Below are 48,727 nucleotides of genomic sequence, written 5' to 3' on the forward strand. Positions count from 1 at the left end.
CCCCCCCCCCCCCCCCCCCCCCCCCCCCCCCAATTTTGACGTTGCGAACATCTCACAGGGCCGTGCGAACCGACACCGCCACTCGACAAGGCAAAGGCGGAACGCACCCGAAAAGCCCCCAACCGAAAACCACCGCCCACGCCGGTTCGGATGCCGCCAGCAACGTTCGACCCCGCTTGGGAGAAGCGGTGCGAACGCTTGGGCATTACGTGATGCTCTGGCCACTCGTGCTGGGACTGGCGTTTTCGCGCGCAGGCCTCATCGTGGCTAGCTACGGCAGCTATGCAAGCACCGACCAGGGCATGTTCACCGACGGCGCCATGCTGGTGGCGCTCGCTGTTTTGGCAGCGATCTTCGCATTCCTGCTGATCACCGGCAAGACTGTTGGCAAGCGCGCTACAAACCTGATCGCGCGCATATGCATCGCTCTCGAAGCGCTCTGCCTTTTCGCCATGGCCGCGCTCAAAACGACGGGAGGACAAGACAGCGAAGAGTTGCTGTTCGCGCTCAGCGCTCTTTGCACGCTCGTCTCGTCGGGCGCCATCTTCTACTGGCTGCGCCGAGCGCGCGGCACCAGCACTACGGTGGCGGTCTTGCTCGTGTTCTCCGCGCTTATCGTGAGCGAGGCGGAGATATTCCTCTGCGCATTGCTGCCCGACGCCATCGCGAACTTGACGGCGATGGTCTTCGCGCTCGTGCAATACCCCTGCATGCTGTGGGCTCGCAAGCGCGTTCAACCTTACCGCATCGCCTCGCCAACGCTCGCGCACGACTATTTCAGCTTCGCGAAAACCGTGATACAGAGCAGGCAGCTCCTTGCGGCCACGGCCATCGGCATCGGATGCCTCTCCATCGTCATCGGGCTTCTACGGGGCTATCCCAACGGCGAGGCCATCGCGTTCTCGGCGGCCACGCGCATGGCATACGGCGCACTGACCGTCGTCGTCAGCAGCACGTTCATCGTGCTCGTGCTCATGCGCAAGCAGCATGTCATGACCGCGGGCGCGTTCATCGTCATGGAGCTTTTGGCCTGTTTGGCGCTCATCGCATACGCTGCGTTTCCCGATATGCTGGACATCGGCGCCGTGTTCACCACCACGCTGAACGCGCTCATGGTTGCATTCACCTGGTATGTCATTATCGCGTTCATGAGCCATGGCTGGCGCGACCCGTACTATTACGCCATCGCCGCCTGGCTCGTGTGGCTGGGGTGCCGAGCCCTGTCGCGCGTCGCGCTGATGGAGGCGTACCTCATTTCCGCCAACGACATGCTGATGAGCGCCGTCATAGGCGGACTTCTCGTCCTGTCCACGCAAGTGGTGTTTGTGCAGTTTCTTGCCATCGCGCTGCGCAGCGCCGACGAGCAGGAGTCCGATGGCATGCGGCATGCGAGCACAGGCGTGCTGGCAAAGCTGATGGCGCTCGATGAGAACGAGAGCATGTCCGACCTTCGGCAGGCGTCCATGCAGCACAATGCCGAAGAGATGGGCAAGCAGTTCCTCCTGTCCGAGCGAGAGGTGGAGGTGCTCACATTGTACGCGCTCGGCCATACGCAGAAGCGCGTGGCTGAAGAGCTGTTCATCACGCAAGGCACCGCCCACGCTCACATCAAACGGATCTACGCCAAAACGGGCCTGCACTCACGACAGGAGATCATCGACTACCTTGGGAGATACGCATCGTAAAGACGGCGGACGATCCGGCTGGCGGACGATACAAGATCGAAGCGAGCAGGTGCCGCACGACGGCGCGACGCGAGGGAGCGACGGGGCGGGCGTGACGGACGCAACGGAGAACGAGCAGCGACGAACGGTCGCACGCAAGCCCAATCGACTTGACGAGGCCGCTCTGCGCGTCGAGACGCTTTCGACGGAAGCGAACCGGAAGAGCCTAAAACCGACGCTCGGAACGGACAAGAGCAAGCGGGGCAAACGAGGCGGGCACGGCCGAAGAAGACGCGATATCATGCGATGAGGCAAACACCGTGCGCCGAGACGCAGCCCACCACACGAAAGGAGCCAATGCCATGCTTCACTTCGACAGCGACTACATGGAAGGTGCCCATCCGGCCATCATCGAACGGCTGGCGGCCACGAACCTCGACCAGACGAGCGGCTACGGCACCGACGAGGTGTGCGAGCGCGCCCGCCAGCGCATCCGGGAGGCGTGCGCGTGCCCGGAGGCGGCGGTGTACTTCCTGGTGGGCGGCACGCAGGCGAACGCCGCGGTGGCCGACCAGATCCTGCGGCCGTGGGAGGGCATCGTGTCGGCCACGACCGGCCACATCACCGCGCACGAGGCGGGCGCGGTGGAGGCGTGCGGACGCAAGACACTGCCCTTGCCGCAGCACGACGGCAAGCTGGACGCCGCCGAGGTGCGCGCGTTGTGCGAGGCGTACTGGGCCGACGAGAACCGCGAGCACATCGTGGCGCCGGGTGCGGTGTACCTCTCGCATCCCACCGAGTACGGCACCGTGTACTCGCTGGCCGAGCTCGAAGCGCTTTCGCAGGTGTGCCGCGACTTCGGCATGCGGCTGTTCATGGACGGCGCGCGCCTGGGCTACGGCCTGGCCGCCGTTGGAGCCGACGTCACGCTGCCCGACATCGCACGCCTATGCGACGCGTTCTACATCGGCGGCACCAAGGTGGGCGCGCTGTGCGGCGAGGCCGTGGTGTTCACGAAGCCGGGACTCGACGACCACTTCTTCACGCTCATGAAGAAGCGCGGAGCGCTCTTGGCGAAGGGTCGCTTCCTGGGGCTGCAGTTCGACGTGCTGTTCGAGGAGGAGGACGGCGGGCTGCGCTACGAGAACGCCGGCCGCCATGCCGTGGCGCTCGCGCAGCGCCTGGCCGAGGGCTTCCGCGCGAAGGGCTACGACCTGCACCTCGACTCGCCCACGAACCAGCAGTTCGTCGTGCTCGACGACGCCGCCAAGGAGCGCCTAGCCGAGCATGCGTCGTTCGGCTTCTGGGAGCTCGCGCCGGACGGCCGCACCGTCGTGCGCTTCGCGACCAGCTGGGCCACGCGCCCCGAGGCCGTGGACGAGCTGCTGGCGCTGCTGTAGGAGAAGCGACGCCGGCCTTCATTCCGCCTCGCCGAACGGCGCCGGAAAGACGGTTGCACCACACGGCAGGAACCCATGCCATCCACAGCGGCCTTGCCGCAAAGCTTCGCATCACCTCGACCGGACCGAAAAGCAGAAACGAGAGAGAAGGAGGGGGCTCGCGCGCGCCCCTCTTTTTTCGCCCCGCTTCTTCGTCCCGCTTCTTCGTCCCGCTCCGCAGTCTTCGCCCTCATCCGACCATCGCCTCTCGCCCCGTCCGCCCCGGAGGCGAGAGCGCGCAGCCGCATCGGCCCCGCCTCCTCGGCGTGGTCCAAGCCGCCCAGCGAGATCGGAGGCAAGAGCGCGCAGACCGCCGGCCCTTCCTTCTTCTACCTCCGGTACTTTCTACCTCCGGTACTCCTCCATAAGAGCTTTGAACGCCGGCATGGCGGCGGTGATGACATCGGCGCTCACGCAGTAGCTCACGCGCACCCAGCCGGGCACCCCGAAGCTGTCGGAAGGCACGAGCAGCAGCTCGTGCGCTTTCGCGCGCTCGCCGAACGCTCGCGCATCGTCCTCGAGCGCACGCATCCACAGGTAGAACGCCCCTTGCGGCTCCACGAACTCATAGCCCAAGGCCGACAGGCCCTTAGTGAGCAGCTTGCGGTTCGCAGCGTAAGATGCAACATCGCTCGGCTCGTCCACGCATGCGGCAATTACGCGCTGGAACAGCACCGGAGCGCAAACATAGCCGAGCGCGCGGCCCGCACCGGCCACAGCGGAGTTTACCGAGGCGGCGTTTTCCATGCGATCGGACACGTAGACGTAGCCGATGCGCTCGCCCGGAAGGGAGAGCGACTTCGAGTACGAATAGCACATGATCGTGCGCTCGTACACGCAAGGCACATAGGGCACCTCCACACCGTCGTAAACGATCTCGCGATACGGCTCGTCGCTGATCAGGTACAGCTCGCGTCCGAGTTCCGCCTCCTTCGCCGCAAGCAGGTCGGCCAGCGCCTCCAGGCTCTTGCGCGAGTACACGACTCCCACGGGGTTGTTCGGCGTGTTGATGATGACGGCGCTCGTTCTAGGCCCGATGGCTGCGGCTAGAGCGTCGATGTCGGGCTGAAAGTCCGACATGCGAGCGGGCACTTCGACGCAAGCGCAGCCAGCCGTCTCGATCCACACCTTGTACTCGGGAAAGTACGGGCTGATGACGACCACCTCGTCGCCGGGCTCGGTTACCGCCGACACGGAAATGGCGATGGATGCCGCCGCACCAGCGGTCATGTAGACGCTCTCGGACGACGCATCGATGCCGAAACGACGGCGAATGCTGTCGGCGACGGCCGCACGCACCTCCGGCACGCCGCCTGCGGGCGAGTAACCATGCAGCGACGCGGCCGGTTGCTCGAGCAGCGCCAAAGCGGCGTCCTTCACCGCAACGGGCGCTGGCACGCTCGGGTTACCAATGCTGAAGTCGAACACGTTCCCATCGCCGATCTCAGCTTTGCGCGCCATCCCGTACGCGAACAGCTCGCGAATCGCGTTCGGCTCGACTCCCAATCCGAGCATCCTCTCGTTCACCATGCAGCACCACTCCTCGTCGCAAAAGATTTTCGCCCTGTGCAAAGGTTAGCACAGTTGGCGCAAACCCTCGGGTCAAGACCGCACATCGACGGGAGACGCCGCGAACACTGTAACGACGGACCCGCTGCACTCAGGGCGTCTCATTCATCGCATCGTCGCCAACCGAACGCCTCTATAGCGAATGCCCGCCTAACGGTCCGCAGAGTCGAGCAGGTCGATGAGTTCGTCGCGCGAATGCACCCCCACCTTTTGATATATATGGCTAACGTGCGTTTTCACCGTGTTGTACGACAGAAAGGTCTCGTTGGCGATGGAGCGCAACGTCCGTCCGCACAACAAGTAGCCCAGCACGTCTTTCTCACGGGCGGACAACCCGAAACCTGCCGCCACATTCGCGCATCGGCCCTCGAGATCGCGCAAAGGATCGACCGGCTCGTCCGCATTCGCCTGAAGCGATTTCGCGAACGCTTTGTCCCGCTCACGATTCTCTATGTTCTCCAGCGCTTTGGGAAACAGCAGCACGCCGATAAGAAGCAGCAGATATGCGATCCCCAACGCAGCCCCCGTCGCCCAAACGCCGGGCAACGGCAAGACAACGGCCGCCAGCATCGACCCGGACGCGAGCCCAATGTCGATAGTGCACGTGCCTCCCGCGAAAACCAGGCATGGCTCGGTTTTCGTATCGGCGGCCATCAGCCCGAATTCCGTATAGACATAGACGAGGAACAGATGATAACCCGTTAGCATGAGCACGCCCGCACCGGATTCGACGCCCTCCCAAGGGAAGCTCTCGCCGAACAAGAACAAAGGCAAGGCGAGAAGCCCTCCTGCAACGAGCGGAATGACCAGACGCGAGAACAGACACAATCCGTGCTTTTCCATGAAAAGGTAGTCAAGGCATGTGGCGAGCACCATCAAAACGCATACGCATGAGAGGATGGTGCTCCATCCGGTGGCAGTTTCGCCCGACTCCGCGAATGTATACCAATTCTGAAACAGCCCCGTTGGCAGCGCCAAGATGAAACAACAGGCCAACACGCTGACCACCATGCGTTTGCAAGGCCGCTCAGCATCCTGACGCGCCGAGGGCGCAAGCGGGTTCGCCGCAGGAGCACGGCTCTTCGCGAATCGCCATTCGAAAGCCTCGCACCCTCGCCCTGCCGCACCCGCCTTCGCCATTCGTTGCATGCACGCAGAAGTTGCAAAGGGCAAGAGGCACGTGACCGCCAACGCAGCCAGATCGGGCAAATTCGGAATCAGCAATGCGATGAACATCCCCACTATCACCGAACCGGACAGGATCAAGCGCTGATCGGAGGCTTGCAGCAACGACGAGTACGGTCCGCACCACATGAGCAGCATTCCGGCGGTGCCCATACCCGAAACGAAGGAGCCTGCCAACACGAGCGCATTCAATCCGAAAGCCCAACGCCCCGCCGCCAGCATCGCCGTACCGATGGCAACCAGCGAGGGAAATGCCCGCGATGCGAAACGGCCGTTCGGCGCAAACCCTCGCCTACGCGCAAGCAAAAGAAGCACACCCAAACTCGCGCAATGGGAAACGACGTTCACCGTCCATGAGAAATGGGAGAGCTCAACCGGTCCGTCCTTCCAAAGCAACGACGCGACCATGGACACGCTCGCCCACGCCCAGTAAGAGCCGATCCCAACCAGCAGGCAAAAGCCTTCTTCGAACCTGAGCCTTTTCAGCATAGCAACCCTCCCCCGTCAACGCGAAGCGCGCATTCATTATCTCAGAGCGGCCTTGAACCGCAGCTGAGCATTCATCGGCGCGCATCGCCCGTATCAGGTGATTTCAAAGCACACCCCATCCTCCCGATGCGCCCGGTCGCACTTCCAAAGAGAATAGCCTCGTCACAAGCCGCTGCTTGCAGACGCGCGTCCAAGACGGCAAAGACATCTTGCAAACAGGCAGAACCGCAACGAGCATCGAAGGGGAGCATATGAAATTGCAACGAGAACTTTCACGCAGAAGCTTTTTGGGCTTGGCAGCGGCGGGAGCAGCCGTGGCGGGAGTCGGGCTCGCCGGATGCGGCCCAACGAGCGCCGGCTCGAACGCATCCCAAGAAGACGTCGCCGGCTATGCGCCAGAAGAGGTCGTCGAAACCATCGATGCGGACATTGCGGTGGTGGGGCTTGGAATGTCGGGCCTTGCCGCGGCCGTTCAAGCAGGGTGCAACGGCGATGCGGTCGTGGGACTCGAGGCCACAAACGTCACCGGAGGCAACGGCATCGGCGTAGAGGGCATCTTCGCCGTGGGGACGGAATTGCAAAAAGCGGCAGGCATCGAAATCGATCCCGTGGAGGTCGTCCGAACCGAACTCGAAGAAGCGCAGATGGTCACAGATGGAGCCTTGTGGAGCAGATTCGTTCGCGCGTCGGGCGACAATGTGTCATGGCTCATCGAGCAGGGAGTTAAGTTTTCGGGCGTCGTGGACGACTATCTTGGCTCAGGAATCGTGAGTGGTTTTCACTGGTTCGAAGGGAACGTCGCCAGCACCGGGTACATCCCGCAAATGACCGAGCGGGCGAAGGTGCTGGGCGTCGACATCCGAATGGAGACCACCGCCAAGAAGCTCATCAAAGAAGGAGGCAAAGTTACCGGGCTGTACGCGCAACGCAAGGACGGAAAAGCCATCCGGATCAATGCGAAGGCGGTCATTTTGGCAACCGGAGGATACGCCCAGAGTCAAGAATTCATGGAAGAGAGGGGGTTTAACTGGGAAAACGTCATATATGGCGGAACGCCCGGTCATAATGGCGACGGATTGAAAATGGCGTTCGAGGTAGGCGCGCGCAGTTTTGTCAAAAACTCCACGTTCAACTGCACGAACATCTGCGGACGGGGCGACACCTTCGCCTGGAAGGCCGATCCGTTCACCTCGATCTTCTGCGGCGCGGGAATGTTCGGAACCGGGGGGAACCAACTGTGGGTCAACCAAGACGCCGCTCGCTTCATCAACGAGAATTTCGCCGCCGCTAATTTCGAAATGCAGAGCGTCCCCGCTATGACCCATCGCGCTCTGTACTCCGTGTTCGACCGAGCCATTCTCGAAACGGCGTTCGCCCAGGATCCCGAAAGCCTCGAGCGAATCGACTCCATCAACGAGCCGGACTTGGCCGTGGCCGATACGCTCGAAGAAGCAGCCGCGCACTTCGAGCTCGACGCGGCGGCACTGCAGGCAAGCGTCGATCGCTACAACGAGCTGTGCGAAGCGAAAGCCGATGCCGACTTCGGCAAGCCGGCAGAACTGATGGACCCCATCAAAACCCCGCCATACTACATCGCCAAACTGAACCAGTACTACCTCATGTCCGTGGGCGGCATCGAATGCGATATCAATGCGCAAGCGCTCGACGAAGCCAAGCGGCCCATCGAAGGGCTGTACGCAGTTGGCACGGACGGCTGCATGCTGTACCGCAACATCTACACCATCAACGTTGGCGGCACGTGCAACGGCAACAACGTGAACTCGGGCCGAACGGCTGCGAACCACGCGCATTCCACGATCACGAGCTAGACGCGCACCCCTCGCCCCTCCAATCGTGATGGGCACGTGGCGAGAGGCCTCGGCTCGAGGCCTCTCGCCATCCGCGCAGAAGCGCATCGCAAGTCGCCGCTACGCCGAAGGCAAGCGCGCTCGCAGCGAACCTCGCCCGTTGTGTTGCATGATCGCATCGCCACTCGCCCAAATCCGCGCACTCTGCACAACTCCGTCGATCACAACGAGAGCGCTCATGCGCGAAAACCTGCAGGCACGACCGAGACCCGCAGTGGCGGCGCATGCGCCCGCCCTTTCGCCGGAACCTCTCGCAAACAACGCATCGCGCCAAGAAGAGCGAGGCGAAAAGGCGTCCCCATAAGACGGTCTGCGAACGCCACGACGCCCCCTCGCCAAGCATCTTGCAGGGGCAACCCTCGTTTGCTCTCATCGCCTGCCTAGCGCGCCTCCTCCAGCTTGCGCATGAGCTCGGCACGATTGTGGACGTCGAACTTCTCGTAGATGTGGCGCACGTGCGTTTTGACGGTGGCCGGAGAGATGACGAACTTCTCTTGGATGTACTTCGACCCATGTCCCGTCACCCACAGCGCGAACACCTCCTTCTCGCGCGGGGAGAGTTGGTAAGCGGCGGCCAGCGCGTCGATGCGCGCAGCGAGCCCTTCGGACGGCGGAACCAGCCCGACGTCCACCGACGAGGCGCCGGCCGCAACACCCGAGCCCTTCGAGGCGCGCACGCCGCCCACGCCTCCTTCCGCAGCGCCGCCTTCATCACCGCTCTCGCCCCCCGAGGCTCCCTTTTCGCCAAGCGCCGCAAGACGCGCGAGCTCTGTCGGCGTAGGGCTTTCGAACGCGAACGTGGTGTCGCGATCTGCGAACGTAAAGCCCGCTGACACCACGAGAACGAACACGGCCGTCACTGCGAACGCGGTCACATCGCCGACGAACGCGAACGCCGCCAGTTCGCCCGTCACGATGCCCGCATGCACCGCCAATCGACCCATTGCGAACACGAGCAGCGGAGAGAAATGCGTCGTGCGCGCGATCTCAGCAAGCAACGCCCATGTGAGCACCTCGAACAAAACCGAGCTGAGCGACGCCATGAAGAACACCGCCCAGGCGTTTCCCTGCCCCACGAGCGCGATAAGCACGAACGCCAATGCCCACACCGACAAGGCGATGCGGTAGAGAACGCCGAGATTGAGGCTCGTGCGCGACGCGAACGTGCCGTACAGGAAGAAGATGAGCGCAGCCAGCGCAATGGTGCCCGCCATGAGCCACGGATCGGAGAACACATCGGGGGCAAGGTCGCCGAAATACACGCGCAGGCCGCCATACGCGAACAGAGCCGTCGTCAATCCCACGAGCACGCGCCAAGAAAGCGCCGTGCGCACGAGCATCCGAACCTCCTCGCGAGCACCTCTCGCATGCGCAACGCCAACCCCGAGGCGCCGTGCGCACCCGCCTCCGCGCATGCTGGCAACAGCCGTCGCCGCAGCAGCCAAAGGTAGCAGCGACACACCCGCCGACGAGAACGCCGGCTCGAGCGCCGCAAGAGCCGCGAGCGCCGCGTACAGCACGGCAGCTCCGAAAAACGTCATCGACGTGAACAGCACCGCACGCCTCGCGTCGAGGCCGCGATACGCGACGCCCCATGCCAGCACGATGGGAGAGCATGCAAGCCCCGTCACCAGCGCCCCGGCCACCGTCAACGCCGGATTCGGCGCAAGCAGCGGAGACGAGTACAGAAACGTGCCCGCAGCAGCCGCCACACCGCATCCCGCCAACACCCGCGCAACACGCGCAGCGGACCATGCCGCAACACGATGGAAGCACACGGCGCTCGCACCGAACACGACCATGGCCGCGGCTGCCGAAGCCACGTGCACGAACGACAGAGACCGCCCATCGCCACCTACGATGTCGATGGAATTGAAGGAAAGGAACACCCAAGCCCAGTAGAAGCTCAGGCCCGCATAGCGCAACGCGAACTCTCGGCTCACGGCCGCAAACCCCGTCTTCACCGGCCCTCCCCTTGCAGTCAGCGTCGTCATCCAAGAAACGCCCTCATTGTAACCGACTTCATCGAATCGCGCTCATTCGGGAAGCTCCGCAAGATGCCACGCCCCGAGCAGCATGGCGAGCCCTGCGCGCCGAAGGGCGTCCGCATTCAGCACGCCAAAGCGGGTCGGAGCCTTCGAAGACCCCGCCGCCCAACCGGCATCCCGAACCCGCCCGCATCAACCCAAAGGGTTGATGTCGCCCGTCGTCATGGGAAATCAACCCTTTGGGTGGGCGGCACGACGCCCCATCCCGCATATCGTAGGCATCGCAGTCGGGCACCGGCGACCACTCGAAGCGAGCGCCGCCGACCGCGAGGAAAAGCAACCAGCAACGTAGCACGACACAGGGAGGATGATTCGCATGACCACCACTTCGCACAGGCGCGGTCTTTCCCGCCGCGCGTTCCTCGGCCTCGGCGCCACCGCCGCCGTCGCGGCGGGCGCAGGCCTCGCAGGCTGCGCGCCGCAGACGAACGGCGGCGCGTCGAAGGGAGCAGAGTCCGGCTCGGGCTCAACCGCAGGCTCCGGCACCCCCAGCTTCATGACTGCGCCCGAGCCCATCGCCGAGGGCGACATCACCGAGACGATCGAAGCGGACATCGTCATCGTGGGCGCGGGCCTCTCCGGCATCAGCGCGGCCCGCTCAGCCGTCGAGAACGGCGCGAAGAACATCGTCGTCGTGGAGAAGGCCACCACGTGGCAGTACCGTTCGAACCAAGTGGGCTGCATCGGCGGCAAGATACAAGAGGACCTCGGCATTCACATCGACAAGAACGCCGTGGTCGGCCAGATCATGAAAGAGTGCGGCTATCGTCCCAACCAGCGCATCCTCAACTTGTGGGCCGATCACTCTGGAGAGGCGTTCGACTGGTACCTGGCCGCAAGCGAGGGCCAGTACGTGGTGGAAGCCGAGTCCGATCCTTACGACGGCGAATCCATGAGCGTTCGCAAGATGCACTGGCCCCATCCCGAAGAGGCCAACGTCGCCGCCGACTACTACCCCATCTTCGACGACTGCCAGATCTGCCTGCCCGACAACGGCCCCTACATCCAGAACATGGTGGAGATATGCGAGGAGGCCGGCGTGCGGTTCCTGTACTCCACGTTCGCCCGCCAACTTGTGCGCCCGGACAACGCCGGTCGCGTCGAAGGGGTCATCGTCGAGGACGAGAACGGCGACTACAAGAAGATCACCGCCAGCAAGGCCGTCCTGCTGGCCACGGGCGACTACGCGTCGAACGCCGAGATGATGAGCTACTACGTGCCGTGGTCCGACCGCTTCGCCAGCATCTTCCCGAACGTCGACGCCAAGGGCGAGAAGACGAACACGGGCGACGGGCAGCAGATGGGCATGTGGATCGGCGCCAAGATGGAGGACGGTCCGCACGCTCCCATGACGCACCACCTGGGCGGTCCTTTGGGCATGGACGCGTTCCTGCTCGTCGACATCTACGGCAACCGTTTCATGAACGAGGACGTGGGGGGCCAACCCTTCCAAAACCAGCTGTCGCGCCTGCCTAAGAAGACCGCGTGGCAGATCTTCGACAGCAAATGGAAAGACCAGATCAAGTACATGGACACCGGCCACGGCAACGTGAACTGGTACGTGGAATCAGGCTCCGAGGTGCCCAACGGCTCGTATGGCAAGAACGCCTACATCTCCGAGGAGGACAACGAGGACGGCAACACGCCCGGCTTCACGAGCTACTTCGAGGGCGACAAGGCCGTGGGCGTCACCGCGAACTCCATCTCCGAGCTGGCGAAGCTCATGGAGGTTGACGAGGCAACGCTCGTCGCCACCATCGAACGATACAACGAGCTGGCCGCCGCCGGCAACGACGAGGACTTCGGCAAACGCGCCGACCGCCTGTTCCCCATCGAGGAAGGGCCCTTCTACGCCTACCCGCTCACCGACACCGTGATCCTCGTGAACATGGGCGGCCTGCAAACCGACGTGGACTTCAACGTGCTAGACACCGAGGACGAGGTGATCGAGGGCCTGTACGCTGTGGGCAACGCCCAGGGCGGCCGCTTCCTTGTGGACTACCCGCTGCCCGCGCCCGGCATCAGCCACGGCATGGCGCTCACCCACGGCATGCTGGTCGGACGCATCTTGGCCCAGCTGTAGCCTTCCCCGCGCGTCCGCGGCCCCTCCCTGCGGACGCCCTTTCTTCGCGCGAAGGGCCCAGACGGCCATGTCCGGGCCCTTCGCCTGTCAGTCCCCGCATACGGCGCACGCGGGCAGTCGGGCGCCCACGCGCGCGACGGGCACGTCAGTCCTGCTTCACCACGAGCACGTCGCAGCGCATGGAGCGTATGAGAAACGTGGACACACTGCCCACGAACGCGTACTTGATGTTGGACAAGCCCCGCTCTCCGCAAATGACCAGGTCGGGCTGTGTCGGCTCGATGAGCTGGTGCTCGAGCGTGTCGGTGATGCGACCCGCCCGCACGAGCAGTTCGACCGATGGGATGCCTGCATTCGCGCGCGCCTCTGCCAAGACGTCGGCAAGATCGGCCTCGATTCGCTTCTTGCCCTCAACGCACAGCGCCTCGAAGTCCACGCCAGACGCTTCGTAGGGAACCGAATCGACGACATGCCCGAACACGAGCGACGCATGGTCGTCGGCCGCCAACGCCACCGCGCGCTCAGCCACCGCCTTCTGCGTCGACGCTCCATCGAGCGCTGCGAAAATACGCGTGTACCGCTGTCCCATGTCCGCTCCTTTCATCGCCCGGCGGCCTTTCGCCACCGCGTTTCGCCCCTATTGTACCGCAGCGCTGCCTCCGGAAGAGCCAATGCTGCGAAACGGAAAAGGGGAGCTTCCCACCTCACAACGCACGCGCGGCAAGGTTGGCCGACGAGATGGCCTCGGCGATGTTGTACGGTTCAGCGCAATCGCCCACCAGCGCCACTTCGATCCCCGACAGGCTGTCTGCGAGTTCGGTGTTCGGCAGCTCGTCGCTCATGTCCACAAGCGCGCTGCAAGGCAAGACCACGTCCACGCCCGCCTCGCTTTTGATCGTGATCTGCCCATCGCCAACCTCCAAAACTTCGGCAGACGGCCAGATGCGCACGCCTTGGGCGGTGATGGCCGATTCCACGAAGTCGCGCATGTTGACCGAATGGCCCTTTTCGAACGCCTCGAGCGGATCGGGCGTGACAATGGAAACGTTTTTTCCGAGTGACAGCAGGTAGACCGCAACGTCGACCGCTTGGCAATTGCTGCCGAGCACCGTTACGTCGTCGCCCATCTCGGCACTGGCCACCTCCTCAAGCGAAAGCACCTGCGTGCCCGACGTGGCCTCGAATGCGGTTTCGGCACGCTTGCCGCCCACGGCGACGATCACCGCATCGGGGGCCTCCTGCTCCACCAGCGCGGCATCCACCTCGGTTCCCATGACCACGTTCACACCGTATACTTCAAGCTGCTTGGCCAGGTAGCTCCTCAGACGGCCGAGATTCTCATGCGGACCCTTGATGCCCTCAGCGGCCGCGAGCCTGCCGCCCAGACTGCCGCCTTTCTCGTACAGCGTCACCGCGCATCCGCGCTGAGCCGCCACGCGCGCCGCCTCCATGCCGGCAGGGCCTCCGCCCACCACCATGACCCTCTTCTCGCCCTCTATGGGCGCGGGCGTCCAACCTTCGGGCATGGCCTCTCCGTACGCACGCCAATTCGCAGCGTTCACGCGGCAGTGCTCCATGAGGGCGCCCGACTTGTCCGGATCGTAAAAGCAGTGCAGGCAGCGCGTGCACGGAGCGATCTCGTCGATGCGCCCTTCGCGCAGCTTGTTCACGTATTCGGGATCGACGCACAGCGGACGGTTCATTACAAGGAAGTCGAGCTTTCCCTCCGAGATGGCCGCCTCGAAGTAGTCGGGCGCCTGCGCCGGATCCATGTACGTGGCCGCCCCCACCGGAATGGACACCGCGCTTTTGATCTCGGCAGCCACATCGAGCATGAGACCGCAGCCGGAATGGTCGGCGCGCAGCTTGCCCTGGAAGTGGCGCGAGAAGTCGAACCGGCCGCCGAAACCGGTCGCACCTTCCAAGCCCCGCACGGCGAAGTACAGCTCGCTCGCGAACTGCGCGATGTGCTGGCCGGCCGGCCCCAAGCGCACGTGCAAGCTGTCAGCGCCCGCATCCTCGAGCATCTTCGCGATGGCCTTGTTCTCCTCGATGGAAGTGCACATGGAATCGGCTCCGAGGCTCCGATCGTTTCCTTCCACGCCGTTGATGAGCACCTGCACCACGAAGTCCTCGCCGCATGCCTCCTTGACGCCCTTGACCACTTCGACGACGAAGCGGGTGCGGTTCTCGAGGGACTGCGGGCCGTACTCGTCGGTGCGGTTGTTGCGCGCCCGCGAGAGGAACGACTGGCCCACGTTGTTCGCCGCGAAATTCAACTCGAACGCATCGAAGCCGTCGTCGTGCAGGCGCTTCGCGATGCCGATGATCGTCTGCTCCCACTCCTTCACCTCGTCGGTTGAGTAATTCCCGAGGAAAGGCTCCTCGAAGTCGAGCGGACCGATAGGCGAGCCCATGGTGTCGAACTGGTAGCCTACATGCGCGCCCGCGGCATGCAGGCGGTCGACGAGGCCTTTCACGTCGTAGGAAGCGTAATCCTGCTTGAGAGGGCTCGCGGTAAGCTCCCAGATGTTGGCGAAATCCTCGACCCAGATCATCTCGACGCCACCTTGCGCCATACGCTCGTAATAGCCGATGTACTCGTCCGGATTGCCCTTCATGAACGCCAGCTGGAACGCCGCCGACTTCACCATGCGGTGGCCGAGCTCGATGCCACCGAGCTTCCAGCCGCTGAACAGCGCCGATGATGCGAAATCAGTGATGGAGTTGGCAGTGTAGCCGTAGTCCTGAGGGTTGAGGACGTCGTTGCGATCGACCGTCGCGCCTTGCACGTCATTCGCGCTCTCGTCCACGCCGCCATCCAGTTGCGAGGCGGGCGCGCATCCGGCCAAACCGAAAGCCCCTGCCCCCACCGCCCCCGCTGCAAGCCCCTGCAAGAAGCTTCTGCGCGAAATGCCCTTCGCATCTATCATGTCTTCCTCCTTATTCCACAAAGATTGCCCCTTGCCTCCAGGTAACCACAACAAGATGCCTCGACGGAAGAAAGAAGCCGCAGCACCCCCGCCACGGTTCATTGCGGGGAGCAGCCGATCTGACCCCAAGAACGAGGAGCGTTATAATGACGGGCAGGGGAACCGCGCAACAGAGGCATGCTGTTCGAAAGGAGGGGGCTTATGGATGCGAACAGCTTGCACTGCTTTCGGCTCGCCTACGAGAGCAGATCCATCAGCAAAGCGGCGAGGCAGGCGTTTCTCACCCGCCAAGGCATGAGCCAAGTGCTCAAAGGACTCGAGACCGATCTCGGGCGCACGCTGTTCGTCCGCACACCGCAGGGGCTCGATCCCACGACGACAGCCGACCTCGTGTACCCAAAGGCCGTGGACCTGCTCGACAGCTACGATGCCATACGGGCCATCTGCTCAGCAGAAAGGCCCTCTCGAAAGCCGATTCGCATGAGCGTTTCGCTCGGCGCGCTCGATTCCCTTCCGCTCGATCGGCTCGTCGAGGAATTTCGCACCGGTCATCCGGAGATGCGGCTCGAGCTCGACATCATCGAGCCCATCATCGCAGAACGGTGCGTGGAGGAGGGCAGCGAGGACATGGCCCTCATCGTCGGAAACCTGCGCGGATCGCGTACGCGCTGCACGCGCCTGTGCGACATTCCGCTCTACGCGGCCGTCCACAAATCGCTGCTTCCGCAGAAAGAACACCACACTCTGGACAGCTTGGACGGACTTACTTGGTACGGGCTTTCCAAAGACTTCCCGCTAGACGAAGCCATCACCGAGCTCGCTCGGAAACGGGGACTCAACCTAACCATGTCATTCGATTGGCACGACTACCACCTCATCCTCGATCAAGTGAGACGGAGAAAGGGCGCCTGCGCAGTGCCCCGCCATCGTATCCGGACATTCTGCACCGACGGCATCGCGGCCATCCCCCTTGACGACGCCTCATGCACGTGGGCCGTCAACGCCCTCACCCCTCGCAATCGCCCTCTGCCCGACGCAACGCGAACCGTTCTCGACTGGCTCGCAGAGCGCCTGCAAAGCGAGACATAGCCAGTTGGCGATATGCCTTTGGCAAGCTGTGCGGAGCAGCGCAGCCGTTGAGCCGAGCGCCGAACGCAAGCGCCGCAAAGACGGTCCTTTGGTTTCTGCTGGGCGTATGCGCAGTTTTCGCCAGCTTCGCGCAGGAAACGCCGCGGCGCGGTGCAATAAACGCATGCGAAGCTTGCCGACCGTTCGACGAAGCGCGCATTTGGGCCGCACCAACACTGCGCGAACGTTCGACGGACGTCCACGAATCGTCCGACGGGGCAGCGAGTCCCCGAATAGCCGACCCGCTCTCGCAGACACCGGGTCTAGCAACTCGCGCGTCCGATCCTCCCCGCCTATCCCGTCACCAGCAGCAATCCGCCAATGCACAGGATGAGCGCGTACGTGAACTTGAGGAACTTCTCTTGGCTGATCCGCTTCTGCAGCTTGTTTCCCAAAATCGTGGCGACCACGGCCAACGGGACGCAAATCGCCACCACTTGCAGGATATCGCTCGTGAAGTGCCCGCGCTGGAACGCGATGAGGGCATACACCCCGTTGAGAACCGTCCATGCAGCCGAAAGCGTTATGCGGAACTGCTGGCGATCGCGCAGCTTTTGCACTGCGTAGATGACGAGCAGCGCCCCGCCCGACACGAACATGCCCTGGATGAGGCCCGCCAAAGCCAGCACGGTCCAAAGCATCCATTCGGGCAGAAACCCCGTTTGGGGACGCAACAGGTTCTTCGCCCCAATCGCCACGAGTACGACACCGTACAGCTTCAACAGAATATGTAGCGGCATGACGGCATCCAGCCAGATGCCCACGAACATGAACACCGCCATCACCAAGAGGATCTTGCCCAATTCCCGCCAATTCACGCTCTTCAAATCCGTCACCGCAAGCAGCCCGCATGCGAAAAACCCCATCGCGTTGAGCACGGCCACCGTAGGCTCCAACCCCAGGAGCATCGTGCCGACCGGCATGGCGAGGATGTTGCCGGCAAACCCGGTGATGGCCTGTACGGTATAGGCGAAGAAGAACGCCACCAAGAAGAGCGCTTTTTCCATATGCCGCAATCCTATTCTACGCGATCATCGTATCAGTGTAGCATCGATGCCCCTCCAACATGAAGCAGCAAAGGAATGCAGCGCATCCTGCACCCGCAGACGGCGATTGCCCCTCCGAGCTCCAGCGCAAATGCCGTATATCTCCTGTTCGACAATGCACGACAGCGCGGAAATAGCCACGCGAACCCATGCGCGATCACTCCACTCCTAGTCTGCGGAGACGAAACCCCTCGCAAAACGTCGCACAACCCACCAGCTACCCCAGTTGCACCAACAATCATCCTTAGCGACCAAGCGGCAATCGATCCCGAACGTCGACGCCGACGGCAAAGCGTCATCAAAAAACTTGTGAGACGCCGGCATGCCGCAACACAAGCAGGATGCACCTATACACCTCGGGAATCGTTCCAACCACGCCCCATCCCATCGTGGAAACCTGGGGCAACGCCATGGCGTCATGGGGCACGCTGCTCGGCGCCAACTTCGGGCGCTTCACGAACGAGATGGCGTCGAACCCGACTACGACGTCCATCATCTCGGCCTGCGTCGTGTTCGGCATCGTAGCGTACGTGGTGCTCGTGCAAAAGTCGTTCAGCTTCTCGCATACCATCCAGGGCATCGAGCCGCTCGCGCCGCTCTTGTCGGCAAGCGCAGGCGACGCGCCCTCCCCCGTGACCGATCGATGCGGGGCCATTGGCGCGGCGGCCGGGCTCACCGAGCGCGAGCAGGAGATTTTCGAATACCTCGCGCGCGGGCGCAACGTCCGCTTCATCCAAGACGAGCTGACCGTGTCGTACAACACGGTGAAGACCCACGTCAGCCACATCTACGCGAAGCTCGGCGTGCACTCGCACCAGGAGCTGATCGACCTGGTGGAGCGCACACCTTAGCGAGCGACGACGCGAATGCGCACCCGCGCTCGCCCCAAGCACACGCTCCGGCGCTCCCAAGCGTGTGTTTGGGGCGAGCGCGGGAATGCGACCGACGGCGGCCCCGGCTTGCGCGGCCGCCGTGACCGTCTGCTGCGCGCCTATTCGCCGGCGTCAGCGCCTTCAAGCGCTTTCGCGGCTTCGTCGATGCAGCGCAGGGCGTTCAAACTGCGCGGGTAGCCGATGTAGGGCAGGCACTGCGACACCACCTTGATGAGAAACGCCCGATCATTGCCCACGCGTATATTCGCCTGCGCATGACTGATCGCTTGGGGCTCGCAACCACCTTGGGCGACAAGAAAGCAGAATGTAATCATTTCTCGCTGCGCATCGTCCAATCCCGTGCGTGTGTAGTAGTCGCCGAAGCAGTTCTCGGCGAGCCACCGGTTGATGTGGCGCGTCTCCTCAGGACCCGACTCGTAGAAGTCGGCCATATGCGGCCCGAAGAGATCAACCTGCTTCTGCGCGCCCGCTTCGAGGCGCGTGTCCATGGTCGTGGTGGCCTGGCTTTCCAACGGCAGATCGACCAGGCGATGCTCCAGCAGTTCGTTCACCGCATACAGAAACGGCAGCATGCGCCCCATACCCACGTACGGCGTGGAATGGTAGACGATCTCCTTCACCTCGACCGGCGTGACGCCCAAATTGAACGCGCCTTTCACCATGGCTTTGAACAAATCAATCGCCTGCGAACCCACGAGCGCTGCCAGTATGGCCATCATGCGCGTACGGTCATCCAAATCGTCGCTGTGCGGCACCTCACCGAACGCAAAACCGTCCATGCGCTCGACGAACTCAGGGTCTGTCTCCATCAGCGGCGAATCAAACCCGGGGAACAAGCGGCCGCGGTATTCCCTTGCTCGATCAACATTGCTTTGGCCCATAGGTTGGCTCCTTCCCTCATGCGTTCGCGATATTGTCACCATCCTACTACGCGCAGGCAACCCCGCGTCAACTGCTGCCAGCAAAGAACCATAGGAGAGAGAGACGAGCACTCCCACCGGACGCTGCCGCCCCGCGTTGTCGCCCGAAACGGTCGCTTTTCGCGCCGAAACCGACCGTTTCGGGCGACAACGTAGGACATGGGACAACACAGAGCGCGGAACAACACTGGACCGTGCAGCCCTCGCGCGGATCCCGCAGCGCGCCTACGCCTCCCGCTCGATGAGATCCACCACCTCGTCGCGCGAGTGCACATCGAGTTTCTGGTAAATCGACTTGACGTGGTATTTCACCGTGTTCTCGGACACCACGAGCCTCTCGGAGATGGATCGCACCGTCCGCCCCTGTCCCAAGTGCCTCAGTATCTCCGATTCACGCGGCGTCAGCCCGTACGTCTCAACGATCTGTCGGCACCGTTCCTCCAGCGCAACCTGAGGCGCCACCGTCGCCGGAATCGTCCGGCCCGCCCCTTCGCCCGAAAATGTCCTATCCTTGAACAGAAACGTCGACACCATGGCGACCAGGTACACTGCAACCAGCGCCACCGCCGTCAGCTTGAGGTCGCCGACGCTGAACGTGTGGGCGTTCAACGTCCCCACCACAGCCCCAGCCAGCTGCGCGGCATTGGTGCACACCAGCGAGCACGAGAACAGCAGCCCCGCGGGAAGCCGTGTGTCGCGCACGGCATTTGCCGTCATGCACCACAGGATGATGCCAGCCACCAACGATCCCAGCTGGGCGCACGCATTGGCAAGCCCTCCGGCCCCGTCCCAAATCAACGGCAGAAGCAGAAAACCCGTCGCGGAAAGCGGCAAAGCCACTTTGTACACCGATCCCAAGCTCGGCTGGCTTTTCGCCATCAGCGCGGGCAACAGCAAAACCAAGACGACCGCCCCTTGCGTGATGATCGAGGTGCACTGGAACGTCGCAAGGGGTATGCTCTGCTGAATCGATACCTGAAGCATCAGCCCGCTCATGAACGACAGGATAGATGTTCCCAAAATGGGACGCCACAACGACAAGAGCGCACCTTTCAGCACCGGAGCCGAACACTCCTCCCCGATAGGGCCGCGCATGTCGAGACACCGCTTGCAAAACGCCACGGACACGAAGAACAAAATCGCGCCCACAGGAGCAACCGCCGGCGTCGGCAAAAGCGTGACGAGCAGATAGAGAACCAAGCTCAACGCATTGCTCAGCAGCACGAACAGGTAGACACGGCGCAGGTCGAGCGTTCCGGAGAACCGAGCCCACAAAAGCGTGACCAGCGCGCCGCCCGCGCCGTACAGCAAGCCGCCGAACATGAGCCACGGCAGAAGCACATCGGATGGGGCGAACGGGACGAACTCGAACGCCATCTTCGTAACCAAAAAGCCCGCAGCCGCTACGCCCGCGCACAGAAACGCCGAAGCAAGGGTCGAGATGCGGCTTCGCCGACGCATGACGGCTATCATCGACCCGTACACCAGCACGCGGGCCCCCACGATAGCCACCTGGAACAAAGACTGGACCGGTATGGCCGAGCCGTCCACAGAGGCAAACATCGTCGGAGACTCGAACGACACATACCCGAACACCAAATACAGAGCGTAGCCGCTCATAAACACAGCATCGCGCACCCGCATGCCAGCGAACAGCTCTTTCAAGCGCTCCATGCTTCCCCTATCCCATCCCGTGACTGGCTCCAGTGTAGCTTATACGACCATGAAAGTCACCGAAGCCCCCCGGCAAAATGTTTCCGACCTCCATCGCCTCCCCGGCACGCCCACGCGCTCGGGCGTCCATCCTATCCACCCCATCGCGCTCGCGATGCATTCCCGATGCGACATCGCACAACCGCGGGAGGGGTTGTCGCCCGAATCGGTCGTTTCTTTCGCCTAAAACGACCGATTCGGGCGACAACGCGCAAGCCAAAATGACCCTCGGCCGCACACGGCCTCCGAGGAGTTTCCTTCCCGCGCCCCGCAGCGCTGCACGTCCAGAATGCGGCGCTAAACCCGGCGAATAGCGGCAACCACCCGGTTCAGGTAGGTTCCCATCGGCCAAAACAGCGAAAACTACCCGCAGGCGGGTGTGGCGTCCCCCGACACGGAAGGCATAAGGTGCAAACAGTCGAAGCGAATCGAGGGCTGTAACGCAAGGGAGAAAACGACGAGCGGCGCCAAAGCCGCAAGCGTCGTACCGCGCCGCCCGGCGCTGCCGCATGTCGCAACGCTCCCGTGCGCCAACCCGCCGAATCGCCGCAACGAAGGCAGGGGAGGGAGCACCTCTGCACGCACAAGGGAAGGAGCACTTCATGAACAAAGGATTGAGCCGTCGCGCATTCCTAGGCCTCGGCGCCACGGCAGCCGCTGCGGCAGGCGTGGCCGGCCTCGCGGGCTGCGCACCGCAGCAAAGCGGCACTGCGAACAGCGGAAACGCCGGCGCGGACGGATCGGCCTCCGGCATCGCCCCCAGCGAGTACACCCCCGACTTCCTAACCCCGCCTCCGGTTCCCACCGATGTCAAAGAGGAGAAGGACTGCGACGTCCTCGTCATCGGCCTGGGCCTTGCCGGCACCGCCGCCGCCAAGGCAGCAGCCGAAGCCGGCAAAAAGGTCATCGTGCTCGAAAAGCAGCCCGAAGACGGCTACACCGTCATCTCCATGGCTGGCGACTTCGGCGTGGTGGGTTCGCAGATCCAGAAGGATCTCGGCATCGAATGGGCGCCCAAAGAGGACATCATGAACGAGTACGTCAAAGAGACCGGCGGCCGCTGCGACACGTGGATGATGAGTTATTGGTACGACCATTCCGGCGAGGACTTCGACTGGTTCATCGAGGGTGCAGACTACGAGGTGCTCAAGTCCACCGCCGCCAACCGCGAGACGGACAAGCCGAACTTCATCCGTCCGAAGTGCTTCCCCAAGTTGGAAACGTACAACTACAAAGAGGAGCTGTACCCCTACTTCCACGGCACCATCACGGCGAACCCGAACATGCAGTGGTGCTGCCAGGCTGCGTGCGATGCCGCCAAGGCCGCCGGAGCAGAGATCATCTACGGTGCCGAGGGCGAGCAGCTCTTCAAGGACGGCGAGGCCGTGGCGGGCGCTTACGCCAAGACGGCTGACGGCTATCTCAAGGTGAACGCCAAGGCCACCATCCTCTGCACCGGCGACTACGGTGCGAACCTCGAGATGCGCCACTACTACGCCCCTTGGACCGACGAGTTCCAGGGAGGCTACGACGACGGCCAGGGCCAGCTCATGGGCATCTGGGCGGGCGGCTGGATGGAGCTGGGCCCACATGCCCCAATGACGCACCACATGGGCGGAGCTCTCGGCGTGGATAGCTACCTGCAGCTCAACATGGAGGGCAAGCGCTTCATGAACGAGGACGTACCCGGTCAAAACATCGCAGACGAGCATACGCGCCAGCCCGTCGCCAAAGACCCCGAGCTCGCCGCGGCCGGCGTGAAGGCATGGCAGATCTTCGACAGCAAGTGGCCCGAGCAGATCATCCACATGCCCGACGGTCACGGCTACACCACCTACTTCATCCCTGAAGAAGAGGCCGCGAACTACGAAACGGTGCTCTCGGGCTTCGGCTTGGGCTACACTACGCAGGCCATGGTGGACGAAGCCGTCGATGTCAAATGCGACACGCTCGAGGAGCTGGCCGAGCAGACAGGCCTGCCCTACGAGACGATGAAGGCAGAGATCGAGCGCTACAACGAACTGTGCCACAAGGGCTACGATGAGGACTTCGGCAAAATGGCGAAGCGCATGTTCCCTGTCGAGAACCCGCCGTACTACGCGTGCAAGTTCGGCAACGCGGGCATGCTCGTCATGTTCGGCGGCCTCGAGTGCAACCACGATCTTCAGGTGACCAAGGACGGCACGAACGATCCGATCCCCGGTCTGTACGTGGCTGGCAACACGATGGGTCGCCGCCTCCAGGTGGACTACCCCGTTGTCGTAGCCGGCATCAGCCTGGCCACTGCGCTTACGTTCGGCCGCTTGGCCGGCACGAACGCCGCAGCCAGCGTGTAACTCGCACCTTCCGCACGAGGCGGCCGTCCCCCTCCCTCTTGCGGCCGCCTCCCTCGCAGGCCTCCGCCGTTGCAACGGCGGAGGCCTTCCACCCTTCGGCGAACAGGGAAACGCGCACCTGAGCCCCCATCTCGCTGTCGCACTTCGAGCAGCTCCGCGCCAACAGCGACCGCCCTGAGCAACACGACTCGAAACTCCGGCGCCGACACCTCCGCATCCTGTAAATCACATCAGCCCCGCGGCAAAGAACGCCACGCGCGCAAGAACCACGCCAACCAAGGTAAAGAGGCATACGACGACGCCGCCAATTCGTGCGGGCAGAACGCCCGCACGGACCGCTGCGACAGCGATGCTTGCCACAAGTGGCCCCAATACGCCGGAGGCGACCAGCAAACCCGTCGCATCCACGCCGATGCGCGCCAGATGCAAGCCGAACGCGCACAGCGTCGCAGCGAACGCGACTCCTGCAGCCACGCTGGCTGCGGCAAGGCTGCTATTCGCCAGCCCTGATCGGTTGAGCAGGGCGCACAGACCCGCGCCAAGAGCGAGATCCCCCACCAGGAACAACGGAACCGTTGCAGCTCCGCTCCAAGCCGGCAAACCCAAACTCTGGTAGTACGCCAAACCCGTGACCACCATAAGTCCCACGGCGATCAACCCGCCGACCCAACGCACCGGACGCACCGAGACGCCTTTGAAACTTGCCAGCGCGAGATCGACGACGACGACCAAGCCAAACGCGATAGACCAATACGCCTCCTGCGCGATCATAGACCCAGGGTTTGCCATACCGTTCACGAAGCGCAAGGGCTGCCCCAGGTGGGCCAGCGTCCCGCACAAACCCAACCCCAGCAACACTAGGCATACAAGCGGAAACAGCCAAGGGCGCAAGGGCTTCGCTTCCGGAGCATTTTCGGTATGCGTTCGGCAGATCGACCGTCCGTTTCCGCACAGGGAGTCGACCGCATACGCACCCGCTGCCAAACCGGCGAACGTCGTGAACACTAAAAGAGGAAACGTCTCCATGACCATATGTCACCACCCGCTTCTATACATAGTAGACCGACGGATGCGTGCCCATCTCGGGAAGATACGCCTGAGCCTTACCCGATTGCACGAGCTTGCGCACGTCGCTCTCCGGATCGTTCAGATCGCCGAACACGCGCGCGTTCGCCGGGCACGCTGCTACGCAGTACGGCTCGACACCCTCGGCCACACGCTCCGCGCAGAAGGTGCACTTGCTCATCACGTGGTCGACGTCGTTCATCGACGGCGCACCGTACGGGCACACCCAGCTGCAGTAACCGCATGCGATGCACACGTCCTGATTCACCGACACGATGCCGGTGGCGAGGTCTTTGTGCATGGCGCCCGACGGACAGTTGTTCACGCACGCCGGATTATCGCAGTGGTTGCACAGCAGGGGGCGGAAGGCCAGCGTTGTGCGCGGGAACGTGCCCGTCGACTGGTACAGCACCTCGCCGTCCAGGCTTTCCAGATGGTTCCAGTGCGCGCTGCCGGGAACCTCGTTCGATATCTTGCAGCTCACGGTGCAGGTCTGGCAGCCCACGCAATGCTGCGTGTCTATCACCATGCCGTATCGTCTCTCAGTCATGATACCCCCTTCACGCCTTTTCGACTTCGACGAGCACGTCGTAGAAAGCGGTGTTTGTCATGCTGTACGCCTCTTCGGCGTCGCAGATGGTGTGATGGGTCAGGTTCTGATAGCAGCCCTCGATGAAGTGGTCAGGCGTCCAGCCGCTCTGCGTGGCCACCGCGCCCGGGATGATGCCCTCGGTCAAAAACGCGCGTATCTTCATGCTGCCGCGGTCGTTGCGCACGCGTACCACGTCGCCGTGAGAAATGCCGCGCGCCTCGGCGTCGACGGGGTTTATCTGCAACAGCGGCTCGTCCTGCACCACCTCGAGCGCCGGATTCAAGATATGTTGAGTGTGCACATTCAGACGATCATGGTATTGGATGTACACAAGCGGATACTTCGACGCCAACTCACCCTCACGCGGATCCTCGCACGGCGGAAGCCAAGTAGGCACCTCTTCGCCGAAAGGCAGAAGGCTTTCGGTATAGAACTCGAACTTACCCGTATCAGTGGAATAACCGGTGCCGTCCTCGTAGACGATCGCCGAATCGAATATGCCGTCGGAGCGGCTGTAAATGCCCCGCTCGACCACGTCGCGTTCCCAATCGAAGTCATCCCACGCAGGATGATCGGTGCTCACGAACTGACGAATCCACTCCTCATCGGTCTTGTCCCAGTACTGCTCGACGCCGGTTTTCTTCGCCAGCAGCGTCATAATCTCCACATCGGACTTGCTCTCACCCATCGGCTCAATGGCGGGCTGGTTGAACATAGCCCACGGGCTGCGGTCGATGAGATCCCAATGCTCCCAGTACGTGCAAGCGGGCAGCACGATGTCGGAGTACTTCGCCGTCCACGTCCACCACGGGTCAACCGTCACGATGAAGTCGATGGCGGGGATCACCTCGTCAATAATGCGGTTGGAGTCGGGACTCATGTTGACGAAGTTCGAGTTGGCGATCCACAAAAAGTCAATGGGCACTGGATTGTGGTCCACCGCCGCCGCGTACACCTTCGACGAGGGAACGAGATTCGCCTTCTTGCCCGTATTCGACCAATCGTCAAAATCATATACGGAGCCGGTGTACCCTGCGACTGGCTTGGTAGTGGCCGTGCCTCCCGCATGCGAAGCGCCGCCGCCCAAAACCCCAATGTAGCCGGCCACCATGGCAAGCGTCGCCACGGTGCGGAACGGCGAGTACGAGTGATACACGCGCTGCATACCCTGCCCCATGCGGATACCCGCAGGCTGAGCCTCGATGTACTCCCGAGACAGGCGCTCCACCACAGAAGGGTCAATGCCGCAGATCTCCCCAGTACGCTCGAGCGTGTAAGGAGCGCACGCATCCTTCAAATGGTCGAAGGCCGTACGACACTCCACTCCATCCACCGTGAACGAACCGCTTAGCGCAGGCCTGACGCCTCCGACCTTGATGGCGGCGGCGTCGGGTGCGGGCACTGCAGCTCCCGTCAACTCATCCCAGATCACATATGTGCCGGCATCCGCGCCCGCTTTGCCCTGAGCAGCGGGGGCGGTGCCGATGGAGCCTTCGTCGTCTTTCCGAGCGCCCGTCGCCGTGGCCACCACCGAACCGTCCACCATGCGCAAGTATGCGCCATCGTCCTCACGAACGAGGTAGGGAGCGACCGATTCCTCCACCAGCTTGTCTTTGGCGTGCAGATCGTTGCCGATGATCCAGTTCATCATGCCCAACGCCAGCGCGGGATCGGTTTGCGGCCTGATGGGAATCCACTCGTCGGCCATAGCCGCCGTGGAGCACTGACGCGGATCGATGACGATGATCTTGCAGCCGTTTTTGCGAGCGGCCACATAATCGCGCAATTCGGAGGTGTGGGTGTCGGCCACGTTGCGGCCCCACACCAGCAACAGCTTCGAGTTCAGATAGTCGCGCGAGTCGTGCGCGCCACGATGCGTGCCGAACACCATGGTCATACCCATGGATGCACCGTGATCGCCCATGATGCCCTCGATATCCCAAGTGGTGGCTCCGACGCAGGCGGCATAGCGCGTGGGCGCCTCCCACGACAACTTGCCCAAGTCGCCCGTGAACGAGTAGAACGAGGCGGCCTGCGGGTCTTTTGCCAGCACGGCATTGAGTTTTTCGGCGATCTCGTCAATTGCGTCATCCCACGTAATGCGCTCAAACTCTCCCGAACCGCGTTCGCCCGTGCGCCGCATGGGATACATGACGCGCGCATTCTCGTCCTGCAGGCGCTGGATGTAGCTCATAGAGCGTAGGCACGCATTGGCGTACCCCGGCCGTCCCGGCATGTCGCCAGGCTCGACACGCACGAGCTTGCCGTCGCGCACCGTACCGTGCAGATGGCAGCGCGACGTGCAGTTCACCGTGCACACCGCATGCACAGCCCTCTCACCCCCCGCCGCCGAAGCCCCGCCCTCTGACGCATGCACTGTGCCGGGAAGCGCCGCCTGCGCACCGAACCCCAGCGCAGATGCAACGGTTATCGCGCCGACGCCCTTGACAAACGTGCGGCGGGTCAGCTTGCCATCACGCGTGAAGTACTCGGGTTCGTGCGCAACGGCGTTCGTCTCGAATTCGTTCACCTCGCCCTCCTTCTTCCGTTTTCGAATCATTGAACGTGCGGACAGGGAAACAATACGTCGACATCGCCACGCCCTCCACACATGTCGCTGTTAACAGCACATCGTTGGGCCACGCGCCCAAACGACGGTCGTTCCCACAGTTTTGTGGGCACGACACAGAACTGGTTGGACGCACGCGCATCCAAGCCGTATCATCTCGTGCGCGAGCTCGCCCCTCACAACGAGCCCTTCGCCGATCCTCCGCTTTGCAGAAAGAGAGAGGGAGGGGATAAAGGCGAGAGTCGCAAGACGGGACGCTCCGCATGCAAAGGGGAGGGGTTTCCATGGGCGTCCGAACAGACAGGGCCGATCGTCGCCACACGGCGACACCGTCCTCGACCCTCACAACGGGGCTCGTTGCCTGCTCGGCGTTTTTGCTGTTCGGCCTCAACAACGTCGAGACGGCCGCCCTTCCCTCCTACGCCATGGCACTTGGTGCAGGACCGCTTGTCGCCGGCTTGCAGAACAGCTTGTTCGTCCTCGTCGCCATCCTGTTACGGGTCGCCTTAGAGCGCGCGGTCGACCATCGGGGCGGCCGTTTCGCCATGATCGCAGGGGCGCTGGGATACACCGTCCCCTGCTTGGCCCTTGCAGGTTGCACCGAGCTGTGGCAGGTTGTCGTCATGCGTCTCGCACAAGCATTTGGCTTGGCGTTGTTCCAGCCCAGCGTTGCACAGTACCTTGCCGCCATCTCTCCCGCCTCCACTTTGGGAAGGCGATTGGGAGCGGTGCGGTTCGCCACCACAGCTTCGCTCATGGCAGGGCCTGCAGCCATGTTTCCCCTCGCCGATTCTTGCGGGTACGGAGCGTTTTTTATCGCGCTTTTCCTAACTGGAGCCTGCGGTACAGCCATAGCCGTCGCACTGCCCCAGATTTCGACAAGACGCGGCGCGGGAAAAAGACATGGGGACGAAGGAGCATCTGCGCCTGGAACCTCAACCAAATTGGCATCCGCGGCCGATAAGAGAGCTGCCCTTGCATCGAATCCGACGCCTATCACGCACAGTCCTCTCAACGCAGTCGCGGCCCCTGCCGCCGTGCGCGCTTCGACGCCCTTTCGCCTCTCCCCACGAAGACGAGCCCTCCTCATAGCCGAGCCCCTCGCACTCGCCCTAGGCTACAGCGTCGTCATGAACTTCGGGCAAACGCTCGCACATGAAACGCTTGCACCCGGCAACGACGGCACGCTGTTCGGCCTCATGAGCGCAGGAGGACTCATTGCAAGCCCGCTTGCCGGATGGATGGCCGATCGACTTGGTCCGAAATGTTCCGTAGCCGGAGCCGCGGCCTTCAACGGCTTCGGCTTTCTGCTCATGGCGCTTGGAGGCTCCCCCGCGACCATTCTCGCGGGAGCATTTCTATGCGGAGCGGGATACTACGGTGCCACCGCCGCGCTCGTCGCCGCGGCGGGAACATCTTCGTCGAGCGAGAGCGCCGGCACGTTCTTGGCGCGACAGCAAAGCGCACTCGACATGGGAATGATCGCGGGCGGATTGCTGTCCGGAAGCATGATGCAGACAGGGCTTTCCGTCTCCGACGTCTGCCTGGCAACCTCGGCGATCATTGGAACAAGCCTTGTCATATGGAGTATGATGTACCCGAACGAGAAGGGGACTTCCTAAGGGGAGATTATGGAAGCGATCAGACTATTCGTGCAGCCGAAGCCTCTGCTCAGCAGCATTATCGAACGCGCCATTTCCGAAAACCAGCTGAAAGCGCAACCCCTTACGCTCAACTCGGGAAGCTACCTTTTTCGCGAAGGCGACGACGTGCGAGAAACATACTACCTCACAAGAGGGCTCGTCCGACTGTACAGCGACACCCCCGACGGATATACCAAGACGGTGTTCTTCCACAAAGCAGGCACATTGATTGGGTTCCAAGGATTTCGCCCCGAACCCGACCGCAAGCCGTCCATCCTCAACGCGAAGGCCACCACAAAAGTCGAGATCTACGCTATCGGAGCGGAGCATTTCGGTTCGTACCTCAAAACGCATGGAGACGCCTGCTACTCTATGGCCCAATACCTGTTCGAAATGCTTGCAATGCAAACTTGCGAAGCGGTAAACGCCTCCATCTACCCCGTGCTGCAACGGTTCTCAGCGCTCTTACTCACCTTGGCGCGAGAGTTCAATTCGGCCCAAGCTCCGGCCATCATCCCTTTCGGCAACGAAGAGCTCGCCGAAATGCTTGGGGTGCATGTGAACTCCATCACGAACTCAGTCGTGGCGCTTCGCAACGCCGATTGCGTCGAACGGCAGCGCAATGCGCTGATCATCACCGATTTCAAAAAGCTCAAAAGCATCGCCGAGAGCCTCATCGTCGAAAACTAGCCCTCACCCTAGGCGCTCGGATGCGCTTCGCCGATATCGCCTAAGAATTTGTCGGCACCGGCAATCAAGCCCCCGGCCTCTTTTTTTCACCCCCTCCATCGACCGTCCGCTGCTGTCTTCATGCGCCCAGAGCCCAGCGTGGTGGCTGGATGTGTGGCAGCAAGCTGAACGAGAGCGGTGCGCGCAAACGCAGGGTGCGACGAAAGCGCATATCGGCAATCGCCAGCATGAAAGACAAGATTTGGGCGCACTCGCTTGCAACGTTTGGAGGACGACCAGCTGCCGTCGCAACGCGCCCGCAAGCGCCGCGCAGGACACCATCGCAGACGACGGATCCACCCATACGACCGACATCGCCCCGAAGCCGGGCCGACAACCTCCCTACGCCATCTTCCAGAAGTCACGGGAAAGCGCCTGACGATCAGACTGCCCCGTTTTCTGCAGGATGTTATGCACGTGCACCTTCACCGTGCTCAACGCCAAATGCATGGAAGATGCGATGTTCTGATTATCCTTCCCCAGCAGCACGTAGCGCAGAACCTCGCATTCCCGTTCCGACAGCTGGTACCGCCTTCCATACGCCAGAAGATTGGCGTCGATGAGCTCCTCTTGACGACCACCGCCATGCATGGGAGGTCGCTCGAAACGCAACGAAAGAGAGCGAACCGCATCGCGGCATGCCAAGAACGCGCACGCCAGCATGAGCACGTTCTCCGAGAAGTTGCGCTCCGGAGCATAGGCGCGCGGTCCGATGAACACCGGCTCGGGAACGAGGAATACCAACGCATCTTCGAGCACCACGCACAGCCCTAACACCCACAGCGCTATATACAAGACGCGATGGCGGAGCAAGCGACCCCGTTCGTCTTCGCTTTTCGTCAGAACGAGCCACACGGCAACGAACAGCAGCATCCAAAACAGATATGCCTCGCGCATGAAGAAGAACCAAAAAGACCGCACGTTGCCCTCGGGAATGAGCAGCAGGCACGCAAGACTGCCCGCCACGAACACCACGGCAGGCGCCACCTTCATCACACTGCGCGCTTCCCCCAAGTACTCGCACAAAAGCAACCAGAACGACGTGAGGAAACCGCAACCGGTCACCACGAGCGACAGCGAGATCACCAAAGCGTACGCCGCCCCTAACCCTGCGGTGTCCTCCGTGAAGAAATCCCCTTGAAACACCCAGGCAACATCGAAGAAATAGAATAGAAACCCGAAGAACGCGAACAGCATGATCCGCTTGCGCGATACGAGGTACGACGAAAGGCACGTAGCCGAGGCGAGAACTGAAACCAACATCACGAACAACGTGTAGTGGAAAAGCGCGAACCCCACAATCGAACACCTCGCATTCGTCTCTGCGCAACGTCGATGGCCTGCATCATCATAGCGCATGTTCGCACCGCGCGGCCTCAACGCCCTTAAGCGGATACTCCCACTCGGCCTTCGTGACTTTGCTTCCGCATCTGCACTCGCTCATCTGCGGTTTAGCGAGGGTGTAGCAGTCTTTTGCTTCCGCTACACCCACAATGCACCTCCGGATAAACCTCGCTTACATCTTTTCTTCACAACTTGGAGAGCGCATGGTGAAGCCATGACGACGTGACGGCGAGCAATCGCCCCAGGGCGGCCACTCAGCCGGAACGCACTTGGCGAAGAGAGGTGCCTGCGCACCGCTGCGAGACAACCAACAAAGGAGGTCGAACATGTCAGGAGTGAACGTCAAGAGCGAGATCAAGCCCTTGAAGAAGGTTCTTCTGCATCGTCCGGGCAAAGAGCTTCTGAACCTGACGCCGAACACGCTCGAAGAGCTGCTGTTCGACGACATTCCGTTTCTGAAGGTCGCTCAGGAAGAGCACGACGCGTTCGCCCAGGCTCTGCGCGACAACGGCGTGGAGGTGTTCTACCTGGAAGACCTCATGGCCGAGGTGCTTGAGGCCAACCCCGAACTGCGCGAGCAGTTCCTCAAGCAGTGGATCGAAGAGGCCGGCATCCGCACGGATCGCTACCAGAAGATCATCTTCGACTACCTGCAGGAGAACTACGCGCACGCCAAGGATCTCGTGCTGAAGACGATGGAGGGCATCAACCTCACCGAGCTCCACACCGACAAGTCCAACTCGCTGGTGGACCTGGTGTCCGAGGCCTCGAAGATGGTCGTCAAGCCCATGCCGAACCTGTACTTCACCCGCGACCCGTTCGCGATGATCGGCAACGGCGTGTCCATCAACCGCATGTACTCCGAGACCCGCAACCGCGAGACCATCTACGGCGAGTACATCTTCGCGCATCATCCGATGCTCAAGGGCACGCCTGAGTACTACAGCCGCTACAACACGTTCCACATCGAGGGCGGCGACATCCTCAACATCAACGAGCACGTGCTGGCCATCGGCATTTCCCAGCGCACCGAACCCGATGCCATCGACGCCATCGCGAAGAACATCTTCAACGATCCGACGAGCCCCATCGAGACCATCCTGGCGTTCAACATCCCGAACTCCCGCGCCTTCATGCACCTCGACACCGTGTTCACGCAGATCGACACCGACAAGTTCACCATCCATCCCGGCATCATGGGCCCGCTGACGGTGTTCGAAATCACCGCCGAAGGCGACGGCATCAAGGTGAAGGAAGTGAACGGCACGCTGGAGAGCATCCTGGAGACCTACGTCGGCCATCCCGTGGAGCTCATCCCCTGCGGCGGCGGCGACCGCATCGCGGCCGAGCGCGAACAGTGGAACGACGGCTCGAACACGCTGTGCATCGCCCCGGGCAAGATCGTGGTGTACGAGCGCAACGACGTCACGAACAAGGTGCTGCGCGACAAGGGCCTCGACCTCATCATCGTGCCCTCCGCCGAGCTGTCCCGCGGCCGTGGCGGCCCGCGCTGCATGAGCATGCCCATCGAGCGCGAGGACTAGAACCACCGCCTCGCCCCTTCTTCTCACGGTTGCACCCGCACGTCCGAATCCGGTTAGTTTTGGCGAACGAGAGCCGGATTCGGGCGAGGCGGTGCGATACGCAGGCCCGCGCGATTCCGCCCTGTCGTCTACCCGCGGCAATAGGAACCCGCGGGCTTCGTGCGTTTACGCATCGTTCGCCTACCAGGCCGCAGCCACGCAGCGACGCGCGAGCCGACGACACTACCAGGCTGCAGCCATGCAGCGACGCGCGAGCCGACGACAACGCGCTGACGCCATGCCGCAACGTGCAGGTTGACGATAGCGCATATCCGCTTTCTCTTCGCTCGCCACCACCCCCTCCGCGCTCCTCGCGCCTTACCTTGAGAGCACGATGCCAGCAGCTTATTCCGTTCTCATATCCCCTGTTCATCGTCCTGTCAAACACTTTTTGCAAAGAGATTTCCGCAAAGGAGCCCCTGCGCCAAAGTCTTTTGATGGTAAAGTGGCACCCATCATGGCAACCTTGGATCAGCGAAGGGAACGACGTGGAGCTAGGCAAGCACATCAAGGAGTACCGGACAGCGCGCGGCATGTCTCAGGAAGACCTCGCGGAGCGCATTTACGTGACGCGCCAAACGGTGTCCAACTGGGAGACCGACAAGACGTACCCCGACGTGGAAAGCCTATTGCTTCTGAGCGTTCTTTTCGACACGACCGTAGACGAACTGATCAAAGGAGATGTGGAGGCCATGAAGAATTCAGTCGAGAACGACTACAGGAAGATGGCGCAGCTTTCGTGCGGAGGCTTAGGGCTGGCGATCCTCGGATGCGTCCTGTTCATCGCAGGACTCACGTTCTGGGATTGGAACCTTGTACCTTCTGCCATCATCGGGCTATTGGTGTGGGGCATCGGCATGGCGTTCATCATGAAATGCGAGCGCATCAAAAAAGAGCACGACCTGGTGACATACCGCGAGATCCTCGCGTTTAAGAAAGGCGAGCCCGTCGACCGCAACAACACGAAGAGCCGTCGCGCCCGTCAGCATCGCGCGGTAAAGGCTGCCGCGATCACCGTGGTCGCTGCAGCAGTCGGCGGCGTCCTCGGCTATGCCTACGCCGCATTCTGCCTTTGAGCGCAAGCCGCGCAAATTCCGCGGGGCCGCCGATGCTCCTCCTCGGCGGCCCCGCCATCAACAGTTCGAGAAGCCGCAGGCGCAAAGGCGAGCCCTCTTCCGTGCCGAGCGAAACTTTCGTCATTGGCAGCGTTCTCACTCGAGACTTCGCAAGGCTGATCCCGTCCTCTTCACTCGAAAAGAGCCAAGGTCGCAGCATGCCAAACCACACCATTCTCGGTTTTCGACGGCAGATCACCTACATGCGTGCATGTTTTTTCGTTTTTGCGAACGATTCCCCTTCGCTTCCGATTCTTTTCCTTGATTGCAACAGAAAAACCCCAGGTAGCAAAAAACCCGTTCTCTTTTTTCGTTCCCAAAAACGAAAAAACATGCACTTTGGCGCCCGATCCGCTCGCCCGGAACGAAACATGAGGCATCGCCCTTCTTGATTACGCGACCAAACTCAGGAAATTCAGATCAGATCCAAACAACCAAAACCGCGCATCTCGCGATGATCGCAAGCCCCTCGCTCGCTCGCCGGAGCAAACCCGCCCCGCAACATCGCGAAGCGCAAGAAAAACGAGCCGAACCCCAGAAACGGTCCAAAAGCAGCCCCTCCGCGAACGCCTCAACCGGCAAGCCGAGGCGTTCGCGCGCATCGCCATCCTACTTCCAGGCGGGCTTCGTCTTGGTCTCGCTCCCCTTCGAAGGCTTCGATCCCGCCTGTTGCCCCCCTTCTTGAAAAGCGCCGCGTTCAACGCCACCAGCGCGCGAACCCCGCCTGTTTTCTGACTAGCCAACTCGCGATATCGTCCTCCAGTCGCACGATGCAACTCGACCATAGCGCGTCCAAAAGCCTCGCCTACCGCGCTTGCCAGAATCTCGCGCGCATGAGAGACGACGCAGCACGTGTCTAGCGGCGCAAGCCCTTAAGGAACACCCTTCATGATAAGGCCGACTCAGCATCGTCGAAGCCGACAGGATGCCTGCAGCCATCGGCTGCATACGCTACGAACCAGCCGCGCCTTTGGATAGGCCGCGCCCCTCGTTGTGGCGCTTGGCGCAGACAGCACCCGCCCGCAAACAAGGAAGCTCCGCTCCTGGAAGCTGGTCGCAATCAAGGCCGTCACCTCCTCGTCGAGTTCGCAATTTGACGTAAGATGCAGATGAGGATGAGCGGCTCAAACCGGAGCGTTTCTACCGCCCTCTCGGTCCTGCTCGTTAAGAGGCCACATGCGCAGCCTTCCTCGAAGCGCCCATCCATGCACGAGCAGGACCGATATCGGAAAGGCGGGCTCTTTTAGCGGTTAAAAGTAGGGCGAGGGGGGGGGGCGATCTCGCCATGCGCCTGTGCAGCTTACGCCCACAGCAGCTATCTTGACGGCTGCCCTCGATGATCAGCTCGTCAATCTGAGGGCCATTACCGCGCGGATAACCCATCAAGCCCACGCCTCGCGAGCCTGCCAAAACCAACCATTCTTTCGTTGCGGAAGAGCGCGTTTCCGGCAAAGCGTCCATGTCAGCCGCCGTCTTCCCCAAATTGCTTGCTTGGCGACAAGCGATCACCCTCGCTTCAAAGCCTTCTGCGCACTATCCGCTTCTCCAGGGACAAATCCATAGGCCGCAGCAATCAAAAGACACTACCCTGCCAGAACCGCACACCTAAGAGCATTGCAAACATATTCAGACCATCTCGATCAGCGCCGTCTTTAACCTTCTCTGCCACAATCAGCTGCTCGAATGGCTTTGGCGAAACACGAGCTAATACTCGCGTGCGATATCCCCGTTTGAATTATTGCGAATTCGATGTTGGGGATGCCCGACTTTCTGTTCGTGCGGCAAAGACCTCCTTTCCGCATGATCGCAACTTCACCTGAGCTCTCGCAACAACATGCGACCCCGCTGGATCAAGCGAAGGCATCTCTTGCGTACGAACGAACTGCGAGCAACAGTCGCAAACTCATAAGCATCGCATAAACAACACCTGAGCCTGTTGCGATTGGGACAAAAGGCATCATGCTATAGATACTCAGATAGCAATGAAATGAGCTCTTGTCGAGAGTGTACCCCTATCTTCTGATAGGCGTTTGCGAGATGCGATTTCACGGTATTGACGCTAACCACCAATTCCTCGGCAATGTAGGGAGCACTTCTGCCATAAGCGTACATGCCGACAATCTGCTGCTCTTTAGCTGTAAGCTGATAGCGCTGGGCCATGAGGCAAATGGCGGAGTTTCGGTGCTCTCTCGAATCTTGCTGAATAGAGACCGCACTTGGAGAATTATTTCCCGGCTCCAACCGTCGTCCCGAACGGCTCTCTCGGATTGCGTCGGATCGCGCAATATCGGTCATCGCGTTTTTTGCCTCAAGAACCCTCTCCTCTTTATCCTCCGAAAGCCCTTTTTCGCACGCATTCTTTTCTGGCAAATTCGCCGACGACGCCCCTCCGTTGGGAATCCGAGAAAGATCCGTACTCGATAGCTGAGCAAACAGGTTATCCACATCGCGCTCGCTCAGCAACCATATGAACGCCACGGCCAGCATGATGACAATGAGAGCGCATAGAACGTGGAGATCCGGGATGCTACCCCATGAAGGCAGCGTCGCTGAGACGATGGGCACCAGCATACTCGGAAAAGAGAGAAGAGAATATATTCCCGCGAGTATGGCCACAGGGCTTTTCCGAGTGTAGGAGCTTACATCTACCGCCATAGTCACGGTGCCGAACCAAAAAAGCACGCCCGCACTCAAAGCGAACAACATCAGCATCCAAGACATGCTCCTCGCGCATGAGAATAGGGCGAATGCCACTATGAAGAGCGTGATGACAACTTTAAGCAAAGACGAGTAGCTCGGAAACGCTTTTGCAGCCAGAGTGCGCCAAATAACGGGCGTGGCAATCACCAAGCTAAGCGCATATAGCAAATCGGAATTCTGCCCAGAACTGGTTATGGCTTGGAGCGCCGCAAACGCGCACAAGGCTATCACCAGAAAACCCATAACAGGCTTTGAATCAACGGAGAGAACGAACCTCTTCCGAGGCAGGGGAAAAATAAGCTGTTGAAACAATCGATTCGAACCAGCAAGCAGAACGAGAGATCCTGCGTAGGCGCCGATGGCCCACCAGCATGAACCTATGCTATATGGAACAAACGCCTTAACAACGGCCTCCATAAGCATGGCTGCAATGATGCAACGACGCGCCCACAAACTGTAGAAGCGAGTCGCCTGAGCAAACCAAAGCACAGCAAGGGGAACGGCAGCACAGGACATTCCCACCACAAACAACCCTTCAGCAAATGCCCCCATTCCCAAAGCATATTCAATTGCCCCAATGCTCCCACATAAAACAGAGGTGGCAACAAACCCCAGCACGGCCGCCCCCTCTAAAGCGCCCGGCCGGATAAGAGCAACTATCGTCAGCGCCAAAGCAACGATAGAATAGAAAAACGCAGAAACAATAGTCCACGAGACGCCGGGAAAGACGTCCGGGGCGCCCATGTGAATAGTGGCGCTTTCAAGCGAGAAGTCTCCGAGGAACGTAAGAGCCAAGCCTAGACCGAACAGCAGACAGGCGCGCCATGAAGGCACGCCCGAAACAGGTCGATCCAAAATCTGGGTTTGCACCGCTCTAAATTGCATTGGCCCTCTTCTGCCGATGCGAAAAACGCAAGGTCCGAACGCCCCCGTCCTGATGGCGAGACCGATCTAGGGAAGCTGTCGGATTTCTAACCACTCGGACAATTCTACATACAGGCGGCATTGGCAGCAAGGTATCCGCTCGTCAGACACCACCCCTGACCGAGCCCCCCGAACACGCTCATAGGATAGTCCCGATAGTACAGCGAGCCATTGTCAGTACCGCAAGCGAACAGACCGACTATGGGACTCATTTGCTCATTCAGCACGCGCATATCGCCATCACTAGCAAGGCCGCCCAGCGTGGTGTAAGACGACGCCTTGAGCCGCACCGCATAGAAGGGAGCCTGCGTTACAGAGTTTATCAGGAAGTCGGGCATCACGTTGAATTCGGGGTCGATGCGATTCTTCACGCATTGGTTGTAGGCCTCCACCGAGGCTTCCAAATTCGTATAATCAACCCCTATAGCCTGAGCAAGCGCTTGCAGTGTGTCAGCCTTGTGGCAATCAGGGTTTGACTTGAGGTTTTCCAGCAAGTCACCTGTCGATTTGCCAGATCCGTAGTCGATGTCGCCCATGGCGGCCATGCGCTCAATGTAGGCGGAATCAACAATGGCGTACGCAGCCTGCTGGTTCAAAAGCGCAATGTTGCGGTTCGTTGGATCGGTGTAAGCAAGTCCTTCGTTGTAGAAGCGTTTGCCGTCTTGATTGACAGTTACGTGCACCTCCCAAGCGATGGCCGCGTTCAAAACATTATTCATCTCGACAGTATTAGCCGCACCGCCAAAGGTGTACATGAGCGCCGAAGGAGCATGCATTGCGGCTCCTGCTTGAATGGCGAAGCGAATGCCATCGCCCTCGCGACCGTCTAGACCATAAAAAACGAAACGATCATAGGGTACGTTCATGTAGCGTTCGACCATCTCGGCGTTGCCGCAGAAACCGCCAGTCGCCAGGATGACCGCTTTGGCGTTTATCCTTATCACCTTTCCGGACGCGTCGGTGGCATAGGCTCCTTTCACCTGTCCATCCTCGATCACTAGGCCGGTGAGCGATGTCTCCAGACGCAGGTCTACTTTGCCCGTACTTTCAGCGAATGCCCACATCGGGTCGTTGAGTCCAGGGCCGTTAAGCGTATATTCTCCGTTCACAGTGGTGCCATTCACGTAGGTGATCTCGTCACTCATTAGAATGGGGTTCGTGGGCGTCACCTCAACGCCTTTCGATTCGACCCAGTCCACCGCCTCACCACTCATATTGATGTAGGCGCGCAGAGGCTCGCTGAGCGAACCCCAATCCTCATATTCCATGATCTTCAGATATGCTTCTTGTTTATCAAATTCTACGCCGGTCTTCTTTGTAGCGGAGGAATTCACGCAAGCAAACCCTTCCGTGAACTGCGACGTTCCTCCTCGCTCCGTCCTCTTCTCGAGACAGATGACCTTAGCTCCCAGATCAACCGCGCGAGCTACGGCAGATGTTCCAGCGGTTCCGGTGCCGCATACTACGATGTCGCATGTTTCCTCCATATCGAAAGCCTGTGCACCCGCATCACCGCTTTCATCAACCAAATTTTCCTTCGCATTCTTCGCAGGAGCCGCACATCCGCCCAAGGCCGTTGCCCCTGCAACCGTTATTCCCGCCAGCAAAGATGTAGACAGAAACTGCCTCCGATTTATCGTCACCGTCATGACGAAATCCTCCTCTCCTGTTGCAAATTCATCGGCGCAGCGACAAAAGAACCGCTCAGGTAGATCGACGCGCCGCCTTCTTGCTTCAACTATAGGAAAGCGATAAAAGGCGCATAACCTCCGTTTAGTACGAGACCCTAAAAGCACTCCTCAATCTCATACGAAACGTATGGGAACGACGGGCGCCTCGCTCGATGCGCATTTCATTCCACTATTGTTAAAGATGACGTATGCGCGTACTAAGCCGTTGAAATTCGATCAGTGGTGCTTGCGATTCGACTCCCTTCTTGCTCCTGCATCGACACACGACTTCACACAAGTCGCCAACGTGAAAAAGCGCCGTGACCTCACCGGTCGCGGCGCATGGATCTTACTGGCACCGTACAAATTCTTTCAGGTTCAGCTACTTTTGTCGCCCACGTCCAAGATGGCGCACGAACTACTTCCAGGCGGGCTTCGTCTTGGTCTGCACCTCGTCACCCCTGTCGACGCTCGAACGGCCGCCATGGTTGAAGCCGGCTTTGGCAGCCTCTTGCACGTCGCCCGCCACGATGCGGGCCTTGCTCAAAACGTCGATCCCCTTCTTTAGATCATCCGCCAGTTTGATGGCGAGCTGCATAGAGAAATCCTGACGCACCACGACGCGCTGCACCACCACATCCTGCAGATTGGCGGGCATCGGGTACGCAGGCACGAGCCAGCCGCTCATGCGCAAACGGTCGGACAGGTCGTAGAGCGACCACTCCACGTCGGCGTCGTCCTTTAGGCCCCAGCACACGATGGGAATGTTAGACGCATCCTCGTACATCTCGAAGATGCCCATTTCCTCGAGTTCGGCGGCCAGATAGCGCGCCACGTCGAGCGTCCGCAGATGAATCTCGCGAAAGCCCTTGAAACCGTTGCGCATGAGCACGTAGTACTGTCCCACGATCTGCGAGGCGCTTCGAGAGAAGTTGATGGCCATCGTGGCCTCCTCGCCGCCCAGGTAGCTCACCCAGAAGATCAAGTCCTCGGGCAGCGCTTCCTTGCTGCGCCACACAACCCAGCCGATGCCCGGGTACACGAGCCCGTATTTATGGCCGGAAGCGTTAATGGACCAAACGTTCTCCAACTGAAAGTCCCACACCAGATCGGGATCCACGAACGGAGCGACCAGGGAGCCCGATGCACCGTCCACGTGGATGCGGATCGGCAGATTCGAGTGCTCTTTGTTGTACGCACCCACCAGCTCGTCGAGCTTCTGCACGTCGTCGAACTTGCCGGTGTAGGTGATGCCGAGGATGGCCACGATGCCGATGGTGTGGTCGTCCACGTAGTCCATGACCGTGTCCATGTTCAGCGACAGATGATCTTTCTCAAGCGGCACGAGGCGCATCTCGATATCCCAATAGCGGCAGAACTTCTCCCAACACACCTGGTAGCCTGCGGAGATCACCAGGTTCGGGCGCTGCTCGGTGTAGATGTCGATGCCGGCGTCCTTCGCCAGCTTCTTCCAGCGGAACAGCATGCCGAGGCCGCCCAGCATGCAGGCCTCGGACGAGCCGACGGTGGAGGTGCCCATGGGCTCCTCGTCGGGATTCGCATGCCACAGATCGCCGATCATGGCGACGCAGCGGTTCTCGAGGTCGGCCGTCATGGGGTACTCGTCCTTGTCGATGGCGTTTTTCGCCATGACCTCGGACATGATTCTCGCAGCCATGGGCTCCATGTAGGTCTGACAGAAGGTGGCAAGGTTCTGCGTGGCGTTGCCCTCGATGGACAGATGCTCTTTGACCATCTCGTAGACGATGCGCGGCTCGACGGGCTCGTCGTTCATCCTCGTACGAGGCATCTGCGCATCGGATGCTTCGCTGCCGAAAATGGGCGTGAGATACTTCGTTTCCTCGTCCATCGCATCGAGGATCGCGCTTGTCGACATGCGTTCTTTCATCGGGAACCTCCTGTAAGTCGTTTGCAGCAGGGCAAGAGCCGGGCGCAAGCCCCATCGAGCTGAACACGCTGCACAGAGCCGCACGGGCAGCTACGAGCGCACTCGCCGTTACGGCGCCGAATTGCTGTCGCCCTCGTCGTTATAGCTTTTGTTCGTGCTCGCATCTCGCGAATCGCGCGCCGATTGCGCGGAGCGCGCGGCGCGCGCGTCTTGTGCCGACCCTCCAACCTGTTCGCCATGTGAATCTTGCTCGTACCGCCGGCCCTCGCGGGGCGAGACGCCCGCGCCCTCGGCACCCGGCCGCACATCGTTTGCCGCATTGCGCTCAGCCGCCTTCACCGCGGTCGACGTCTCGCGCACATCTGCAGAGAAAGGGCTTTCCGGACGATTCGTCACGCTCGCCACCGCCACGGAAATCGTGCGAACGACACTCCCGCCGACGCCAGCGCCGGATGTTATGCCGCTCGAACCCGAAGCTCGCGCCATGCCGCTCCCATGAACAGAAGGCCGCGGCTCGGAATTCAAGCTGTCCCTCGCCCGAGTGCGTTTGTTGATCTTCCCGCTCCCTTGCCCAGCAGCTTGCGAACCAGCTTTCGCGCCAAGCGTGTCCCGCGCGTCTCGAAAACCCGTCGACGACGAGCCGACCGCATGCCGAGGGGAGACAGACGTCGGCGCAGTCGCACCCGCCTTGGGAACGACCGAAATCGATCCTCTTCGAACCGCGCCTGCGCTACGGCCAGCCCTTTCGATTCTCACCGCCTCCGTCTCGCTCTTCGGCGCCCATCGATGCCGCTGCGAATAGATGACGAACGGAAGGGCCACCGACACCGCAAACGCCACGAACAACGTGATCTGGTACACCCGGTTTGCCTGCGCCGTCAAATTCGACGACGGAAAGAACGAGATCACGAGCGTCGCCACCGTCATGAGCAAGCCCACGCTCGCCACAACGATTTTGAACGGCGTGCCACCCGGCAGCTGAAACGACCTCGGCAGGCTTTTCTTCCTCAGCACCAACACGAAGTATCCTAGGAAGAACAGCACGTAGCCCACCAGGTAGATGACCACCGTCAGCCCGATAGCCGTCAAATAGCCCACCGACGAGCTTGACCCGCCGGATAACGCGATGGAACCGCACAGAACCGCATCCCATACAGTGACAATGGCAGCTTGGATCACGACGGTCTTCACCGATACGCCATGCTTGTTCACCGTCTTGAACGACGGCGGCAGAATGCCGTCGTGCGCAGTGTCGAGCAGCGCGCGCGACGGACCAACGATCCATGCTGATATCTCAGCCAACACGCCCAATGCCAAAAGCAGTGCCACCGCGAACACGATCCAGCCAAACCACGGTCCGAAGTGCTGCACGTAAATAGCGCTAAACGCTTCGATCACGCCAAACGACAGGTTGCTGTCCAGCACGTTCGCGGGCAGCGTTGTGGCCACGGCCAAGCCTCCCAGGGCGTCGAGCGCGATGGTGAGCACCGCCAGGACAATCATGGCTAGCGGATAGTTGCGATTGGGATTTTTCAACTCGTTCACGTGCGATGCGGACGCTTCCACACCCATATACGCAAGAATGAACGACGCGAAGATCACGAGCGTATCCACTTTGCCGAAATCCGGCACGAGCGCAGAAGGCGAAAGATCGATCCGCGAGACGCCGCCAGTGGCAAAGTAGACGATCAGGCCCACCAGAAGCACGACGACCGGCACGATGATACCGCCCACGAAGCCCACCTTTGAGATGCGTGCCGTGTACTTCGTGCCGCCCAGCTGCGTGAGCGTGAGCAACCACACGATAGCCGCCACCCCGAAGAACATGACGAGCGGGTCGTTGTACAGCGCATCCCACCCCGCCACGTAAGCGAACGCGGCCAAGACGAAAAACGCCATCGTCACGAACCCCACGGTGATCTGAAACCATTGGAAGAACAACGCCGCGAACCCCCAGCGTCTTCCCAATGTGTTGCCCACCCAAGCGAAAACACCGCCGGACTCCCATCCTCTCACCGTCGCCATCTCGGCCGCGCATAGCGCCACGGGCAGAAACCACAGGATTCCCCCGACGACGAGGAAGAACACCAAACTAAACCCAGATGAGGCGAACGACGGATACTCGTACACCGTCATCACCATGGACGCAGTAATGGCGAAGAACCCGAAGAACGTCAGCGTACGCTTGAACGAGGGCCTCCCCATCCTTCCCACAGGCCCGGAATCGACCGTAGGCGATAACGCAGATGCGGACGCGGCAGCAGACGGCGGCATCGACGCGGACGCGGATGCAACCGCCTGTTGGCGGGGTTCGTTCATACCCCTCACTCCTTCCCTAACCTTCGGCGAGACGCTCCCTCCGATGCGCCCGAGAACGCGCTCGCACGGCTTTCGATGCTCCCGAAGGTTCTATCAGAGGAGAAAGGGCCGCAAACGACGACGGGAGGGCGTTCACCCTCCCGTCGTTAAAGCGTTGGCTCCTCATTGCTACCCGCCCCCGCAAACACACTTTGACGCCCCTCTTACACTGCCGACGAAATCCCCGAAGCGCGCGTTCGAAACGAGCGCAAAAGAGGGCAGAGGTGCCTCGAGCACAGCACGAAGGCATGTCTGCGCCGCGAAAGCAGCAAGGACAGCCCAACTGCGAGCGCACTTCGACGCAAACAACCGCGAGCCCGCCCTCATCCGCCCCGCGCAACCAACGCCCCCCCCCTTTTTTTTCTACGCGCGATAGCCGACGACACATCGTGAAGCGCCGGCAGATCCCGTCCTTTCGCACGCGCTCGCGCAGCTCGCTTCCTCAACGCTCCCCTCTCGTATGCGCAGAAAGCCTTTCGGGAACGCCCTTTTTTCTGCGCAATTGCTCGTGAAGAGGCCCTGCGAACGCGCGAAAACGGTCACATGGCGCCCGACAGCCGCGAACCGACCGAGCGCGCGCAGACGAACGCGCATGCCGCGCCCCCATCGCAAGCCGTCCAGATTTGGGCCATTGGCGCATGGAAGACAAAATCCCAGATGCACATGGCGCCAACGCTGTCAGTCGCGCGAATTCCCCGCATACGTCTCAAGCGCTTCGCGCAACAGCTCCGTGGCGAACTCGCGCACGTCGTAACCTTCGGAGATGGCGGCCACCGCTGCACCGTCCACGATAGTGCCCACCATACGGGGCGGCATGTCGATTCCGGCGCGCGCAAGAATGCGCCCGATAGCCGCATCGAGCGACACGCGCCCCTTCTGATACGCCTCCGTCACCACATCGGACTCGGCCGCCGCGATAAGCTGGCCGTAATGAGCGGCGGGCACGACGGATCCGTCGGGAAGGCACGCGCGCACCAGAAGATCGACCACCTGATCCCGGCATTCCTCGGGCGAAAGCCCTTCGGCGGCAGCGGCCGCCTTCTCGGCACGCTCAGACCACAGTTGAATATTGTAGCGCCCGGCCTCGTGCAACAGCTGGGTGACGGAATCGAAGTAATATCCCACAGACGACGACGCCGCCCCGGCCCACTTCGCCACCTTTCGGTACGTAACCGCTTTCGGACCTTGCTCACGCAACAGAGCCGCAGCAGCAAGCACAAGCGAAGTGCGCGTAATCTGCGCCTTCAATGATTTCGGCGTTTGCGACGTTTCGCCCATCACCTCATCATCCCTTTCCTACGCCACCCAAGCGCGCCCGCCTGCTCCGAAGCCGCGCGAGGCGCGGCGCCATATAAAAGTCGCCATGACCCGCTCGAACCGAGTTCGGACGGACCATGGCGATATCATACCAAACGACAACAGGCCTTACTCGACTTCCGTCAGGTCCTGCCCCGTATGTTCGTGAGACAGGATCATGGCGACAAACGCAATGACGGCGATGAACACCATGTAGAACGCCGGGGCAATGTTGTTGTTCGTCACCGAGATCAACCAGAAGGAAATGTAGGAGGCCGACCCACCGAAGATCGCATTCGCCAAGTTGAAGCTCAAAGCGAAGCCGGAATAGCGCACATCCGTGGGAAACGTCTCGTTCAGGTAACTGGCCAGCGTGCCGTCATTGATGGTGAGCAAGAGGCACATGACCAGCTCGACCACGAGGATGACCACAAAGTTCATCGTGCTTAGCAGCATAAACGCTGGAATGGTGAGGATGATGAAGCCCACGCACGCAGCGACAAGCATTTTCTTGCGGCCTAGGCGGTCAGATATGCGCCCGGACAAGAAGATGAACCCGATGTAGACCACCAGCACGATGTTCGTGATTATGGAGGCAAGCGCCGGATCGTAATTCAGCGTTGTCTCCAAATAGTTCGGCAAGTACGTGAGCACCGCGTAGAAGCCAACCGCATTCAGAACGCACGCGCCGAACGAGATGACGAGGCGCTTGAAATGCTTTCTGAACAGCGTGCGCATGGGCTTGTCCTCGCCCTGCAGCCCCTTCGCCTTCAGATCGTTTTGCATCTGCTCGTACACCGGCGAGTCCTCAAGATGCTCGCGGATGTAGTGCGTGATATAGCCCAGCGGACCCGCCAGCCAGAACGGGATGCGCCAGCCCCATTCGGTCACGAACTGGGAATCGGCTCCCCAGATGTTGAACATGGCCGAAGCGAACAAGGAGCCCACCAGCAAGCCCGCCGCCGTGGAAGCCGGAACCATCGAGCAATAGAAGCCACGATGGTTCGTCGGCGCGTACTCGGCGATGAACGTGGCGGCACCGGCGTACTCACCAGCGGCGGAGAAGCTCTGCACCATGCGCAGGAGCAGGAGAAGAAGCGGCGCGCCCACGCCGATCATCGCATAGGTGGGAAGACAGCCGATGAGGAATGTGGCGCCGGACATCAGTAAAATGGAGATGGAAAGAGCCCACTTGCGACCCTTCTTATCTCCCATATTTCCCCAGAACAGCGCTCCGATAGGCCGAACCAGGAAAGAGAGGGCGAATACGCCAAACGTAGACATGACCGCCACCGTGCGATCCTCTCCAGGGAAGAACACCAAAGCGATGACGGTAGCCAAATACGAATAGCTCGCGTAGTCGAACCATTCGATAAAGTTGCCGAGGAACGAAGAGCCGACGACTCTTTTGAGGGTTCTGTGCTTCTCCTCGTCGGTATAGCCCCTGCGTTCCATCGTCGTTTCAACACTCATGATAGTCCCCTAAGAACAGTGCGGCCCAGTCGAACACGTCCGTACGGATGCTCTCAGGTCGCATGCCTTGCGTCCTCGCCATCGAAATCCCAATCGTTCGTCCGAATGTAAACGCTTTGCCTACTTTACCTTAGTTCGGTGACAGAGTTCTCGACAGATCGGCACGTAGCCGAATTGTAACCATCTTTCGGCGTAAAAGACTTCTCTATGCAGCGAGTCCGCGATTCGCATCCACGCACGTCAAAGGATGCAGGGTCCGCTTCTCGCCACCAAGCGGACCCCTCGACGTTACGTTGTCCAATCGCACATCTACTCGATCAGTAGTCCTCGAGCAGATCAACCTGGGCCTTGCTCGCACGCATGACGAAATTGCGCGTAGCCCTCTGCCCACCCTGTGCCAACTTGCGCAAGATAACCCTCTTGAGGCGCGGGTACTCACTCATACCGTACCAGGCGAACGCCGTGCCGCCCGTGTACGCCTCGACAATGCTGTGCACCGGCAGACTTGCATCGCGCTTCGCATCGAGAGCAAGATACTCCTCGATCTCGGACGCGCACACATCTCGAATAACCTCGGGACTGATCTCGAGGTCATGCGACAGCTGCCTGAGCTGGTAATCGACCTCGGCGTCGTCGGCGTGCGGGAAGTAGGTTACGTCGTAGGTGACCGCAGCCAACCCCGACGCCTTCGCAAAGCCCAGCAGCGTGTCGAGCGACATCATCTGCACATGGTCCTCTGTGCGCTCGGCAATGTCCAATTCGGCTGGAAATCCCTGCAATCCCGCCTGGTCAAATGCGGTCAGCAGTTCGTCCTCGCTCTTGGCTGCCTCGAACTCGACCGCAGTCGCGATGTGGGTCAGGTTGCTTGTAATCTTCATATGCTGCACCTTCCTCTTCAGAGCGGGGCGGACGCGGCATCTTGGCCGATCGGCCGCCCATCCAGCACGTTCTCAGCGCAATCGCAGACCCTAGCGAAGATCGAGGTCCTCTTTCCGGGCCTCCTCTTCAAGGCGGGCAGACAGGTTTTCACGAATCTCGACTTCTTTCTCGTGCTTCGCGCCTTCGATGATGCCCTTGACGGCCGGAATCGCTCCGCCGCCGATGATGAGGACGCCGCCGATGATGGTGTTGATGGTCAGCGCCTCGCCAAAGATGACCAAGCCGATGAACAGCGCGACCGGAACCTCCCAGTACGCGATGGTTCCGTAATCGGCAGCAGGCAGATTGCGGCCGGCAACCAGCAAGAAGCCCAACGCTACCGCGCCGGAGAAGATCCACAGAAGAACGGCGCCTATCCAGTTGAATGCGGTGAGATGCAAGTTAAGCGCCCAGTTGGACGGCACAATGCCGCTTTCGCCCATGAAGTTCATGGCCAGCGTAACCGCAAGCGCAGCAATCGCAGCGGCCAGGAAGTTCCACACACCGCGAGCGGTGGTGTCAGCATCTTTACGATAGCCGTTGAAGAACATCGACAAGCCGTAGAACACGCCCGAAAGCAAACCGAAGATGTCACCGATGCCCTTCTGCGGATAATCGGGCGTGGACATCTCGAGGCTGAAGCTCACCGTGAACGCGCCCGACTCGTTGAACCCGACGATGTTGTTGCCGAACAGCGTGCCGATGATCACCGCCACCAAGCATATCCATTGCAGCAACGACATGGGCTCTTTTCTGAATATCCGGGCGAACAGAATGCAAAGCACGGGCCCTGTGTAGATGAAAAGAACCGAGTTTGCAACCGACGTGAGCAGCGTGGCGGTCACGTAGCACGCAAGAGAAAGGCCGATCATGACGCCGCCCAGAATGATGGCGGGCGTCACCTTGAGCTTCTTGAACACGCCCACTTTGTGGGTGATGAACAGCAGCGCGACGAAGAAGACGAACCCCATGGTCATGCGGCCCACGGCCATGAGCGCGCCCACCGAGTCGCCGGCATTCAAACCAGCCGTACCGTCGAACATGTCGGTGCGCGTCGCCCAACGGCTGAACAAAGGCACAAGGCCCATGCCCGTCGCCGAGATGAGCATGGCGATCGTTCCCCACTTTCGATCCATCTCGAAGCCGGTTCCGCCACCGGATTGCGCGCTTCCCTGAGCGATCTTGTTGTCCGCCATTGGTCCTCCTTAAACCAGTAGCAAAAAAGGTATAGTCCAGCCAGACCTCCGCGAGAAGGATTTTCATCATGAAAGATCGAATGCGAAACACCGAGGGTCTTACCTTTGATCCTGCATGACCTTATGATTTTTCACGTGCGATTGTTGCGGGCTGGAAACAAAAAGGGGATCCGGCATGCTTTGCAAACCGAATCCCCTTTCTTTACATCGCGACGCCGCTCATCAGAGTCTAGACTGCGTCACGCGGGCTTACTACGCGGCTAGTCGTTCCACATCTCCGGGCGCACCAGGGTGGGATCCTTGACGCGGTTCGGGAAGTAGTCGAGGCA

Annotated in this window: 32 protein-coding genes; 11 read left to right on the plus strand and 21 right to left on the minus strand. The window is 61.0% G+C overall.

The features are described 5' to 3' along the window. Positions 1-188 precede the first annotated feature (188 nt). Positions 189-1,685, plus strand: a complete 1,497-nt coding sequence (locus B5F40_RS13015) for a LuxR C-terminal-related transcriptional regulator (protein ID WP_239443057.1) — start codon at positions 189-191, stop codon at positions 1,683-1,685. Between the two features lie 341 nt (positions 1,686-2,026). Beyond that, positions 2,027-3,064 carry a threonine aldolase family protein gene (locus B5F40_RS13025; RefSeq protein WP_087194720.1) on the plus strand — a complete coding sequence of 346 codons (1,038 nt, stop codon included), beginning with the start codon at positions 2,027-2,029 and terminating at the stop codon, positions 3,062-3,064. 384 nt (positions 3,065-3,448) lie between these two features. On the opposite strand, the gene B5F40_RS13030 is transcribed toward B5F40_RS13025, so the two are convergent. Beyond that, entirely contained in the window at positions 3,449-4,633 is a 1,185-nt protein-coding gene (locus B5F40_RS13030; protein ID WP_087194721.1) for a pyridoxal phosphate-dependent aminotransferase, read from the minus strand. 189 nt (positions 4,634-4,822) lie between these two features. Continuing rightward, positions 4,823-6,346 carry a helix-turn-helix transcriptional regulator gene (locus B5F40_RS13035; protein WP_087194722.1) on the minus strand — a complete coding sequence of 508 codons (1,524 nt, stop codon included), beginning with the start codon at positions 6,344-6,346 and terminating at the stop codon, positions 4,823-4,825. A gap of 251 nt (positions 6,347-6,597) precedes the next feature. Here B5F40_RS13035 and B5F40_RS13040 point away from each other — a divergent pair, with 251 nt between their 5' ends. Then, entirely contained in the window at positions 6,598-8,175 is a 1,578-nt protein-coding gene (locus tag B5F40_RS13040; RefSeq protein WP_087194748.1) for an FAD-dependent oxidoreductase, read from the plus strand. A gap of 419 nt (positions 8,176-8,594) precedes the next feature. Here B5F40_RS13040 and B5F40_RS13045 read toward each other — a convergent pair whose 3' ends face one another. After that, the gene (locus tag B5F40_RS13045; protein ID WP_087194723.1) at positions 8,595-10,178 is read right to left on the minus strand and encodes a helix-turn-helix transcriptional regulator; all 1,584 of its coding nucleotides are present in this window, start codon (positions 10,176-10,178) and stop codon (positions 8,595-8,597) included. Positions 10,179-10,578: 400 nt separating this feature from the next. Here B5F40_RS13045 and B5F40_RS13050 point away from each other — a divergent pair, with 400 nt between their 5' ends. Beyond that, positions 10,579-12,345 (plus strand): FAD-dependent oxidoreductase, encoded by a 1,767-nt coding sequence (locus B5F40_RS13050; RefSeq protein ID WP_087194724.1) that lies wholly within the window; start codon positions 10,579-10,581, stop codon positions 12,343-12,345. 145 nt (positions 12,346-12,490) lie between these two features. Here B5F40_RS13050 and B5F40_RS13055 read toward each other — a convergent pair whose 3' ends face one another. Continuing rightward, entirely contained in the window at positions 12,491-12,934 is a 444-nt protein-coding gene (locus B5F40_RS13055; protein WP_087194725.1) for a universal stress protein, read from the minus strand. A gap of 115 nt (positions 12,935-13,049) precedes the next feature. Next, entirely contained in the window at positions 13,050-15,278 is a 2,229-nt protein-coding gene (locus tag B5F40_RS13060; RefSeq protein ID WP_087194726.1) for an oxidoreductase, read from the minus strand. A gap of 201 nt (positions 15,279-15,479) precedes the next feature. On the opposite strand from B5F40_RS13060, the gene B5F40_RS13065 reads away from it, so the two are divergent. Continuing rightward, entirely contained in the window at positions 15,480-16,367 is an 888-nt protein-coding gene (locus tag B5F40_RS13065; protein WP_162610984.1) for a LysR family transcriptional regulator, read from the plus strand. Positions 16,368-16,699: 332 nt separating this feature from the next. On the opposite strand, the gene B5F40_RS13070 is transcribed toward B5F40_RS13065, so the two are convergent. Further along, positions 16,700-17,413, minus strand: coding sequence for a sulfite exporter TauE/SafE family protein (locus B5F40_RS13070; protein WP_087194728.1), 714 nt, complete (start codon positions 17,411-17,413; stop codon positions 16,700-16,702). 380 nt (positions 17,414-17,793) lie between these two features. Between B5F40_RS13070 and B5F40_RS13075 the strand changes: the two genes are divergently transcribed. Next, positions 17,794-18,303: a helix-turn-helix transcriptional regulator gene (locus B5F40_RS13075; RefSeq protein ID WP_239443058.1), complete on the plus strand. Its 510-nt coding sequence runs from the start codon at positions 17,794-17,796 to the stop codon at positions 18,301-18,303. Positions 18,304-18,443: 140 nt separating this feature from the next. Here B5F40_RS13075 and B5F40_RS13080 read toward each other — a convergent pair whose 3' ends face one another. Continuing rightward, entirely contained in the window at positions 18,444-19,226 is a 783-nt protein-coding gene (locus B5F40_RS13080) for a carboxymuconolactone decarboxylase family protein (RefSeq protein WP_087194729.1), read from the minus strand. Positions 19,227-19,490: 264 nt separating this feature from the next. Continuing rightward, on the minus strand, positions 19,491-20,939 hold the full coding sequence (locus tag B5F40_RS13085; protein ID WP_087194730.1) for a helix-turn-helix transcriptional regulator: 1,449 nt from the start codon (positions 20,937-20,939) through the stop codon (positions 19,491-19,493). Positions 20,940-21,580: 641 nt separating this feature from the next. On the opposite strand from B5F40_RS13085, the gene B5F40_RS13090 reads away from it, so the two are divergent. After that, positions 21,581-23,314, plus strand: a complete 1,734-nt coding sequence (locus B5F40_RS13090) for an FAD-dependent oxidoreductase (RefSeq protein WP_087194731.1) — start codon at positions 21,581-21,583, stop codon at positions 23,312-23,314. Between the two features lie 225 nt (positions 23,315-23,539). Here B5F40_RS13090 and B5F40_RS13095 read toward each other — a convergent pair whose 3' ends face one another. Genes B5F40_RS13095 through B5F40_RS13105 form a run of 3 tightly spaced genes read right to left on the minus strand, consistent with a single transcriptional unit; the run spans position 23,540 to position 27,501 of the window. After that, entirely contained in the window at positions 23,540-24,346 is an 807-nt protein-coding gene (locus B5F40_RS13095; protein WP_087194732.1) for a DmsC/YnfH family molybdoenzyme membrane anchor subunit, read from the minus strand. 16 nt (positions 24,347-24,362) lie between these two features. Continuing rightward, positions 24,363-24,929 carry a 4Fe-4S dicluster domain-containing protein gene (locus B5F40_RS13100; protein ID WP_087194733.1) on the minus strand — a complete coding sequence of 189 codons (567 nt, stop codon included), beginning with the start codon at positions 24,927-24,929 and terminating at the stop codon, positions 24,363-24,365. 10 nt (positions 24,930-24,939) lie between these two features. Further along, positions 24,940-27,501 (minus strand): molybdopterin-dependent oxidoreductase, encoded by a 2,562-nt coding sequence (locus tag B5F40_RS13105; RefSeq protein WP_204217412.1) that lies wholly within the window; start codon positions 27,499-27,501, stop codon positions 24,940-24,942. A 323-nt stretch (positions 27,502-27,824) separates the two neighbouring features. On the opposite strand from B5F40_RS13105, the gene B5F40_RS13110 reads away from it, so the two are divergent. Both B5F40_RS13110 and B5F40_RS13115 read left to right on the plus strand, forming a co-directional pair. Continuing rightward, positions 27,825-29,162, plus strand: coding sequence for an MFS transporter (locus B5F40_RS13110; protein WP_162610986.1), 1,338 nt, complete (start codon positions 27,825-27,827; stop codon positions 29,160-29,162). A gap of 9 nt (positions 29,163-29,171) precedes the next feature. Then, positions 29,172-29,873, plus strand: a complete 702-nt coding sequence (locus tag B5F40_RS13115) for a Crp/Fnr family transcriptional regulator (protein WP_087194736.1) — start codon at positions 29,172-29,174, stop codon at positions 29,871-29,873. A gap of 381 nt (positions 29,874-30,254) precedes the next feature. On the opposite strand, the gene B5F40_RS13120 is transcribed toward B5F40_RS13115, so the two are convergent. After that, a complete protein-coding gene (locus tag B5F40_RS13120) occupies positions 30,255-31,211 on the minus strand; it encodes a helix-turn-helix transcriptional regulator (RefSeq protein WP_087194737.1) in 957 nt (318 codons plus the stop codon). Positions 31,212-31,582: 371 nt separating this feature from the next. Between B5F40_RS13120 and arcA the strand changes: the two genes are divergently transcribed. After that, complete coding sequence (gene arcA, locus B5F40_RS13125; RefSeq protein WP_087194738.1) at positions 31,583-32,800, plus strand: arginine deiminase; 1,218 nt, start codon at positions 31,583-31,585, stop codon at positions 32,798-32,800. 527 nt (positions 32,801-33,327) lie between these two features. Continuing rightward, positions 33,328-33,915 carry a helix-turn-helix transcriptional regulator gene (locus B5F40_RS13130; protein ID WP_204217415.1) on the plus strand — a complete coding sequence of 196 codons (588 nt, stop codon included), beginning with the start codon at positions 33,328-33,330 and terminating at the stop codon, positions 33,913-33,915. Positions 33,916-34,085: 170 nt separating this feature from the next. Here the strand turns inward: B5F40_RS13130 and B5F40_RS13135 are convergent, their stop codons facing one another. The 9 genes from B5F40_RS13135 to B5F40_RS13175 form a co-directional block, all read right to left on the minus strand. Then, a complete protein-coding gene (locus tag B5F40_RS13135) occupies positions 34,086-34,334 on the minus strand; it encodes a hypothetical protein (RefSeq protein ID WP_087194740.1) in 249 nt (82 codons plus the stop codon). 1,582 nt (positions 34,335-35,916) lie between these two features. Further along, positions 35,917-37,539, minus strand: coding sequence for a LuxR C-terminal-related transcriptional regulator (locus B5F40_RS13140; RefSeq protein ID WP_087194741.1), 1,623 nt, complete (start codon positions 37,537-37,539; stop codon positions 35,917-35,919). Between the two features lie 104 nt (positions 37,540-37,643). Then, positions 37,644-39,227: an FAD-dependent oxidoreductase gene (locus tag B5F40_RS13145; RefSeq protein ID WP_087194742.1), complete on the minus strand. Its 1,584-nt coding sequence runs from the start codon at positions 39,225-39,227 to the stop codon at positions 37,644-37,646. 439 nt (positions 39,228-39,666) lie between these two features. Beyond that, positions 39,667-41,157 carry a glutamate decarboxylase gene (locus B5F40_RS13150; RefSeq protein WP_087194743.1) on the minus strand — a complete coding sequence of 497 codons (1,491 nt, stop codon included), beginning with the start codon at positions 41,155-41,157 and terminating at the stop codon, positions 39,667-39,669. A gap of 108 nt (positions 41,158-41,265) precedes the next feature. Further along, the gene (locus B5F40_RS13155) at positions 41,266-43,476 is read right to left on the minus strand and encodes an amino acid permease (protein ID WP_239443059.1); all 2,211 of its coding nucleotides are present in this window, start codon (positions 43,474-43,476) and stop codon (positions 41,266-41,268) included. A 717-nt stretch (positions 43,477-44,193) separates the two neighbouring features. After that, on the minus strand, positions 44,194-44,793 hold the full coding sequence (locus tag B5F40_RS13160; RefSeq protein WP_087194744.1) for a TetR/AcrR family transcriptional regulator: 600 nt from the start codon (positions 44,791-44,793) through the stop codon (positions 44,194-44,196). 147 nt (positions 44,794-44,940) lie between these two features. After that, positions 44,941-46,284 (minus strand): MFS transporter, encoded by a 1,344-nt coding sequence (locus tag B5F40_RS13165; protein WP_087194745.1) that lies wholly within the window; start codon positions 46,282-46,284, stop codon positions 44,941-44,943. 317 nt (positions 46,285-46,601) lie between these two features. Next, entirely contained in the window at positions 46,602-47,162 is a 561-nt protein-coding gene (locus B5F40_RS13170; RefSeq protein WP_087194746.1) for a hypothetical protein, read from the minus strand. Positions 47,163-47,252: 90 nt separating this feature from the next. Beyond that, positions 47,253-48,398: a DMT family transporter gene (locus B5F40_RS13175; protein ID WP_087194747.1), complete on the minus strand. Its 1,146-nt coding sequence runs from the start codon at positions 48,396-48,398 to the stop codon at positions 47,253-47,255. Positions 48,399-48,727: the final 329 nt, after the last annotated feature.

The organism is Gordonibacter sp. An230, from assembly GCF_002159915.1.
In the GTDB taxonomy this organism is placed as follows: domain Bacteria; phylum Actinomycetota; class Coriobacteriia; order Coriobacteriales; family Eggerthellaceae; genus Rubneribacter.

Bases quoted from the DNA above. Each gene is read 5' to 3' on its own strand.
- B5F40_RS13025 (WP_087194720.1), top strand. From the start codon at position 2,027: ATGCTTCACTTCGACAGCGACTACATGGAAGGTGCCCATCCGGCCATC.
- B5F40_RS13030 (WP_087194721.1), bottom strand. From the start codon at position 4,633: ATGGTGAACGAGAGGATGCTCGGATTGGGAGTCGAGCCGAACGCGATT.
- B5F40_RS13035 (WP_087194722.1), bottom strand. From the start codon at position 6,346: ATGCTGAAAAGGCTCAGGTTCGAAGAAGGCTTTTGCCTGCTGGTTGGG.
- B5F40_RS13040 (WP_087194748.1), top strand. From the start codon at position 6,598: ATGAAATTGCAACGAGAACTTTCACGCAGAAGCTTTTTGGGCTTGGCA.
- B5F40_RS13050 (WP_087194724.1), top strand. From the start codon at position 10,579: ATGACCACCACTTCGCACAGGCGCGGTCTTTCCCGCCGCGCGTTCCTC.
- B5F40_RS13055 (WP_087194725.1), bottom strand. From the start codon at position 12,934: ATGGGACAGCGGTACACGCGTATTTTCGCAGCGCTCGATGGAGCGTCG.
- B5F40_RS13060 (WP_087194726.1), bottom strand. From the start codon at position 15,278: ATGATAGATGCGAAGGGCATTTCGCGCAGAAGCTTCTTGCAGGGGCTT.
- B5F40_RS13065 (WP_162610984.1), top strand. From the start codon at position 15,480: ATGGATGCGAACAGCTTGCACTGCTTTCGGCTCGCCTACGAGAGCAGA.
- B5F40_RS13070 (WP_087194728.1), bottom strand. From the start codon at position 17,413: ATGGAAAAAGCGCTCTTCTTGGTGGCGTTCTTCTTCGCCTATACCGTA.
- B5F40_RS13075 (WP_239443058.1), top strand. From the start codon at position 17,794: ATGCACCTATACACCTCGGGAATCGTTCCAACCACGCCCCATCCCATC.
- B5F40_RS13080 (WP_087194729.1), bottom strand. From the start codon at position 19,226: ATGGGCCAAAGCAATGTTGATCGAGCAAGGGAATACCGCGGCCGCTTG.
- B5F40_RS13085 (WP_087194730.1), bottom strand. From the start codon at position 20,939: ATGGAGCGCTTGAAAGAGCTGTTCGCTGGCATGCGGGTGCGCGATGCT.
- B5F40_RS13090 (WP_087194731.1), top strand. From the start codon at position 21,581: ATGAACAAAGGATTGAGCCGTCGCGCATTCCTAGGCCTCGGCGCCACG.
- B5F40_RS13095 (WP_087194732.1), bottom strand. From the start codon at position 24,346: ATGGTCATGGAGACGTTTCCTCTTTTAGTGTTCACGACGTTCGCCGGT.
- B5F40_RS13100 (WP_087194733.1), bottom strand. From the start codon at position 24,929: ATGACTGAGAGACGATACGGCATGGTGATAGACACGCAGCATTGCGTG.
- B5F40_RS13110 (WP_162610986.1), top strand. From the start codon at position 27,825: ATGGGCGTCCGAACAGACAGGGCCGATCGTCGCCACACGGCGACACCG.
- B5F40_RS13115 (WP_087194736.1), top strand. From the start codon at position 29,172: ATGGAAGCGATCAGACTATTCGTGCAGCCGAAGCCTCTGCTCAGCAGC.
- arcA (WP_087194738.1), top strand. From the start codon at position 31,583: ATGTCAGGAGTGAACGTCAAGAGCGAGATCAAGCCCTTGAAGAAGGTT.
- B5F40_RS13135 (WP_087194740.1), bottom strand. From the start codon at position 34,334: ATGCCTCATGTTTCGTTCCGGGCGAGCGGATCGGGCGCCAAAGTGCAT.
- B5F40_RS13140 (WP_087194741.1), bottom strand. From the start codon at position 37,539: ATGCAATTTAGAGCGGTGCAAACCCAGATTTTGGATCGACCTGTTTCG.
- B5F40_RS13145 (WP_087194742.1), bottom strand. From the start codon at position 39,227: ATGACGGTGACGATAAATCGGAGGCAGTTTCTGTCTACATCTTTGCTG.
- B5F40_RS13150 (WP_087194743.1), bottom strand. From the start codon at position 41,157: ATGAAAGAACGCATGTCGACAAGCGCGATCCTCGATGCGATGGACGAG.
- B5F40_RS13155 (WP_239443059.1), bottom strand. From the start codon at position 43,476: ATGAACGAACCCCGCCAACAGGCGGTTGCATCCGCGTCCGCGTCGATG.
- B5F40_RS13160 (WP_087194744.1), bottom strand. From the start codon at position 44,793: ATGGGCGAAACGTCGCAAACGCCGAAATCATTGAAGGCGCAGATTACG.
- B5F40_RS13165 (WP_087194745.1), bottom strand. From the start codon at position 46,284: ATGAGTGTTGAAACGACGATGGAACGCAGGGGCTATACCGACGAGGAG.
- B5F40_RS13170 (WP_087194746.1), bottom strand. From the start codon at position 47,162: ATGAAGATTACAAGCAACCTGACCCACATCGCGACTGCGGTCGAGTTC.
- B5F40_RS13175 (WP_087194747.1), bottom strand. From the start codon at position 48,398: ATGGCGGACAACAAGATCGCTCAGGGAAGCGCGCAATCCGGTGGCGGA.